Source organism: Wenjunlia vitaminophila DSM 41686, from assembly GCF_000380165.1.
GTDB classification, from domain to species: domain Bacteria; phylum Actinomycetota; class Actinomycetes; order Streptomycetales; family Streptomycetaceae; genus Wenjunlia; species Wenjunlia vitaminophila.
The window spans coordinates 1-57,142 of the sequence record NZ_KB904672.1 but is presented as its reverse complement, the minus strand read 5'-3'; the positions used below and the strand labels follow the sequence as shown (position 1 = coordinate 57,142).

Genomic DNA, 57,142 nt, shown 5'->3' with positions numbered 1-57,142 from the left:
CCCCAGACCAACGGAAAGGTCGAACGCTTCCACCGCACCCTGCTCGACGAATGGGCCTACCACCGGCCCTACACCTCAGACCGCGAACGCCAGGCAGCGTTNCCCGACTGGCTGGACTGGTACAACTACCACCGACCCCACACCGGCATCGGCGGCCACCCACCAGCCAGCCGCGTCACCAACCTGCCCGAACAACACACCTAGCCGGGTGGGCACCCGGCCCCGGCCGCCGGAGGGCGTACCGGGGCTCACAGGGTGCCCAGGACCTCGGCCAGCGCGCGGTACGCCGCGAGCGCTTCCGGTGCCAGGCGGTCGGTGCCCAGTTCCCCGTCCCCCAGGGACCGGTCGTTCGGCAGGTGCAGCACCTGGTGGCCGCGTTGCCGCAGCCGGGTCTCCGCCGGCCACGTGCGGAGTCGGTCGAGACGGGTGGGCGGCTCCTTCACCGCGATCACGGCCCGGTCCGCCAGGTCCTGGTGGCCGGCTTCGGACAGCCACTTCAGCGCCAGGGTGGCGTGGTCGAGCCGGCGCCCGTCGTCACCCCGCACGACCACCAGCGCCCGGTTGGCGCTTGCGGGCACCGCGTCGTTGTGCCGCAGCTGCAGACCCCCGCCGGGGTCGAGCAGCAGCAACGGGTGGGACTCGGCGATCGTCGGGATCAGCGCGGCGAAGTCGGGATCGGCCAGCGGGTTCGTGGTCCTCGGCGCGTAGGACAGCACCCGCAGCCCGGACCGGTGCCGGGACAGCGACGCCCGGGCCGGGCCCAGGTCGAGCCGCTCGGCGCGCACCGGTCCCTCATGGGTGTAGCGCACCCGGTGGTCCAGCGCGTTCGGCGTGAGGGCCCCGTCGACCACCAGCACGCCCCCGCCGTGCTGCTCCGAGAGGAGCATGCCGAGCAGTGCGGTGGTGACGCCCAGGTCCGCGCCGTCGGAGAAGTCGATGACGGCGATCCTCCGGTGGGGCGCGGGGAACGCGGCACCGGTGGGGGTCTCCACCGGAAGGTCGTTCAGGACCAGGCGGAAGGCGTGGGCCACCCGGCGGGCCGTGGGGTGTTCGGCGGAGTCGTCCAGGACCTCCCGCACCGGCCCCGGCAGCTCCTGGAGCCCCCCTGCCTCGGCGGACATCCCCAGCACGTCTACCAGGACCCGCACGTCCGCGGCCTGACGGCTGCGGACCCACGAGTCGTCGGGGGCGCCTCCCGCGGCCAGCGTCACTCTCGACCAGCCCACGAGCTGGATGCGGTCCTCGGCCACCAGCACGGTGTCCGGGCTGAGCGTGCCGTGGACCATGCGGCCGAGGTGACACCGACCCAGGGTGCTCGCCAACTGCCAGCCGAAGGTGGCGAAGCCGCGGGGGGTCCACCGCCAGCCCGGCACCGCGTGCAGGGCGCGGAGGGTGGGGGCGGGCGCGCCCGACCTGGTGGCCAGCAGGTCCGTGGCCAGCCACGGCGGCCTGTCCCCCAGGTCCACCGAGACCAGCGTCGGAGCGTAACGACTACGCATCCAGCCCAGCGCTTGCGCCTCCCGCTGCAGTCCGCGCCGGAGCGCGCCCTCCGCGGCGAGACCGCCGGTCCGCGGAACCCGCACCAGGACCCGCTGCCCCTTGGGCTGCTCCGCGACGTAGGTCACGGTGCGCGGGCTGGAGTCGTTCTTCAGCAGCACCCGGAACGGGCCGATCGCCTGCCTGACGAGTACCGACTGCCAGGACGACAGGGCCGCGTCCAACTGCTGGGTGGTCGCCAACAGGCCCATGGCGGACTCGTCCGGCGGGGCGTCGTCGCCACCGTCCCCGTCCGCCGCCGACCCGGCGGGCTCCCGCATCCCCAGGTGGGCGAGGAGCCGGGCCTGGACCCACGCGAAGGGGCGGCCGTCGTCCGGCAGGAGGTCCGGCCCCCCGGGGTGGGCCAACCACGCGGGGAAGTCGGGCGAGCGCCCGACCAGCGCGGTCAGCTCCTCGGTGATCGTCTCCGTGCTGGCAAGGAGCTCGCCGGCGGGCACCGCGTCCAACAGCACCGCGCGGACCTGGTCGTCGAAGTCGAAACGCTGGAGCTGGGGGTGGAGCGGGTCCGCGCCGGCGGTGTTCGTCGGTGGCGCCCCGCGCCGCATCAGGCCGCCGAGGAACACCTCGGCCAGGTGCGCCGTCTCCGCCCGCCAGGGCACCGCCGTCTGCACCAGCCGCATCACCGGCACCGAGAGCGGGGCGACCGCGGCGAGGTGGGCGGCCAGCCGGTACGCCTGCGGGGACGCGGCGTCCCGGAACCGCAGCACCGGGTCCGCCAGGCCCCCGGCCGGGGTGGGGTCCGCAACGGGAGGCGGGTCCTGGGTCTCCGCCCAGGCAAGCAGCGGCAGGACGGCGCTGGCGCCGCGGGACGCGGTCAGCCGTGCCCAGGCGGCCAGCGCGGCGGGTTCGGGTTCGAGCACCGGGACGGGCACCCCGTCGAACGACGCCAGCTCGGGCGGCAGCACCGGGTCGGAGACCTGCCAGGTGTGGTTGGCCGCGGCCGGTTGGCGCACCACCACCTGCCACGGTTCGGCCGCGATGCCCGAGCCGGGCCACATCCGGCGGGGCAACGCGTGCACCACGGCGGTGGGCCCGCACCGGGCCCAGTGCTCGAGGACGGCGCGCATCCGCCCGTCCCGCCACATCGTGCCGACCCCGTCGCTGACCACCAGGACCAGGGTGCGCCCCGACGGGTCCGCGACGCACGCCGGGGCGAGCCGGGCGACGTCGCCGCTGAACGGCCGCCAGGACAGCCGCGGCCCGCCGGGGCCCCGGGTGCGCAGGCCGTGCACCCGCACGTTCCGGAACGCGCCGACGCGTTGCAGCAGGGCACGGAGCTCGACGCAGAGCCGCTGCCACAGCAGCATCGACACGCCGTCGTCGATCACCAGCGCCAGGTCGAGCCAGCGCTCGGGCGACGGGCGCAGCACCACGTCGGGCACCCCGGTGTCGGCCCAGGCGGCGGCTGTGGCCTCCTCGTCGAGTGGGCCCGCCGCGGTGCGCCCGCGGTTGCCGGTGCGCCGTTGCTTGAGCGGGCGCAGGGACCGGGCGAGCGGCAGTTCGGCGGCGAGTGCCTTGCGCTCCGGCACCCGCACGGCGATCGAGGCCCGTTCCGCCCCGCTCGCAGGGCCCTCGGTGGCGGCTGCGGGCTCGGTGGCGGAGGCGTGCAGGGCGGCCCTGTCGGGTCCGTCGTCGGGGGGCGGACCCGGAGGTCCGGTGGTCTCCGCGGTGTCGGTCGGGGAGCGGCCGTCGGGCACGGGAGACGGTACGGCGGTCCGGTCACCGCCGTCGGCGGTGACCGCGCGGCGCGACGCCGGGCCCTGTGGGAACCGGGTGGCCAACCACAGGGCGTCGAGCAGTTCGGTGCTGGACAGGTCCAGACCGCTCTCCCGCAGGACGCGCAGCAGCCGTGCGGGCATCGTCAGACCGCTCCACCGAGCCGGTGCAGGACCGCGTCGAGCAGGCCCTCGGCGTCCAGGTCCACCCCGCCCATCCGCAGGAACACCGCGTTGAGCAACTGGTCGGTGGCGAGTTCACCGGGGGCCCTGCGGTTCAGGAACGCCTGGATCAGCCCGTCAGCCCGGGCCAGCGCGTCCTCGCCGAGGTGGGCGGCGACGATGTCGCGGAGCTGGGCCTCGTCCGGGTCGGGCAGGTCGAGGCGGACGCAGCGGCGCAGGAACGCCGGGGGGAAGTCCCGTTCGCCGTTGCTGGTGATGACCACCACGGGGAACTCGCGGCAGCGCACCCGGCCGCGGTGCAGCTCCACCGTCCCTCCCGGGTCGTCGGTCAGCACCTCCACCCGGGCCTGCTCCTCGGGGAGCCGGGCCAGCTCGGGAATCTCGAACTCGCCCTCCTCGAACACGGTCAGCAGGTCGTTCGGCAGATCGACGTCGCCCTTGTCCAGCTCGTCCACGAGCAGCACCCGGGGCCGGTCGGCGGCGACCAGTGCGGTGCCCAGCGGGCCCAGGCGGACGAAGCTGCCGATGTCGGGTTCTGTGCCCTCCCGGTCAGGGCGGAGGTTCGCCTCGCGGAGCCGGCCGATCGCGTCGTACCGGTACAGCGCGTCCTGGAGGGCGGAGCGGCTGTTGACCGGCCAGCGCAGCACCCGCCCCAGGTCCAGCTCGTGCGCCACCGCCTGCGCGAGCGAGGACTTGCCGGTGCCGGGGTGGCCGGTGACCAGCAGCGGGCGGCGCAGGTGCAGCGCGGCGTTGACCACGTCGCTGTGCCGGGGCGAGATCAGGTAGGGGCGCGGTGCCGACGGTCGGCCCGGCTCCTCGTCGGTGAACGTGCGCCAGGGCGGCGCCTCGGGGAAGCCCACCCGTCGCACCGCGCCGTCCCCCCGGAACAGTCGCCAGTCGCCGTTGTCCGTGCCGGTCATCGTGCCCCTGCTCTCTCCTCGTGCCCAGCTTCTGATCGGCCCCCGGCCCCTCCGCCCCCGGTCCTCGCGCGCCCGGTGCGGGACACCGGCGGCCCGGTCCCCGTCGTCGCTCGCGCCGCCCGCGGACCCGGCCCGGTGGTCACGTCACCGTCCGGGGTCGGCGAGCCGCAGCTCGTGGGGGAGGGGACGGTCCGCGTCCTCCCACACCAGCGCCGGCCGGGCCGGGTGCTGCGCGGGGTCGGTGAACGCCTTGACCCGGAAGCACCGCACCCGTTCCGGCAGCCCCTCGAGGGACCCGGTGGGGGCCACCGCGTCCAGTCGGCAGGAGTGCTCCTCATCGGCTGCCTCCCGGTCCCACAGCACCACCGGAACCCCCAGTGCCAGACAGACCTCGAGCAGGCGGCTCCGCTGCTCCCGCGGCCCGTGCAGCACCACCCGCCCGCGGTCCCGCCAGGTGGTTCTCAGTTCCCCGGCCAACGCCCGGACGTTGTGGTGGTCGCCGCCCAGCACCAGGGGCGCGCCGTCGTGCCGCCGCGCCCAGCGGCGGCGCAGCTCGGACTCCCCGCCCCGGGCGCGTCGCCGCAGTTCAGGGCAGCGCAGCAGCACGTGGCAGTCCTCGCCGAGGGCCGCCGGGACGATGTCGTCGGGGTCGGCGTCCTCCCACTCGTCCACGGGCCAGTGCAGCCCCCCGCGGTCCACGACGAACTCCACCGTCGGCACCCGCTGGCTGTCGCCGGCCGCAGCCTCCACCGCGTCCCGGACCAGACCGGCCACCTCCGGTGCGGTGCGGGGGTGGTCGTCGCCGGTGGAGAGTCGTGCCGCGGAGTCGTCGTCCCGGCCCTGCCAGAGCGTGCAACGGTAGGTCCCCTCCGGGTCACCGGAGACCTGCTGCAGTCTGACGACGACCCGGGGGCGGCGCTCCGCGGCGGCCCGCTCGGCCCACTGGGCGGCGTCGGCCCGGCGCTCGAGGAGCGCGGAGTGGTGGACGCCGAGGCGGGCGGCGACCGCCGAGCACCAGTCCTGGAGCGCCGCGGCCTCCGCGCCGCCCCGTGCGGCGGCGAGGTACTCCACCACCCTGAGCAGCGCCGGGACCCGGGGACTGCCACTGGGCACCGGGGTGCTGTCCCCGGGGAACTGCTCCAGCGCGGCCACCGCGGCCGGCACCGCGTCGAAACCGAGGTGCGGGGCGCGCAACGGCCCCGGCAGGTCCAGGTAGGGCAGGGCGCCCCGCAGCGCCCGGGGCAGCAGCCCGGTGTCGGTCCCGGTGAGGAGCTCCAGCCGGTCGAGCAGCAGCCGGTGCTCGTCGTGGGAGAGCAGCCAGGCGGGGCCGAGTACCCGGCCGTGGGCGAGGAGCTGGTCCAGGGAGTGCCTGGCGTGCGGCGCGTCGACCGCGGGGGCCAGCAACCCGGTGAGCGTGGCCAGGGCCCGGGGCTCCCTGGCGAGGACCGCGGCGAGCTCCTCGAGCCCGGGCGCGGAACCGTCGTCGGGCGCCCTGAGGCCGCAGCGGGCGGCGACCTCCCTGGCCCGGTCGGCACGCACCGCCGGGTCGCCGAGCAGCACGGTCAGCGGGCCGAGCAGTTTGTGGCGGGCGGTGAGGTCCGCACCCGCCGGGGTGGTGCCGCGCGGGTCCTCGGAGGGCGCGTCGGGGCCGGCCGCGAGCAAGGGGCCGGCGCCGGCCGCCTCGAGTTGGGCGTGGACGCCCTGCCAGGGGATCGCCCAGCTCCGGCGCATCACGTGCTGGGGGTGGAACGCTCCCTGCGGGGGCGCCACCTGCCCGGCGACCAGGCCCACGGCCGCACCGAGTTCGGCGCACCACAGCGGCCCGCCGCTGTAGCCGTGGCCGACGGCGGCGCCGGAGAGTCGTCCGTCGACGTAGCCGACCAGGTCGTCGCAGGCGCCGACCTCTCCGTTGGCGTAGCTGAACTGCTGACCCGCGCCGTACCAGCTCCGCACCCGCAGGCCCTCGACCATCCGGCGCCAGGGCAGCGGCCGGACCGCGGCGGGCGGCTCCTCGTCGAGCTCGAGGAGGGCGAGGTCGCCGGCCCACTCCCGGGCCCCTTCCGGGACGGGCCCCCCGGTGCGGTCGCGTGGTGCCACCCACAGTGCCAGTCGCGCCGGGTGGCGGTCCGGGCCGGCGACCGGGAACGTGACCCCAAGGGTGACCTCGCCGGGGTGCCGGGACTCGAACGGCTGCTCGCCCAGCGCGACATTGACGACGTGGGCGCAGGTCAGAACGGTCCGCGGGGTCAGCAGTGCCCCGGCGCCCGCGGTGCCCCCGTTGGGGCCGGCAGCCGCGACGCCGACCAGGCCGGCCCGCCCCGTGTCGCCGTCCACACGGGCGCCGCGCTGGAACCAGCCCATGGTTCAGGCGCCCCCGCTGCCCGTGCGCGGGCCGGTCGGCGGCAGCTCCCAGGTCGCCGAGACGGTCAGGCTGGCCTGCCCGGACGCACCGACGATGCCCAGCTTGAGGTCCTGGCCGATCTGCACGCCGAACGTGACGTTGACCTGCTGCGGCCGGTTGGGGGTGGCCGCCACCGCGTCGTACACCTCCTGGAGCAGCGGACCCAGCGGGCGCAACACCACGCGCAGGCTGTCCGCCGCGACGGTGGTCACGGAGCGCCGTCCCACCGGCGACACCCCGCCGAAGCCGTCGGGCAGGTCGGCCCCGTCCGGCTGCTCGGGTCGGACGGGCGGGGAGAACGGGTCGGCGTTGTCGGTGTGCTCGGACGGAGTCAGTTCAAGGCGTACTGACGTGTCATTGGTGAGGCGGATCTCGGCGAAGTCTGGCACCTGCCCATTGTGCCGATCGGGTGATGGCCCGGACCACCTGTTCGGCTCGGCCGACGTGATGGCACATCAGTGTCGCCCGGCGGGGGAACACCCCCGATCCCGCCGCAACGCCCCCGACCCCGCCCAGCGGGCGGCGCTCCGCCGAGGTGCCCCCTCCGGCGTCCGGCCGCACACTGGACAGATGCCGGAGCTGCCCGAGGTGCAGGCCCTCGCCGAGTACCTCGACGACCGGGTCACGGGCCACACCGTGGCGCGACTCGAGGTGCTCTCGGTGGCGGTCCTCAAGACCTACGATCCGCCCCCGCCCGCGTTGCAGGGGCGTCGCGTCGTCCGGGTGACCAGGCACGGCAAGTTCCTCGACGTGGCGGCCGACCACGACGGGCTCCACCTGGTGCTGCACCTCGCCCGCGCCGGCTGGATCCAGTACCGGGACGCCTTCCCCGCCCCGACCGGGCCGCGTCGGGGCCGCGGGCCGTTGGCGCTGCGGCTGGTCCTGGACGACGAGTCCGGCTTCCAGCTCACCGAGCAGGGCACCACCAAGGGGGCGGCGGCGTACCTGGTGACCGATCCGGCGGAGGTCCCGGGCGTCGCCGGGCTGGGAGTGGACCCCCTGACCGACGTCCTCACCGCCGAGCACCTCGGCGAGCTCGCCGCGGGCAGCCGGCACCGCCTGAAGACGTTCCTGACCGACCAGCGGGTGCTGGCCGGGGTCGGCAACGCCTACTCGGACGAGATCCTGCACACGGCCCGGCTCTCCCCCTACCTGATGGCCTCCTCCCTCGATCCGGAGCGGCTGCACCGGCTGCACGCCGCGGTACGCGACGTGCTGGGAGCCGCCGTGGACCGCGCTCGCGGGGTGGCCGCGCGGAACCTCAAGGCGGAGAAGAAGACCGGCCTGCGGGTGCACGGCCGGGCCGGGGAGCCCTGTCCGGTGTGCGGGGACACCATCCGTTCCGTGGTGTTCGCGGACTCGTCCCTGGAGTACTGCCCCACCTGCCAGACCGGGGGCCGGCCGCTCGCCGACCGCAGGCTCTCGCGGCTGCTGAGGTGACCGCCGGCCGACGCCGGCGCCGGTCGGCCGCGGCCCCGACTTGGTCGGGGCCGTTGCGGGTACCCTTCCCGCATGACAGGTGCGACCGGATCCGAACGTCTGCCGGGGCGCTTGCGCCGGATGCTCGAGCGACTGGCCTCCTCCCGGGAGGAGCTCCAGGCGGAGGAGCTCCAGCAGGACGCGGCGGCGGCGGGCTGCACGCCCATCGCCACGTGCGGCGACCGGGAGATCGTCACCGTGACCGGGACGCTGCGCACGGTGACCCTGCGTCCCCGTGCCGGGGTGCCCGCGCTCGAGGCGGAGCTCTTCGACGGGTCCGCCGCCCTCGACGTGGTGTGGTTGGGCCGTCGTGCCATCGCCGGCATAGAGCCCGGTCGAAAACTGATCGCTTCCGGCCGGATCTCCATGAACCGGGGGCGCCCCGTGCTGTTCAACCCCAGGTACGAACTGCGTCCGGTCGGTCAGGAGTGAGCATGTCGAATGCACCGGAGGGTGCGGCGGACGCGGCGGCACGGCGAGCGGCGGAGGCCGCCAACCGGGAGGCCGCGGCCACCCTGGTGAACGCCTTCGGCGGGGTGCGCGGCATGATCGACACCACGCTGCCAGGGCTGGTCTTCGTCATCGTCTTCACCGTCACCCGGGACGTCAGCGCGTCCTCCTGGTCGGCGTTCGGGCTCGCCGCCCTGTTCGCGGTGGCCCGGCTGGCCCGCAGGGAAACGCTCCAGCACGCCCTCAGTGGCGTCTTCGGCGTGGCCCTGGGCGCCTTCATCGCCACCAAGTCCGGCAAGGCGGAGAACTTCTACCTCCCCGGTCTGCTGTACAGCGTGGGTTACGTCACCGCCCTGGCCGTCTCGGCGCTGGTCCGCTGGCCACTGGTCGGGGTGATGCTGGGTCCGATCCTCGGCGAGAACCTGAGCTGGAAGAAGAAGAACCCCGGCCGGTACCGGGCCTACCTCAGGGCCACCTGGGTGTGGGCCGGGCTGATGTCGATCAAGCCCGCGGTCCTCTTCCCGGTGTACTTCACCGACAACGTGACGCTGCTGGGCTGGCTGAAGGTCGCCCTCGGCATCCCCGTGTACCTGCTGGCCCTCTACGTCACCTGGCGCATCCTCGCCAAGGCCCCTCCACCGATCAAGGTCGTCGGGCCGGAGGACGAGGAGGACGGTGCCGACGGCTCCGTGGCGGGTTCCGCGGCCACCGCCGACCCGGGACCCGAGGCCCACGAGCAGTCACTGCCGGATGTGCGGGAACGCCCCGACGCACCCGCCGGCACCCCGGTCCGCCGCGGGACCAACCCCCCGGGGTGACCGACCGCCCGGCGCCGTGCCACCACCCGGCGTCGCCGTCGTCGGGTGTCGCCGTAGTCGAAGGGGAGGGGCCCGGACCGCGCCGCGCGGTCCGGGCCCCTCGTCCGTCGCGTCCCTACTCCTGGACGGCTTCCCGCCGTACGGACAGCAGGTCCTCCAACTGCTCCTCCCGGTCTTGTGCCGCCACGAACAGCAGCTCGTCGCCGGCTTCCAGGGAGTCGTCCTTGCTCGGGGTGAGCACCCGCCGCCCGCGGATGATGGTCACCAGCGAGGTGTCCTCCGGCCAGGTGACGTCCCCCACCCTGGTGCCGACCAGGGCGGCCTCCGGCGGCAGGGTCAGCTCCACCAGGTTGGCGTCGCCCTGGCTGAACCGCAGCAGCCGGACCAGGTCGCCGACGCTCACCGCCTCCTCGACCAGCGCGGACATCAGGCGCGGTGTGGACACGGCGACGTCCACCCCCCACGCCTCGGTGAACAGCCACTCGTTGGTGGGGTTGTTCACCCGGGCGACGACCCGGGGAACCCCGTACTCCGTCTTGGCGAGCAACGAGACCACCAGGTTGACCTTGTCGTCGCCGGTGGCCGCGATGACCACCTGGCAACGGTGCAGCGCGGCCTCGTCCAGTGAGGTGATCTCGCAGGCGTCGGCGAGCAGCCACTCGGCCTGCGGTACCCGCTCCACGGAGATGGCCTCGGGGCGTTTGTCGACGAGGAGCACCTCGTGACCGTTCTCCAGCAGCTCACCCGCGATGGACCGGCCCACCGCGCCGGCCCCGGCGATTGCCACCCTCATGTCAGTGCCCTCCCTCGGGACCCTTGGCGAAGACCGCCTCCACCTGGGCCACCTCGTTCGAGCGCAGCACCACGTGCACCAGGTCTCCCTCCTGGAGCACGGTGTCCGAGGTGGGCAGCACGGCCTCGCCCAGCCGTGTGAGGAACGCCACCCGCACCCCGGCCTCGGTCTGGAGCCGGTTCACCCGCTGCCCCACCCACGCGGACGAGGCGTGGACCTCGGCGAGTTGCACCCCGCCGGTGGGGTCCCGCCACAGCGGCTCGGAACCGGACGGCAGCAGACGCCGCAGCATCTGGTCGGCGGTCCAGCGCACGGTCGCCACCGTGGGGATGCCCAACCGCTGGTAGACCTCGGCCCGGCGCGGGTCGTAGATCCGTGCGGCCACGTTCTCCACGCCGAACATCTCCCGGGCCACCCGGGCAGCGATGATGTTGGAGTTGTCGCCGCTGCTGACCGCGGCGAACGCCCCCGCCTCCTCGATGCCCGCCTCCCGCAGGGTGTCCTGGTCGAATCCGACGCCGGTCACCCGCTGCCCGGCGAACCCGGAGCCGAGGCGGCGGAAGGCCGTCGGGTCCTGGTCGATCACCGCCACGGTGTGGCCCTGCTGCTCCAGGGTCTGCGCCAGAGCGGAACCCACTCTGCCGCAGCCCATGATGACGATGTGCACGACCGTCCTTCCGGCTGAGGTCCTGTCCGGCCCCGGCCCGGGACCGGCCCGGGGCTGACTGCGAAATCCCCCCCAAGGTTCTCAGACAGCCGCCCAAGGTACACATCGTGGGGCGGCTCCGGGAGGGCGCCCCTTGCTCCCGCACCACCCCGCCGGTCAATGGGTGGCGACTGTGCCTCGCACTCCCCAACGCATACGATCCTGCGCGTGTCCAAATTGACCGACGTGCCGAAACGAATCCTCATCGGCCGGGCGCTGCGCTCTGACCGCCTGGGTGAGACGCTCCTCCCCAAGCGGATCGCTCTCCCGGTCTTCGCCTCCGACCCGCTGTCGTCCGTGGCCTACGCGCCGGGTGAGGTCCTGCTCGTGCTGTCGGTCGCGGGCGTGTCCGCCTACCACTACAGCCCGTGGATCGCGGCCGCGGTCGTGGTGCTGATGTTCACGGTGGTGGCCTCGTACCGGCAGAACGTCCACGCCTACCCCAGCGGTGGCGGCGACTACGAGGTCGCGACCAAGAACCTGGGGGAGCGGGCCGGCCTGACCGTGGCCAGCGCCCTGCTGGTGGACTACGTGCTCACGGTCGCCGTGTCCGTCTCGTCGGGCGTGGAGAACCTCGGCTCCGCCGTCCCGTTCGTCGCGGACAACAAGACACTGGTGGCGCTGGGCATCATCGCCCTGCTGACCCTGATGAACCTGCGCGGCGTACGCGAGTCGGGGTCCATCTTCGCCATACCCACCTACGCCTACGTGGTCGGCGTGCTGGGCATGATCGTTTGGGGGCTGTTCCGCGCCGGGGTCCTCAACGACGAGATGCGGGCACCCACGGCGGACTTCGAGGTCCACGCGGAGCAGACCGGGCTCACCGGGTTCGCCCTGGTGTTCCTGCTGCTGCGCGCGTTCTCGTCCGGCTGCGCGGCGCTCACCGGCGTGGAGGCGATCAGCAACGGCGTCCCCGCGTTCCGCAAACCCAAGTCGAAGAACGCGGCCACCACGCTGGCGCTGATGGGTGGCATCGCGGTCACCATGTTCTGCGGGGTGGTCGGGCTGGCCCTGTACTCCGACGTGCGGATGGCGGAGAACCCGGAGAAGGACATCCTCATCGACGGGCACCCGGCGGGCGCCGACTACACCCAGGACCCGGTGATCGCCCAGGTGGCCGCGGCCGTCTTCGGTGACGGCTCCCTGGCCTTCCTGTACCTGGCCACCGTCACCGCACTGGTCCTCTTCCTCGCCGCCAACACCGCCTACAACGGCTTCCCGGTCCTGGGATCGATCCTCGCCCAGGACCGCTACCTGCCCCGCCAGCTCCACACCCGAGGCGACCGGCTGGCGTTCAGCAACGGCATCGTGCTGCTCGCCGTGTTCGCCGGACTCCTGGTCTACCTCTTCGGCGCCAACACCAACCGGCTGATCCAGCTCTACATCGTCGGGGTCTTCGTCGCGTTCACCATGAGCCAGACCGGGATGGTCCGGCACTGGAACCGGCTGCTGGCCACCGAGACCGACCCGGCGACGCGCCGGCGCATGTTCCGTTCCCGGGCGATCAACGGGTTCGGTGCGTGTTTCACCGGACTGGTGCTGGTCGTGGTGCTGCTCACCAAGTCCACCCACGGCGCGTGGATCTCCCTGGTCGCGATGGCCGCCTTCTACCTGCTGATGCGAGCCATCCGCAGGCACTACAACCGGGTGTCCGAGGAACTGTCCGCGCCGGACACCGCCGAGGCCGCCATCCTGCCGTCCCGCGTGCACTCCATCGTGCTCGTCTCCAAGCTGCACAAACCCACCCTGCGGGCCCTGGCCTACGCCAAGCTGTTCCGCTCCGACACCCTGGAGGCGCTCACCGTCAACGTGGACCCCCAGGAGACCAGGCAGCTCCAGCAGGAGTGGGACGAACGCGCCCTCGACGTCCCCCTGAAGATCCTGGACTCCCCCTACCGCGAGGTCACCGGCCCCGTGGTGGACTACGTCAAGGGCCTGCGCAGGTCCAGCCCGCGCGACGTGGTCTCCGTGTACATCCCGGAGTACGTCGTCGGCCACTGGTGGGAGCACATCCTGCACAACCAGAGCGCGTTGCGGCTCAAGGGAAGGCTGCTGTTCAAACCGGGAGTGATGGTCACCTCCGTGCCCTGGCAGCTGGAGTCCTCCGAGCGCCGCAGGCAGCCCAGGACCTGGAACGCCCCCGGCTCGGTGCGGCGCGGCGAGCCCCGGGCCGGTACCGGCAAGGAGCGGGGCCCCGACACGTCCTGACCCGTGCGGCGTCCGGTGCCCCGGCCCCGGAGCGGGCGTTGGCCGAGCCGCCCGCCCGGACGCCCTCCCGGCGGCACCCCCTAGACTGGAGAGCTGTCCCCCGACCGGCTCGTCCCACCCCGGTCCAGCCGCGGGTCACCCGTCAACCGAGGAGTCCAGTCCCCCGTGCAGAACGACCCCGACGACCTGGTCGGTGAACGGTACGAGGTCAGCGTCGGCCCGGTGGCGCACGGCGGCCACTGCGTCGCCAGGACCGCCCCGGACGCGGACGGAAGGACCCGGGTGCTGTTCGTCCGGCACGCCCTGCCCGGCGAGCGGGTCATCGCCGAGGTCACCGAGGGCGGTGCCGGGTCGCGGTTCCTGCGGGCCGACGCGGTGCGGGTCGTCGAGGCGTCCCGGGACCGGGTGGCCGCGCCGTGCCCGTTCGCCGGCCCCGGCAGGTGCGGGGGGTGTGACTGGCAACACGCCACGCCGGGGGCCCAGCGGCGGCTGAAGGCCGAGGTGATAGCCGAGCAGTTGCGGCGGCTCGCCGGACTCACCCCCGAGGAGGCCGGCTGGGACGGCAGCGTCGCGCCCCACCCGGCGGACAAGCTTCCCGCCGGGGAGGTGCCGGGCTGGCGCACCCGCATCCAGTACACCGTGGACGCCTCCGGCCGGGTGGGCCTGCGCCGCCACCGTTCCCACGAGGTGGAGCCGATCGACCGCTGCCTGATCGCCGCGCCGGGGGTGCGCGAGCTGGGCGTGGAGGCGCGGAGCTGGCCGGGGACCGCTTCGGTGGAGGCGGTCGCAGCCACCGGCTCCCACGACCGCCAGGTGGTCGTCACTCCGCTTCCCGGTGGCCGGCTACCGCTGGTGGAACTCGACCGTCCGGTCTCGGTGCTGCGGGTGGACGACCAGGGCGGTGTGCACCGGGCCCACGGTCGGCCTTTCGTCCGGGAACGCGCCGCCGGCCGCACCTGGCGGGTCAGCGCGGGCGGCTTCTGGCAGGTCCACCCGGCGGCAGCGGACACCCTGGTCTCCGAGGTCCTCCACGGGCTCGAGCCCAAGCCGCAGGAGACCGCCATCGACCTGTACTGCGGCGCCGGCCTGTTCGCCGGGGCCCTGGCGGAGCGCGTGCGTGCCGTCCTCGGCGTCGAGTCCTCCCGCCGGGCGGTCGCCGATGCCCGGCACAACCTCCGCGAACTGGACAACGTCCGCGTCGAGGAGGGGAAGGTGGAGCGCGTGCTGCCGCGCACCGGCATCACCGGCGCCGACCTGGTGGTCCTCGACCCGCCGCGGGCCGGCGCGGGACGGGAGGTCGTGCGCCAGGTCACCGCCCTGGGACCCCGCCGCGTCGCCTACGTCGCCTGCGACCCGGCGGCGCTCGCCCGCGACCTGGCGTTCTTCGCCGAGCACGAGTACCGGTCGGTGTCGCTGCGCGCCTTCGACTTCTTCCCGATGACGCACCACGTGGAGTGCGTGGCGATCCTGGAGCGGGCGGCGCGGGGGCGCTGACCCGGAACCCCGCGCCGCGGTGCCGTGGACGCCCCGCCGCCTGGGCGCCGCCGTCGAGCGGCCCCGGGCGGGTGACGTCCCGCGGCCGGACCACCCCTAGCCCGCGTGGACGGGCGCCTCGACCGCGTGGGCCTCGCCGTCGCCGCCCGGCGGGCTGTCCGCCGCCGCGTGGGCCTGCCGGTTCGGGGCCTTGGCGTTGATGAGGACGCCCGCGACGACCGCGGCCAGCAGCATGATGCCCGCGGAGATCCAGGTCGCCACGGAGTAGCCGTGCACCGTCGCCTCCGCCAGTGCCGCCCTGGCCCGCGGCGTCTGCTCGGCGGGGTTGACCCGGTGGTCCGTCAGCCAGTCCGTGGTCGCGCTGGCAGCGATCGTGTTGAGCAGCGCGGTGCCGACCGACCCGCCCACCTGTTGCATGGTGTTGAGGGTGGCCGAGGCCGCCCCCTGCTCGTGCGGGGCGACGCGGCTGGTGGCTGTGGAGATGGCCGCCATGAAGGTGGTGCCCATACCGAAACCCAGCAGGCAGATGCCGGGCAGGACATGGGTGAGGTAGGAGGCGTCGACGTCCATGGAGGCGAGGAACGTCAGGCCGCCGGCGGCCAGTGTCACGCCGGGCACGATCAGCGCCCGGGCCGGCACCTTCTGCAGCAGGCGCGCCGAGATCTGCGTGGAGCTGACGACCATGCACACGGTCATCGGCAGGTAGGCCACACCGGTCTTCAGCGGGGACCAGCCCTTGATGCCCTGGAGGTAGTAGGTCAGGAACAGGAAGACGCCGAACATGGCGATGGTGACCAGGGCCATGGTCAGGTAGGCGCCCGCCCGTTGGCGGTCCCTGACGATGCGCAGGGGAAGCAGCGGCGTCCTGGCGCGGGCCTGCCACAGGGCGAAGGTCCCGAGGACGACCACTCCGCCGACCAGCAGGGTCAGCACCCAGGGGTCGTCCCAGTCGCGGGACTCGGCCTCGCTGAAGCCGTAGACGATGGCCAGCACGCCCGCGGTGCCCAGCACGGCGCCGAGGACGTCGAGCTGCGCGCCGGTCCGGCGGCCCGGGTCCCTGAGCACCACGATCGCGCCGATCACCGCGAGGGCGGCCACCGGGGCGTTGACGTACAGGCACCAGCGCCAGTCCAGGTACTCGGTGAGGAAGCCGCCGACCAGCATGCCGATGGCGCTGCCGGCTCCGGCGATGGCGCCGAACACGCCGAACGCCTTGCCGCGTTCGCGCGGGTCGGTGAAGGTCGTGGTCAGCAGGGACAGCGCGGCGGGGGCCAGCAGCGCGGCGAAGCCGCCCTGCATGGCCCGGGCGGCGAAGAGCATGCCGGGGCCGGTGGCGGCGCCCCCGAGCGCGGAGGCGCCGGCGAAGCCGATCAGGCCGATGACGAAGCTGCGCTTGCGTCCGAACAGGTCGCCGAGGCGTCCGCCGAGCAGCAGCAGACCGCCGAAGGAGAGGGTGTAGGAGGTGATGGCCCACTGCCGGTTGCCGTCGGTCATGCCGAGGTCCTGCTGGGCGGACGGTAGGGCGATGTTGACGATGGTCATGTCCAGCACCACGATCAACTGGGCGAGGGCGATGACCACCAGGGCCCACCAGCGGCGGGGGTCGGGGAGGGGCGGGGCGCCTCCCCCCTGGTCCGGGGACGTGCCGGGGCGGACGGGGTCTTTCTCGGTCAGGGTGGTGTCGGCCATGTGTCGGGCTACCTTCTGCGTGCGTGTGTTCGGGGCGGCTCAGGCCGACCGCAGGGGTCGGCCGCGTGCTGCCGCACGGGGCGGCGCGGCGGCGCCTGCCGTTCGGCGCCGGTCGTGGCGGGTGGGGGGCGGTGGGGTGGACGTCAGGACCTCCTCGCCGACCAGGGGGGTGCGACTCCGGTGTCGGGGTGCGTCCCTGACCGTTCGCGCGGCGTCCTGACGACCACGAGACGCTGGCGACCCGCTCCCTGTGACAGCGCGGACGTGTGACATGAACCACCGTCCGTCGGTGTCACAGATCGGGGGAGACCGGCGTCTTGTGCGCGTGGCGATGTGGAGAGCGGACAGACAGGGGCCGGGCATGGGCGAGCGCGGCGAGCGGACCACGGACGCGGCGGAACCCCTCGACCGTGCCGACCGCGCGGACTCCCTGGACTCCGCCACCGAGGCGTTCGTCGCCCACCGCAACCTGCTCTTCACCGTGGCCTACGAGATGCTCGGTTCGGCCACCGACGCCGAGGACGTCCTGCAGGAGACCTGGCTGCGCTGGGTGGGCGTCGATCTCGGCACGGTGCGGGAGGAGCGTGCCTACCTGGTGCGGATCGTCACCCGGCAGGCACTGGACCGGCTGCGTGCGCTCCGTCGTCGTAGGGAGTCCTACGTCGGGCCGTGGTTGCCCGAGCCGCTGCTGACCGCCCCCGACGTTGCCGAGGACGCCGAGCTGGCCGACAGCCTCTCGATGGCGATGCTGCTGGTGCTGGAGACGCTCGGGCCCACCGAGCGGGTGGTGTTCGTGCTGCGTGAGGTGTTCGACGTGGAGTACGACGAGATCGCGGAAGCCGTCGGCAAGACCCCCGCCGCCGTGCGACAGGTCGCCCGCCGGGCACGGGCGCACGTCGCCGCCCGCCGGCCACGCGGCACCGTCTCCCCGGCCGAGACCCGAGCCGCACTCCGGGCCTTCCAACGAGCGATCGAAACCGGTGACCTGCAGGGTCTGCTCGACATCCTCGCGCCGGACGTCGTCGCCCTGAGCGACGGCGGGGGAGTCAGACGTGCCCTGCTGAGGCCCGTCGTCGGGGCCGGCAAGGTGGCTCGCCTGCTGTCCACGGGCCGCTACCGGCACGACCCCGAGAGGCGGGTCGAGTGGGTGCAGGTCAACGGTGGCCCGGCGCTGCTCGTCCGACGCGGCGAGGAGGTCGACGGCGTGCTGGCGGTGCGGGTCGACAACGGCTACGTCACCGGGCTCTACCACGTGCGCAACCCCGAGAAGCTGTCACGGGTGGAACGGGAGACCGCCGTGAGCCTCTGAGGCCGACCGGCCGCTGGGCATGTGGCAGGCCGGGAACAACGCCGCTCCCCTCGGCGCTTTCATACCAGCGGGGGTATCCCTTCTCTGGAGATGATCATGGCCACTGTGGAAGTGACACGCGACAGCTTCGACGCGACAGTCGCCGGCGACGGCATCGTGCTCCTCGACTTCTGGGCGCAGTGGTGCGGCCCGTGCCGGATGTTCGGTCCGATCTTCGAGCGCGTCTCCGAGCGCCACCCCGACATCGTGTTCGGCAAGGTCGACACGGAGTCGGAGCAGGAGCTTGCGGCGGCGTTCTCCATCTCCTCGATCCCCACCCTGATGGCGGTGCGCGAGCGTGTCGTGTTGCACGCGCGGCCAGGCGCCCTGCCAGAGGCGGCGCTGGAGGACCTGATCACGCGGGTCCGCGAGGTGGACATGGACGAGGTGCGCCGCAAGCTGGCCGAGCGCACGGAGTGACCGTGGGCGGTGGACCGGCCCCGGACCCCTGACGACCGTCCTCGCTCAGGCTGCCGTTCCGCCGCTCAGGGCCGGCACCGGGCGGGGCCGGCCGTCGGCGTTGACCGCGACGAAGGTCAACCGCCCGGTGGCCACCTCGGCGGTCGGCCCCGAGGCGTTCCACCGCTCGGCGGTCACCCGGACCCCCACCGTCATCGAGGTCCGTCCGGCACGCTCCAGTTCGGCGTGCACGGTCAGCAGGTCCCCGGCGCGCACCGGCGCCAGGAACGTCATCCGGTCCACCGAGACCGTGACGGCGGGCCCGTCGGCGTGGCGTCCCGCGGAGGCCGCCGCGGCGTCGTCGATGAGTTTCATCACCACGCCGCCGTGGATGGTTCCGTACAGGTTGGTGTCGTGCTCGCTCATGATGTGGGCGAGCGTGACCCGGGATTCGGCCGGGTGCTTGGTGGGGGTCCGCAGGGTGGCGGTCGGGTCGGCCACGTCAACTCTCCTTCGCGAGTCGCGGCGGGGTGGGACCGCACGCGCCGGTGGCGTGCGGGCAGCGGGCAGGTCTTCGGACTCGCGGACGCACCTGTCGTACCGATCCGTACGACGAGGTTCCTACTGGCCGTCGCTTCCCGGGCGCTGGGCCCAGTGCGTATGACGGCGGTCGTTCCCGCTCACCGCTGCGGGGCAGTCCCGGACTCCCACCGGGTTCCCTCTTGCGACGCCTCCCGCCTGGCGGACGGGGGCGAACCCGCTGCGCCCGTCAGCCTAACCGCGCCGCGACGGCGGCGGGCTGCGGGGTTTAGTTGAAAGGTTAACGAGACTGACCTACGGTGGGTCTGCCCCAGTGGGGCCGTGGCAGCACGAGAGGAAGATCGCGATGAGTGACCTCGAACCCCTGTCCAAGCCGCTGCTGCGCGGTGGTCGGGGAGCCGTCCCCGGCCGGCCCACCCACGAACTGCTGCCGCCGCGCACCACCTCCCTGGGGGGCGACACCGTGGTCCGCAGGCTGCTCCCCAACCTCGGCCGCCGCATGGTGGGCGCCTGGTGCTTCGTGGACCACTACGGGCCGGACGACATCGCCGACGAGCCCGGCATGTGGGTCCCGCCCCACCCGCACACCGGCCTGCAGACCGTGAGCTGGCTGCACGACGGGGAGGTCCTGCACCGCGACAGCCTCGGGAGCCTGCAGACGGTGCGCCCCCGCGAGCTCGGCCTGATGACCGCGGGCCGGGCCATATCCCACGCCGAGCAGTCACCCCGGGAGCACGCCCCCCTGCTGCACGGCGCCCAACTCTGGGTGGCGCTGCCCGGCCCCCACCGCGCCGTCGCGCCGGCCTTCGAGCACCACCCCGACCTGCCCGTCGTCAGCTCGCGCGGCGGCCTGCGGGCCACCGTCATCCTCGGGGAGACCGACGGGGTGCGCTCCCCGGGCACCACCTACTCGCCCCTGCTCGGCCTCGACGTCGCCCTCACCGAGGGTGCCGACGTGCGGCTTCCCGTGGAGCCCGACTTCGAGTACGCGGTGCTGACGATGTCCGGGACCACGCGGGTGGACGGGGTGCCGCTCGACCCGGGAGCCATGCTGTACCTCGGCTCCGGTCGGCGGGAACTGCCGCTGAGCGCGACCAGCGACGCCGGGCTGCTGCTCCTGGGCGGCGAGCCGTTCGCCGAGGAGATCGTCATGTGGTGGAACTTCGTCGGCCGCACCCACCAGGACATCGAGGAGGCGCGGACGGCGTGGATGTCCGGCGACCGGTTCGGCGTCGTTGAGGGCTTCGACGGCGAACCCCTGCCGGCCCCGGTGCTGCCCGCGACACCGCTCAAGGCCCGCGGTCGCGCCCGTTGAGCGGGTGCCCCCGGCGGACCCGCTGACAGCGCCTCGGGTGCGCCACCCGGGGGGCGTCAGCCGGGCCGTCCTTCGTCCGTCCGGAAGCGGGAGCGGAACGTCCCCAACCACTCGAGGAGATGTGCCTGACCTCGAGTCAGGAGCGAGAGTTGGGGGCTTCCGGCTCGGTTATAGTTTGGCGCCTCGTGACAGAGGTGTGACGGCGAAGGACAGGTGCGGCCATGGGGCGAGGCGGCCATGCGACCCCGAGGTGAGCGTTCGCGGCGTGCGCCCCACCCGGCCCGTTCCCCGCGCCGACGGCCACCCGAAGGTGCCCGGGTTCGGAACGGCACGGGACCGCTTCCGGTCGGCACGGTCAGCGGGGATTTAGCCGACCGCGCCGAGCCGCACCCGGCGTGTTCCGGTGACACCGCGGCGGCCCCTCCGAGCCCCGGGGGAGCGGCATGACCGACCGGTGCTTCTTCGTGCTCCTGGGGCCGGACGGCGCCGGCAAGTCCTCGGTGATGAGGGAGCTGGCGGTCCGCCTCCCCGGGTGGCGGGCCGTGTCGACGGACGACGGCCTCGTCGGGAGCGGCCACGCACTCGTCACCCAACTGCGCCGGAACGTGGTCAGGGACGTCCTGCCGCACCTGGGGACGTCGTACTCCACGGACTTCCTGGTCGGCCTCCTGCAGACCGCGGTCATCCACCTCAGGGACGAACTGCGGCGCCACGACGAGGACGTCCCGCTGCTGATGGACTCCTACTACTACAAGATCCTCGCGAAGTGCCGGTTGGCCGGGGTGCAGGACCACCCCATGTACGGCTGGTGGCGCTCCTTCCCGCGCCCCCGCGCGGTGGTCTACCTCGACGTCTCGCCCGAGTCGGCCTGGCGGCGCTCGGGCAACGGGACCCGACTCAACCCCCTGGAGTACTTCGGCGACCGCCCCGAGTGGCTGGGCTTCGAGAGCTACCAGAAGAGCCTGCGCAAACTGATGTTGGAAGAGGTACGGGAATTGCCGGTGACGATCATCGAGGAACAGCCCAGCGTGACCAGGGCCGCCGACGCGGTGGTGGAGGTGCTCACCCCGTGACCGCGAACAGGGGGTGGGCGGCTCCGGGACACGCCGACCGCTACCGGGAGAGGGTCCTGGCCGAACGCGACCGCCTGGCCGGCGCGCTGGAGGACATGGGCGGGCAGCAGCAGCGGGTCCTCGCCGACCTCCTCGCGTTCAACGCGGCCACCGAGTTCGGCACGCGGCACGGCTTCGACCGAATACGCGACATCGACGACTTCCGCAAGGCCGTCCCCGTCCAGGACTACGCGGCCCACGCCCCGCTCATCGAGCGCACGGCGGCCGGCGAGCCGAACCTGCTGTCGGCCGACCGGCCGGTCGTGTACTTCACCAGCAGCGGCAGCACCGGCGCCCACAAGAAGATCCCGGTGACCCCCAGGTTCATGCGGACCACCTTCTTCCCCTTCTACTACGCCGCGTGGGCGCCGCTCATCGAGAACTTCCCCGACGTCACGCACCGGCCCGACGCGGTGCTCAACCTCAAGCACGACCCGCTCGCCGCGCCACCCACCACGGCTGACGGCCAACCCCACGTGGGCGCCAGCCAGGTTGACTTCGGCCAGAAGTTCGGGGAGCCGCTGTCGGCCGAACTCGGCACCGCCGCTCCCTGGGCCACGCTCCCCGTGGACGTCGCACCCGACGACCACCTGGAGAAGATGTACCTGCGGCTGAGGCTGGCGGTGCAGAGTGACGTGCGGTGCCTCATCGGCATCAACCCGGCGATGATCGCCGCTGTGCCGTACCAGCTCACCCTGTGGTGGGAGCGCATCGTCAAGGAGGTGCGCGACGGCACCCTGGGCGGCGTGCCCCACGGCAGCCCGGACCCGCACCGCGCCGCTGAGCTCGAGCGGCTGGCCGAGCACTTCGGTGGCGTGTCCCCGGCGCACGTGTGGCCCCGGATCAGGGCCCTGTTCTGCTGGACCACGGGAGTGGCGTCCCTGTACCTCCCGTCGCTGCGCGAGCGGTTCGGCATCGGGGTCGCGGCGCTGCCCGCGCCGGTGGCGGCGTCCGAGGGCCCCGTCGGGGTGCCACTCGACCGGCACGGTTCCGCCGGGAGCCTCGTCGTGTCGGCCTCGGTGTACGAGTTCGTGGACGCCGACGCCGACCTCACGCCCGACGTTGGGACGCTGCTGCCGCACGAACTCGAGGCGGGGCGCGAGTACCACGTGCTCTTCAGCCACGTCGGCGGGCTGTACCGGTACGCCGTCGGGGACGTCGTCCGCGTCGTGGACCTGGTCGGGGGCGTACCGAGAGTGGAGTACGCGGGCCGGGCCAACCGTTCCGACGCGGTCGGCGAGCGGCTGCGCGAGTCCCAGGTCATCCGGGCCCTGCGCACCGCGCTGACCAGTACGGGACTGGGGCTCGTGAACGTCACCTGCCGGGTGGAGCAGGCACCCGACGGCGCCGCCCCCCGCTACCTGTTCGCCGTCGCCCCGCACACCCCCTGGCAGGACGCGGAGGTCACGCGCTTCGCGGCCCTGCTGGACGCGGCACTGCAGCGGGAGTCCGCCGACTACCGGCGGGCACGCACGGACCACCGGCTCTCCGCGCCCGCACTGCGGCTGCTCGACCCGCAGGCGTTCCACCGGGACTGGCACCAGGCCGTCGGCAGCGGCATCCGCCCCACCCAGGTCAAGGACCGGCTGTTCCGACAGGACGACACCCTGTGGCAGCGCCTGACCGGCACCCCCACGTCCTGATCCGCACACGGCACGAGGAACCCCACACATGACCGACCTGTTGAACCCCGTGGAGCGGACCGCCCTGCTCACCGCCGCGCTGCGCGCCGCCGAGTCGCAGCGCGACGACCGCCTCTACGAGGACCCCTACGCCGCCAAGCTGGCCGGCGACGCCGGGCCCGCGCTCCTGGCCGAGGTGCGGGACGCCACCTTCCCGCCCGGCAGGCCTCGCTCCCTGCCCAGCTCACCCGACTACAACGCGATCCGGACCCGGTTCTTCGACGAGTTCCTGCGGGGGGCGGTGCAGGACCCGGAGATGACCCAGGTCGTGCTGGCCCCGGCCGGCATGGACTCCAGGGCCTACCGGATGCGGTGGCCCGACCACGTCCGCTACTTCGAGGTCGATCGCCCGGCGGTGCTGGCGTACAAGGAGGAGCGGCTCCGGGGCGACACCCCGCAGGTGTCCCGCCGTGCGGTGGGCGTCGACCTGACCGCTGACGACTGGGAGAGCCAGCTGGTCGCCGCCGGCTACGACCCGGCCCTGCCGTCCACCTGGCTGATCGAGGGGCTGCTCTACTACGTCCCGGAACCGGACACCCACCACGTGCTGGAGCGGGTCGCGGCCGTGCTGGCACCCGGCAGCCGCATCGCCGCCGACCTGGTCAACGCGGCGGCGCTGACCCTGCCGCAGATGCGGGGGCTGCTCGACCTCTTCGCCGGCTGGGGCTGTCCCTGGGTGTTCGGCACCGACGAGCCCGAAGCCCTCTTCGACCGGTACGGGTTCGACGTCGAGGCCACGCAGCCCGGTGAACCAGGCGCGGACTTCGGCCGTTGGCCGGACCCCGTCCCAGCGCGTGACGTCAAGGACGTGCGCCGGGTGTTCTTCGTCCACGGACAGCGCCGTTGACCGCGCCCACCGCGTCCGCCGTACCCGCGGGCGGCGTCGCGGGAGGGGGCGCCGGAGGTGTCGGCCCGGCCGTCCGCACCGCGACCCGGGGCGGTCCCCGCGAGGGGGGAGGCGGGACGCGCCGCAGGGTGCTGCTCGCACCGGTCACCGTCACGCCGTCCAAGCCGCTGACCCCCAGCCACCTCAAGGGCCTGCTCTGGACGGACACGATGTTCCGGGCCACCGCGCCGCTCGCCGACGTGACCTACCGCTACAGCCACACGACGTACCACCCGACGGAGCAGACACTGGGGTTCTGGGAATTCCTCGACCGGACCCGGGGCGAAACCGACTACACGGCCATGTCCGAGGAGGACATCGGCGAGCTGTACGTGCGCTTCCGCGCCGAGGGCAGACCGCCCACCGCCGCGCAGGTGCGCCCCTACGCCGAAGCCGTCGAGCACACCGGCTTCGTCCACCCCGCCAGCGCCCGCGTGCTGCGGCTGTGGGCGGGGCACTACGCCAGGCTCGGCCTGCACGACCCCGGGCTGCTGGCACACCAGCCGCCCGGGTTCGGCCTGGAGGAGATGGTCGAGGACCTGGTCACCTCGGGCCTGGGCCTGGACCAGCGGGACGTGGGAGGTCCCGTGTACCTCGACGCCACCCGGTTCGGCCTGCCGCTGCGGCAGATCGTCACCGCGGACGGACGCCCCAACTACCTCGCCTGCGCGTTGCGGGAACTGCTGCCCCTGGCCCCCCTGTACCACGAGGTGGTGGTGCTGTACGACCGCGAACTCGACCCGGACTACCAGCTCCTGGCGCGGGTGCTCAGCGCCAGGGGGACCGTGGTGCACCGGGTGCCCATCGGCCGGGTGCCGATCGACGGGAAGATCACCTCCGCCCGACACGGCGGCTGGCACCGGCACACCGTGGACGCCCTCCTGCGTTCCGTCGGCGAGGACCACGGTCCCGCCGCGCTCCGGCTCGGCATGCGCCTGTACTTCATCGCCACCCTCGGGCCGGGGCAGCACGAGTCGTTCCGGTACGACCTGCTGCGCAAGGCCCTGGACCGCGCGGAGCGCCTGCTGCGCCGGGCGGAGGAGGCGCCGCGGACGGACGCCGACCACGCCCTGCCGGCGCTGCTGGAGCCGCACCGTCGCGGCCACATCCACATCGACCCCTACCGGCTCACCGCGTCCCTGCTCGGCCGGGGACGCCGGTCGCCCGGCCTCGACCTGCTCACCACGGTGTACCTATGACGCTCACCCCCGAACTCCTGCTCACGGTCGCCGCCGACCGGCTGCGCGCGACGCGCCCCGAGCTGGCCGGGCAGCTCGACCTGTCCACGCCTGAGGCCCTGTGCAGCGCGAGGGAGGCGGTCACGGCGTCGGCCGCGGACGGTTCGGACGGCGCCGTCGTCGTCACCGTCATCAGCGTGTTCTCGCTGCCGCGGTGGGTGGTGGAGACGTGCCGCTTCGCGCTGTCGCTGCCCGCTGACCGCGCCCGGCCCTGGCGGCGCTCGTTCACCCGAACACTGCACCTGGCCGGGCGGCCCGACAACGTGAAGGAACGATTCCGTCTCGACCACGTCGCCGACGACGGCTCGATGGCCTGGGTCGGCCCCTCCGCCGAGGGGGACACCACCCCGCTGCGCCGACTGCTCAGGACGTTCAGCGGGACCAGGGAACTGACCGCCTGGGCACCGGTGACCGTGGAGGTCCCGTCCCCCGCCCCCGCCGGGCCCCCGCCGGGTCGGGGTCCGGTCCACCGCGACCTGTACATCAGCACGGTGCGGGTCACCGTCTCCGACGTCCTCGTCCAGGTGAACCACCTCCTCGCCGAGGCCGCCCTGGACGGGCTGGTACGCCCCGGGGACCGGCTGACCATCCGCTCCGTGCCGCGCCTCGCCGGCCTGACCGTGCCGTTCGCCGCGCTGCGCGTGGACACCGATCCGCACCGCCCCCGGCAGCTACGGGCGTACGCGGGGCTGACCGCGGAGACCTGAGGCCGCAGGTCCCGCCCACCGCCGCCGCGACGACCGCTCCCCGGCGTGGTGGCCCCCGCCGGTCGCCGCACCCGGTCCCCGTCGCCACCGCCTCGATCACCGGCTGACGGCCGAGCCGCCCGAGCGCCCAGCGACCGAAGGTCCGCGTCCGCGCGCCCGCACGGTCGGTGACGACGCCCCTTTTGCCCCACCCCTCCCTGACACCGGGCTTCTCCGCCCTCTATGGTCTGACCGGACCCACCATCGTTCGAACAGGGCGACGACACCCCGTCGGACCGCTCGGCGAGAATCGAAGCAGTCGCCGGCCACCGCCGGCCGAGGCCCGACCGCGGCGGGNGCCCGCCACAGGCACCCGCCCGTGCACCACTAGTGAAGGGAAACCCCCACCTCATGGACGCTGTGACCCAGGTCCCCGCGCCGGTGAACGAGCCGGTGCATAGCTACGCGCCGGGCAGCCAGGAGCGGTCCCGGCTCGAGGCGAAGCTGAAGGAGCTGGCCGGCAACCCGGTCGAGCTCCCGATGACCATAGGCGGTCGGGAGCGGATGGGCGGCGGTGACCGTTTCGACGTCGTCCAGCCGCACAACCACAGCGCCGTCCTCGGCACCTACGCGAACGCCACCCAGGCCGACGCCAGGGAAGCCATCGACGCCGCGCTCGGCGCCGCCCGCGCCTGGCGCGAGCTGCCCTTCGACGACCGGGCGGCGATCTTCCTGCGCGCCGCGGAACTGCTCGCCGGCCCCTGGCGGGAGACCATCGCCGCCTCCACCATGCTCGGCCAGTCCAAGACCGCCCAGCAGGCGGAGATCGACTCCCCGTGCGAGCTGGTGGACTTCTGGCGGTTCAACGTTCACTTCGCCCGGCAGATCCTCGCCGAGCAGCCGGTGGCCAACTCCCCGGGGGTGTGGAACCGCCTCGACCACCGCCCGCTGGAGGGCTTCGTCTACGCGATCACCCCGTTCAACTTCACCGCCATCGCCGGCAACCTGCCCACGGCCCCGGCGCTGATGGGCAACGTGGTGCTCTGGAAGCCCTCACCCACCCAGACCCACGCCGCGGTCCTGCTGATGCGCCTGCTCACCGAGGCCGGGCTGCCGCCCGGCGTGATCAACCTGGTGACCGGCGACGGCATCGCCGTCTCCGAGGTGGCGCTGACCCACCCGGAGCTCGCCGGCATCCACTTCACCGGATCGACCAGGACCTTCCGCTACCTGTGGCGGACGGTCGGCGAGAACATCGAGACCTACCGCTCGTACCCCAGGATCGTCGGCGAGACCGGCGGGAAGGACTTCCTGGTCGCCCACCCGTCCGCCGACCCGGCGGTGCTCAGGACCGCACTGGTCCGCGGCGCCTTCGAGTACCAGGGCCAGAAGTGCTCGGCCACCTCCCGGGCCTACCTGCCGCGTTCGCTGTGGGAGAGCGGGTTCCGCGAGGACTTCCTCGCCGAGGTCGAGGGCCTGAGCATGGGCGACGTCACCGACTTGAGCAACTTCATGGGCGCGGTGATCGACGACCGGGCCTTCGCCAAGAACAAGGCGGCCATCGACCGGGCCGCCGCGGACCCCGCCGTCGAGGTGGCGGCCGGCGGCAGCTACGACGACTCCATCGGCTACTTCGTCCGGCCCACCGTGCTGGTCTGCTCCGACCCGGAGAACGAGGTCTTCCGCGACGAGTACTTCGGTCCGATCCTCGGCGTCCACGTCTACGACGACGAGCGGTACGAGGAGATGCTCGACCAGATGGAGTCGGTGTCGGACTACGCCCTGACCGGCTCGGTGATCGCCGGGGACCGCGCGGCCGCGGTGGCCACCATGGACCGGCTCCGCTTCGCGGCGGGCAACTTCTACATCAACGACAAGTCCACCGGGGCGGTCGTCGGACAGCAGCCGTTCGGTGGCGGCCGGGCGTCCGGCACCAACGACAAGGCGGGCTCCGCGCAGAACCTCATGCGCTGGACCTCCACCCGGTCCATCAAGGAGGCGCTGCTGCCCCCGACCGACTACCGGTACCCCCACATGGGCAGCACCAGCGGGAGCTGACGCGGGCCCGTGGCGGCCAGGAAGGTGCGCGCGCGGCAGACACCCGGGAACAACCGTTGGCCCCGATGGGTCTACGGCGTGGGAGACGAACCTGCCCCGCGCTTCTCGTTCGCCGACGAACGCACCTTCCTGGCCTGGACCCGGACCGCGCTCGCCCTGCTGGCCGCCGGGGTGGCCCTGGAAGCGCTCGACGTCCCGGACCACCAGGTCCTGCGGCCAGTCCTGGTGGTCCTGCTGCTGGTGTTGGGCTGCGCCACGGCGGTGCACTCCTGGTTCGGCCGGGCGCGGGTGGAGCGCTGCCTGCGGCGGTCCACTCCGCTCCCCGCGCCGAGGGCCGGGCCGCTGGCGCTCGGCGTCACGGTGGTCGGGGTGATGCTGCCCGCGGCCTTCGCGGTCACCTGACGGGGCCGGCCCGCGCCCCCGTCCTTCCCGTGGGCGCCACCGGTCGGCGCCCTGACGACCCGTCGGTAACGGTGTGGTTGCATGGCACGCATGACATCCACCACTGAGCTGCTGCCCGAGACCCGCCGCGCCCTACTGCACCGGGTCGCCACCGGGCAGGTCGAGGGGCGGACCCCGTCGCTGGTCGGGGCCGTCATGCGGGACGGGGCCCCGGTATGGGTGCGGGGCAGGGGGCTGGTGGACGGGCAGGTCCCCGACGGGGACACCCAGTACCGGATCGGCTCGCTCACCAAGACGTTCGTGGCGGTCCTGGTCATGCGGCTCCGCGACGAGGGCCTGCTCGATCTCGGCGACCCGCTGGGCGAGCACCTGCCGGGCACCGGGGTCGGTGGGGTGACCGTGCTGCACCTGCTGTCGCACACCTCGGGCCTCGCCTCGGAGACCCCGGGCCCCTGGTGGGAACGCACCCCGGGGGAGTTGCGGCCCCAGATCGGCGACCTCCTGGGGGACGACCCGGTACGGCACCCCGCCGGTCGCCGCTTCCACTACTCCAACCCCGGATACGCCCTGCTCGGCGCCCTGGTCGAACGGCTGCGCGGCGACAGTTGGCACGAGGTCCTGCGGCGGGAGGTGCTGGAGCCCCTGGGGATGCGGCGCACCACCCCATCTCCCCGTGCCCCGCACGCCAGGGGGTGGGCGGTCCACCCGTGGGCCGACGCGGTGCTCGCCGAGGAGGTGCAGCAGACCGGCCGGATGGCGCCGGCCGGCGAGCTGTGGTCCACCGCCGAGGACCTGTGCCGCTGGGCGGCGTTCCTGCTGGAGGGGGACGAACGGGTCCTCGCGGCGGGGACGCTGGCCGAGATGCGCGAGCCGGCCACCTGCCAGGCGGAGGACGCGGGGAGGTACGCCTACGGGCTGGGGCTGGAGTCGTTCCGCGCGGGTGGGCGGCTGTTGTACGGACACGGGGGTTCCATGCCGGGGTTCCTCGCGTCGTTGCGGGTGTGCCTGGACGCCGGGCTCGCCGGGATCGTGCTGGCCAACGCCACCTCGGGGCCGGCGGCCGGGGCCATCGCGGCCGACCTGATCGAGATCGTTGACGAGCGTGAGCCCCGCATCCCCGAGCCGTGGGCCCCGCTGCCGGACGTCGAGCACGACCTGCTGGCGCTGACCGGGCTCTGGCACTGGGGAACCACGTCGTACGGCCTGCGCCTGACCGGGGAGGGCGGTCTCGAGCTGACCCCGCTGTCCGCCGGGGGCTCCGGCCGGGGCTCCCGGTTCCGGGCGCGCGGTGACGGCACCTGGATCGGTCTCGACAACTACTACACCGGCGAGGTGCTGCGGGTGGTGCGTGCGGCCGACGGCACGGTGAGCCACCTGGACCTCGGGTCGTTCGTGCTCACCAGAGAGCCCTACCACCCGGCCGACGTGGTGCCGGGCGGGGTGGACCCACAGGGGTGGCACGGCCAACCGCGGTGAGCCCCGCCGCACCGCGTCGACGTGGTGGCCGCCGGGCACCCCGGGGTGGCGGAGTGCCCGGCGGGACGTCCCACCGGCCGGCGGGGCCCGGTCAGTTGTGGGTGTGCAGCTCGACGTTGAGACCGCCCCAGGACCCGGAGCGGGCCAGCACCTCCACCGCGCCGCTCAGTGAGTTGCGCCGGAACAGCAGGTTGGACTGGCCGGAGAGCTCGACGGCCTTCGCCACGTTGCCGTCCGGCAGGGTGACCCTGGTGCCCGCCGTGACGTAGAGCCCGGCCTCCACCACGCAGTCGTCGCCGAGAGAGATGCCGATGCCGGACTCCGCGCCGAGCAGGCAGCGTTCACCGACGGAGACCACCGCGGTGCCGCCCCCGGAGAGGGTGCCCATGATCGACGCGCCGCCGCCGATGTCGCTGCCGTTCCCGATCACCACGCCCTGGCTGATCCGGCCCTCGACCATGGAGGTGCCCAGCGTCCCCGCGTTGAAGTTGCAGAAGCCCTCGTGCATCACCGTGGTGCCCGGGGCCAGGTGGGCGCCGAGCCGGACCCGGTCCGCGTCGGCGATCCGCACTCCGGAGGGGACCACGTAGTCCGTCATCCGCGGGAACTTGTCCACGCCGAACACCGACACGTGCTGGCCGGCGGCCCGGGCCAGCAGCCGGGCCTGGTCCAACCGGTCCACCGGGCACGGGCCGAGACTGGTCCACGCCACGTTGGCCAGCAACCCGAACAGGCCCTCGAGGTTCTGTCCGTTGGGCCGCACCAGCCGGTGGCTGAGCAGGTGCAGGCGCAGGTAGCCGTCGTGGGCGTCGAGCGGCTTGTCGTCCAACGAGGAGATGACGGTACGGACCGCGACCACCTCCACCTCACGGATCGGGTCCTTGCGCAGCGCGCGGGCCGCGGCCTCGCCGAGCTCGGAGGCGGCCTGCTCACCGGTCAGCCGGAAGGTGCCGGCCGGGCCGGGATCCTCGACCAGGGCCGGAGCGGCGAACCAGGTGTCCAGCACGGTGCCGTCGGAAGCGAGGGTGGCCAGGCCGCTGGCCGCGGCGCCGGTGGTACGGGGGGCGGTGTCGTCAGTGCTCACACTCGCACGCTAGTCAATGCCGGCTCGAAATGCCGAACCGGAGGGCCCGGCGCGGAGCCTCCCGCGGGGTGGGTGGGTGGGCGCGGGTCGGTCACCCACCGCGGGGGCGTTCCCCGGTACGGGCTAACTCCGCGGCGCCGATACGGTTCGGCGCGGGCCGCCGCGCCTAACGTTCCCGGCCATGAACAGGGATGTCGGGGAGGACGGCGGCGGCCGTGGCGCGGGGCGGATCGGCGAGGAACGGGGCGGTGGGTTCCGGGGCGCCGACGGTCCTGTGGGGCTGACCGGTGAGGACGGGAGCGGTGGGGACCGGGGCGGTGACGGTTCCGCGGGGGCCGGTCGGGAGGGGAGCGAACCGCGGCCCGTGGTGACGGAGCTGCGCCTGTCGGCGTTCAGGTCCTTCCGCGGGGCGCGGCTGCGACTCGGGGCCCTGACGGTGTGCACCGGCCCCTCCGGCGGCGGGAAGTCCACCGTGCTCGAGGCCCTCGCGGTGCTGGCGGGGCTGGCCGGCGGGCAGCCGCTCCGGGACGTGCTGGACGCCGTCCCGGGTGGCCCGGTCGGGTGCGTGCCGCTGGGGACGGTCCCCGACGACCAGGGGAGACGGGGCATCAGGCTGGGATGCACCGTCAGCGGGCCGGTGGGGCCGGTCCGGCTGGACCTGGCCGTGCAGGTCGAGCCGGAGCTGCGCTTCGTGGGAGAACGGCTGACCGGGGCGGGCGAGGTGCTGCTGGAGACGGCGTTGCGGGACCCCAGGGGGAGCTCCGTGCAGGCGGCCTGGCACACCGCCGGGCGGGTCCCCGTGACCAGGGCGCCGCTCCCGGACGACCGGCTGGCCTCGGCGCTGCTGCCCCTGCGGGTGGCCGGGCGGACCCCCGGACAGCTCCTGGTGCTCGCGGCGGTGGAACAACTGGTAGTGGCGCTGCGCGGGGTGTTCCGGGTCGATCCCGAGCCGCGGACGATGCGGGACTGGGTGCCGGCAGGGAACACCATGCTGGAGCCGGACGCCCGCAACGTCTCGGCCGTGGTGGCACGGACCCTGACCGAGTGCCGGGTGCGGCACGGGTTGCTCGGTGAGGCGTTGCGGGCGGTCTGCCCGTACCGGGTGGACGGGGTGACGGTGGTGCCCGGCGCCGCTGGCACGGTGATGGCGGCCCTGGACCGGGGCCCCCTGGGCGGGATGCCGGTGACGCTGCTGGGTGCGGGGGAACTGCGCGCGCTGGCCCTGTCGCTGGTCCTGCTGACCGGGCCCGGGGTGCTCGCGATGGACCCCGCCGAGGTTCCCGGGGCCCTGCAGTTGCTCACCGTGGCCGCCGAGGACCTCGACCGGGGACTGGCCGAGGGGCAGGTGCGGGAACTCCTCGCGTTGGCCGGGCGGATGTGTGCCCGCGGCCACGTGCGGGTGGTGGCCAGCGCCCACCACCGTGCCTGGGTGGAGGGAACGGAGGGCGTCACGGTGATCCCGTTACCGTTGCGGTAGACCTGGTGGGGTGAACGAGGAACCAGGCACCACGCGTGGCGAGAACACCCCCACCCGGCGGGCGGTGCCCGACCACGACCCCGAGCCCGTACCCGTGCCGGACCTGGACGCGCTGCGCAGGCGGCTCGTCGCGTTCGCTGACGCCCGCGACTGGGGGCCTTACCACACCCCGAAGAACCTGGCGTCGGCGCTGAGCGTGGAGGCGGCCGAGTTGGTGGAGGTCTTCCAGTGGCTCACCCCGGAGGAGTCGGCCGGAGTGATGGAGGACGCCGAGTCCGCCCACCGGGTCGCCGACGAGGTCGCCGATGTGCTCGCCTATCTGCTGCAGTTCTGCGAGGTCCTGGGGATCGACCCGCTGCGGGCGCTGGCGGAGAAGATCGAACGCAACGAACGCCGCTTCCCGGTGCGGCCCGGCGGACGGCTACGGGACTGAACTGGGCCGTTGCCCGGCGCGGTCGCCCCAGCTCGGGGCGCCCCGGCCCCGGGGGCGCGCCAGCTCCAGGCGGTCGCCCGGCTCGGGGGCGCCCCGGCCCCGGGGCGTCGCCTGGCGATCCGCCGCCCCGTTCCACGACACCATGCCGTGCACTGCCCTCCCCTCCCGGTGCCCTCCCTTCCCGGTGCCCTCCCCCGGACCACTCGATCAGGTGAGGGCTTTGTCCACAGGCCGTGCCTTGTCCACACATCGCGACGCCGTGCCGGCGCCGTCGGTGTCGTTCCGTCATGGTGGGGGTCCGCCAGGAGCTCGGGTGGCGGCCGACGGACGTGACGGCAGGCACCGTGCCGGGCACTCCCACCGGTCGCGCCGAGGGACGGCACCGACCACGGGGACGCAACGAGGGGGCACGGATGGACGTGGAGAGGTTGATCGGGGCGAGTCGGCACGCGCTGGCCCAGGCTCGCGGGGCGCAGGGCACCCTCGCCGAGGTGTGGCAGGTACAGGCGCTGGTGGAGGCGGTGGGTGCCCATCTCGCCAGGCACGGGGGGCTGGCGATCCAGGCGGCCTCGTTCGCGCTGTCCGAGGCGGGGGGCCGGGCGTGCGGAGCGGTGCACCAGCCGGGGTTCGGGGTGGGCGAGCCACGAGCCGCGGCGCTCACCCAGGTGCCGTGGCCGGCCGCGGCGTTGCGGGCCCTGCGCGCCCTGCTGGACGAGGCGCGGGTGGCGTTGGTCGTGGTGGCGTGCGCGGCGGGCGAGGAGCCGGCGTACGGCCTGTGCGTGGAGGGCCTGGACGCCCTCGACGAGTGCCGGTCCCGGCTGGACGACCTCCTGCGGCTGTTGGAGGAGGACGCCCCCGCCCGGGTGGCGGACCCACCGTTGGCGCAGGTCGCCGCGGCCCCGGTCGGTGCCTGGGCGCCCCGCGTGCGGGACCCGCGGTGCTGAGTGGCCGGGAACGCGCCCCTTGGTGGATCGCTGTGCGCCGCCGCGTTGCAGGATGGGTGCATGGATCTTCGCATCTTCACCGAGCCCCAGCAGGGGGCGGACTACGAGACCCTGCTCACCGTGGCCAGGGCGACGGAGCAGTTGGACTTCGACGGCTTCTTCCGCTCCGACCACTACCTCCGGATGGGCGGTGCGGACGGGCTTCCGGGCCCGACCGACGCGTGGATCACCCTGGCCGGGCTCGCCCGGGAGACCAGCCGCATCCGCCTGGGCACGCTGATGACCGCGGCCACCTTCCGGCTCCCGGGGGTGCTGGCCATCACCGCGGCGCAGGTGGACCAGATGTCGGGCGGTCGGCTCGAGGTGGGGTTGGGAGCCGGCTGGTACGAGGCCGAGCACGCCGCCTACGGCATCCCGTTCCCCAAGGAGAAGTTCGGGCGGTTGGAGGAGCAGCTCGCCATCGTGACCGGGCTGTGGGGGACCCCGGTCGGCGAGACCTTCTCGTACGAGGGCGCCTACTACCAGCTGCGGGACTCCCCGGCACTGCCCAAGCCGGCGCAGCAGCGGTTGCCGGTGCTGATCGGCGGGCGAGGGGTGAGCCGGACCCCGGCCCTCGCCGCCAGGTACGCCACGGAGTTCAACCTGCCGTTCACGTCCCTGGAGGAGACCGAGGCGCAGTTCCACCGGGTGCGGGCGGCCGCGGAGCGGGAGGGGCGGGCCCCGGACGACCTGGCGTACTCGGTGGCGTTGGTGGCGTGTGTGGGCGGCAGCGACGCCGAGGTGGCCCGGCGCGCTGCGGCCATCGGCCGGGAGGTGCCCGAGCTGCGGGAGAACGGGCTCGCCGGGTCCCCGGCGGAGGTGGTCGAGAAGATCGGTCGCTACGCGGAGATCGGGTGCGACCGGATCTACCTCCAGATCCTCGATCTGGACGACCTGGACCACCTGGAGCTGATCTCCTCCCGGGTGCGGACGCAGCTCGACTGACGTCCAGCCGCCGGCGCCCGGGTGGGTCGCTCGGCGGAGCCCGGTCGCGCCGCCGCTCGGGCTCCGCCGACCACCGTCCGCCGACCACCGGGAGCAGGGGCAGTGGGCTGGGCAGTGGGCAGCCGGGAGCACGGAGGGAAGAGGAGAAGAATTCACTACGGGATCGACGGTCGGACCGCAATACTCGCTCGCGTGTTCCTCACCATAGGTACGACAGGCGACCAGGACCGACCCGCGACCGATCTCGGATTCCTGCTGCACAAGCATCCCGACCGCGCGCAGCGGTTCTCCACCACGTCAGGGCAGGTGCACGTCTTCTATCCCGAGGCGTCGCGGCAACGCTGCACCGCTGCCCTGCTCCTGGAGGTCGATCCGGTCGGGCTGGTGCGGCGCGGCCGGGGCAGGGGGCGTGGCGGTGCCCCGGACGCAGCCCTGGCGCAGTACGTGAACGACCGGCCGTACGCGGCGACCTCCCTGGTGGCGGTGGCGCTGCGGGCGGTGTTCGGCAGCGCCTTGAAGGGGCAGTGCGTCGCACGACCGGAGCTGGTCGACCGGCCTCTGCCGCTGCGGATCGAGGTTCCGGCGCTGCCAGCGAAGGGCGGTGCCGACCTGGTCCACCGGCTGTTCGAGCCGCTCGGCTGGGCGGTGCGCGCCGAGCCGCTGGCCCTGGACGAGCGGTTCCCGGAGTGGGGCGAGTCGAGATACGTGCGGCTGCGGTTGGACGGTCGGCTCACCGTGTCGTCGGCACTCCGCCACCTTTATGTTCTCCTGCCGGTGCTGGACGACGCCAAGCACTACTGGGTGGCCGCGGACGAGGTGGACAAGCTGCTGCGGGCGGGGGAGGGCTGGCTCGAGCACCACCCGGAGCAGGCACTGATCACCCGCCGCTACCTGGCCCGTCGCAGGGGGCTCACCAAGGACGCGTTGGAGCGTTTGGAGCTGGCCCGGCTCGCCGAGGTGGACGACGTCGAGCCCGAGGAGCTGGACAACGCGGTGGACGAGACGGCGGACACCGAGGAGCGACCGGTTCCGCTGGCGGTCCAGCGACGTGAGGCGATCGTGCGGGCGCTGCGGGACACCGGGGCGCGTCGGGTGCTCGACCTGGGATGCGGTCAGGGTCAGCTGCTGGACGTGCTGGTGCGGGACCTCACGTTCACGGAGGTGGTCGGGGTTGACGTGTCGATGCGGGCCCTGGCCGCGGCGGCCCGGCGCCTGCGGCTCGACCGGATGTCAGAGCGCCTCGCGGCGCGGGTGACGTTGGTCCAGGGTTCGCTCGCCTACACCGACCAGCGGCTGCGGGGGTACGACGCCGCGGTGCTGAGCGAGGTGATCGAGCATGTGGACCCGCCCCGGCTGTCGTCCCTCGAGTACGCGGTGTTCCACGCCGCCGCGCCGACCACGGTGGTGGTGACCACCCCCAACGTCGAGTACAACGTGCGCTGGGAGTCCCTGCCCGCCGGCGGTGTCCGGCACCCGGACCACCGGTTCGAGTGGGACCGGAGCCAGTTCCGGGCCTGGGCCGGGCGGGTCGCCGAGGACCACGGGTACCAGGTCGAGTTCCGGCCGGTGGGGCCGGAGGACCCCGAGGTGGGCCCACCGACCCAGCTCGCCATTTTCACCCACGTCAAGGACGCGACTGACGGCGCGACGGCGTCCGGAAGCAGCACCGCGGCCGCCCGGGCCACGCGCACCGGGGGAGAGGACTCACGTTGACGGACATCGACAGGGCCCTGGGCGTCCCGGACCTGTGCCTGGTGGTGCTGGTCGGCACCACCGGCTCGGGCAAGTCCACCTTCGCCCGGCGGCACTTCCTGCCCACCCAGGTCGTTTCCTCCGACGCCTGCCGCGGCATGGTCGCCGACGACGAGAACGACCAGTCCGCCACCCCGGACGCCTTCGACCTGCTGCACTACATCGTCGGCAAGCGGCTCGCGGCCGGGCGGCTGACCGTGGTGGACGCCACCAACGTCCAGTCGGACTCCCGTCGGTCGCTCGTCCGGTTGGCCAGGGAGCACGACGTGTTGCCGGTCGCCGTCGTCCTGGACGTTCCGGAGGGGGTGTGCCAGGAGCGCAACGCCCAGCGGCCGGACCGCGCCGGGCTGCCACGCCAGGTGCTCGTCCGGCAGCGGCGCGAACTCCGCCGTTCCCTCGGGGCCCTGCAGCGCGAGGGGTTCCGCAAGGTGCACGTGCTGCGCGGGGTGCAGGAGGTCGAGGCCGCCCGGATCGTGTTGGAGCGCCGGTACAACGACCTCAGGGAGCGCACCGGCCCGTTCGACATCGTCGGTGACGTACACGGCTGCCGGTCGGAGCTGGAGGAGCTGCTCGGGGAGCTCGGCTACGTGGTGCGCCGGGACGGAGCGGGGCGACCGGTGGACGCCGAGCACCCGCAGGGGCGCACCGCGGTGTTCGTCGGCGACCTGGTGGACCGGGGGCCGGACAGCCCCGGGGTGCTCCGGCTCGTCATGGGCATGGTGGAAGCGGGGCACGCGCTGTGCGTGCCGGGGAACCACGAGAACAAGCTCGGCCGGTTCCTCAAGGGCCGCGCCGTCCAGCCGACCCACGGCCTCGCGGAGACGGTGGAGCAGCTCGCCGGGGAGGGGGAGGAGTTCCGGGCCCGGGTGGCCGCCTTCGTCGACTCCCTGATCAGCCACTACGTGCTGGACGAAGGGAAGCTGGTGGTCTGCCACGCGGGGCTGCCGGAGAAGTACCACGGGCGCACGTCCGGCCGGGTGCGCTCGCACGCGCTCTACGGCGACACGACCGGGGAGACCGACGAGTACGGGCTGCCGGTCCGCTACCCGTGGGCCGAGGACTACCGGGGCAGGGCCGCGGTGGTCTACGGGCACACCCCGGTGCCCACCGCCTCCTGGCTGAACAACACGCTCTGCGTGGACACCGGGTGCGTCTTCGGTGGGGCGCTGACCGCGCTGCGCTGGCCGGAGCGGTCGCTGGTGGCGGTCCCGGCGGAGCGGGTCTGGTACGAGCCGGTCCGTCCGCTGCGGCCGGCTGGTCCGTCGGGGAGCCGCCCGCTCGACCTGGCCGACGTGACCGGCCGGCGGGTGGTGGAGACCGCGCGGCAGGGCCGCCTGGCGGTGCGGGAGGAGAACGCCGCGGCGGCCCTTGAGGTGATGAGCCGGTTCGCGGTGGACCCGCGCTGGCTGGTGTACCTGCCGCCGACCATGGCGCCGTGCGCCACGTCCACCGCGGACGGGTACCTGGAGCACCCCGCGGAGGCGTTCGCCGCCTACCGTGCCGAGGGGGTGCGGCGCGTGGTGTGCGAGGAGAAGCACATGGGCTCGCGAGCGGTCGCGGTGGTGTGCCGCGACGCGGAGGTGGCCAGGGAGCGTTTCGGGGTCACCGTCGGTACGGGTGCGGTGTACACCCGCACCGGCCGCCCGTTCTTCGACCGGCCCGAGGTGACCGAGGCGGTGCTGGCCAGGCTGCGTCAGGCGGTGGAGGGCGCCGGTCTGTGGGAGGAGCTGGAGACCGGCTGGCTGGCCCTGGACGCGGAGCTGTTGCCGTGGTCGCTGAAGGCGTCGGGGCTGCTGCGCCGGCAGTACGCCGCGGTGGGTGCCGCGGCCGGTGCGGTGTTCCCCCCGGTGTTGGCGGCGCTGTCCGGTGCGGCCGAGCGCGGGGTGGACGTCGGGGAACTGCTGGAGCGGCAGCGGGGAAGGTCCGGTGACGCGTCGGCGTTCCGGGACGCCTACCGCCGCTACTGCTGGACGGTGGACGGCCTGGACGGGGTGCGGCTGGCCCCGTTCCAGTTGCTGGCCGTCCAGGGCCGCAACGTGGCGACGCTCCCGCACTCCGTCCACCTCGACTGGATCGACCGGCTGGTGGCCGCGGACCGCGTCGGCGCGGGGAGGGACGAACAGAGCCAGTCGGGCATAAATAACAGGCCCCTGCTGCACCCCACGCGGCGCCTGGTCGTGGACCCCCACGACGCCGACTCGGTCGCCGAGGGCACCGCCTGGTGGCTGGGGCTGACCGCTGAGGGGGGTGAGGGCATGGTGGTCAAGCCGGCCGAGGCGTTCGTCCGTGGTGAGCGGGGTGTGGTCCAGCCCGGGATCAAGTGCCGGGGTCGGGAGTACCTGCGGATCATCTACGGCCCCGAGTACACCCGGCCGGAGCACCTGGACCGGCTGCGTTCCCGGTCCCTGGGCCACAAGCGGTCGCTGGCACTGCGCGAGTACGCCCTCGGTCTCGAGGCGCTGGATCGGCTGGCCGCGGGAGAGCCCCTGTGGCGGGTGCACGAGGCGGTCTTCGCGGTTCTGGCGCTCGAGTCCGAACCGGTCGATCCTCGTTTGTGATCAGATACACCTCGACCGGATGACCAGGACGGGGGAGCGGGGACACGGTTGTCGACGGGCATCCGTGTCCGGCCGAACCCGGCCGAAGTGGAAGGATGAATGGATGGGCTTCCACGTCGATTCCGAGGTGGGGCGGCTGCGCCAGGTGATCCTGCACCGTCCCGATCTCGAACTGAAGCGACTCACCCCGAGCAACAAGGACGCCCTGCTCTTCGACGACCTGCTGTGGGTGCGTCGGGCCCGGGTGGAGCACGACGGTTTCGCCGACGCGCTGCGTGAGCGCGGCATCGAGGTCCACCTCTTCGGTGACCTGCTGCGCGAGACGTTGGACGTGCCCAAGGCCAAGGACCTGGTGCTGGACCGCGTCTTCGACGGGCGCGAGTACGGCCCCCTGGCGACCGACCACCTCCGGGCGGTCTTCGCCGCCATGCCGTCGGACGTCCTGGCGCAGCACCTGGTGGGCGGGATGACCAAGCGGGAGTTCCTCGAGCGGGCGGAGGAGCCGGCGTCCGTGCGCTTCCACGTGATGGACCTGGACGACTTCCTGCTCGCCCCGCTGCCCAACCACCTCTTCACCCGGGACACCTCCGCCTGGGTGTACGACGGCGTCAGCATCAACGCCATGCGCTGGCCGGCCCGGCAGCGCGAGACGGTGCACTTCGAGGCCATCTACCGGCACCACCCGAGGTTCGCCGCCGCCGACTTCCACACCTGGTCGAACGGGCAGGACGCCTACCCCTCGACGATCGAGGGCGGCGACGTGCTGGTCATCGGCAACGGCGCGGTACTGATCGGGATGAGCGAGCGGACCACGCCGCAGGCGGTGGAGATGCTGGCCCGGGGGCTGTTCCGGATGGGCTCGGCCCGCGCCATCGTGGCCCTGGACATGCCCAAGTCCCGCGCGTTGATGCACCTTGACACGGTGATGACCATGGTGGACACCGACACCTTCACCAAGTACGCGGGCCTGGGCATGCTGCGTTCGTACACCATCGAGCCGGGTGAGGGCGGCCAGGAGCTCAAGGTCACCGACCACCCACCCGAGCAGATGCACCAGGCCATCGCCGCGGCGTTGGGCCTGCCCCGCATCGAGGTGCTGACCCCGACCCAGGACGTGCACTCCGCCGAACGGGAGCAGTGGGACGACGGTTGCAACGTGTTGGCGATCGAGCCCGGCGTGGTCATCGCCTACGACCGCAACACCACCACCAACACCTACCTGCGCAGGCGGGGGGTGGAGGTCATCGAGATCCCCGGTGGTGAGTTGGGGCGCGGTCGGGGTGGGCCGCGCTGCATGAGCTGTCCCGTGGAGCGTGACGTGGCGTAGTCGGCAGCGCCCGGCGGGACGGCATTGCATAAAGATGCCTATTTATGTATATGCTTGCGATTCCGTCCCGCTTGGCTGGCCCGGCCCCGCCGAGCACGCACAAGGAGTCGCGCCATGGCCGTTGACCTGCGCCGTAGGAGTTTCCTCAAGGAACTGGACCACACTCCGGAGGAGTTCCGCTTCCTGCTCGACCTCGCGGCGCAACTGAAGGCCGACAAGCGCGACGGCGTGGAGCGGCCCCGGCTCACCGGCAAGAACATCGCGTTGCTCTTCGAGAAGGCGTCGACCCGGACCCGCTGCGCCTTCGAGGTGGCGGCCCACGACCAGGGAGCGGCCACCACCTACCTCGATCCGGCGGGTTCCCACCTGGGGTACAAGGAGTCCGTCAGGGACACCGCGCGAGTGCTCGGCCGGATGTTCGACGGCATCCAGTACCGAGGGCATGACCAGGAACTGGTGGAGGAACTGGCGCGACACGCCGGGGTCCCGGTGTGGAACGGCCTGACCGACCAGTGGCACCCCACCCAGATGCTGGCCGACGTGCTCACGGTCGTCGAGCACGCCGACAAGCCGCTGGAGCAGGTCGTTCTGGCCTACCTCGGCGACGCCCGGGCCAACATGGGCAACTCCCTGCTGGCCACCGCGGCTCTGCTGGGCATGGAGATCCGTGTCGTCGCCCCGAGGTCGTTGTGGAACGCCCCGCAGGTGCGGGCCGCGGCGGAGGAGGTCGCGGCCACCACCGGAGCGCGGCTGGTCCACACCGAGGACGTTGCCGAAGGAGTGCGGGGAGCGGACTTCCTCTACACCGACGTGTGGGTCTCGATGGGCGAGCCCGCGGAGGTCTGGGACGAGCGGATCGCGTTGCTGCGCGAGTACGCGGTGACCATGGAGGTGCTGCGCGCCACCGGCAACGACCGGGTGCGCTTCCTGCACTGCCTGCCGGCTTTCCACGACCTGGGCACCGAGTTGGCGCGGGAGGTGCACGCCCGCACCGGGCTGACCCACCTCGAGGTCAGTGACGAGGTGTTCGAGTCGGACCACTCGGTCGTCTTCGACCAGGCGGAGAACCGGCTGCACACGATCAAGGCGGTGTTGGTCGCCACCCTGGGCGACTGAGCGTCCCCGCGGCCGGACCGCGGCGCACCCTCCCTGCACCGCCTGACGGGCGTCGGGGTTCCGTCCCGTTGCGGAGCCCCGGCGCCCGAGCCGTGTGCGGGCCCGTCGCGCGCCCCGTTCTCGAGTCGTCTTCGATCGGCGGGGACACCCGTGGTGTCTTGTCTCAGTGAAGTTAGTCGCTGGAAGTGGGGCTGACCTGGACGGACCATCTTCCGTGAGACGTGTCGGCGCTCGACTGCCCAGTGAAGCTGGCACCGGCAGGCAGGGGGGGTGTCGATTGCAGCGCGGAAGCTCCAGGGGCGGGCACCGACAAACCTGCGCGGACGGTTGTCGCACTGGGAAGGCACAATCGGCGCATGTCTGAGATCTTCGTCGGCCTGGGGAAAGTCAATGCGCCGTCGGGTGTGCTGGTCCTCGGCATGGCCGGGTGGATCGACCAGTGGCGGGACCTGGGTCAGCCCCTGTCCGAGCGCGCCAGGGCGGCTGCGGCGAGGGGAGGAGGCCATCTTCGGGAGTGGTTGTGCGAGGCGGTCGCGGTTCCGGCAGCCGACGACCGACCCTTGATGGTGCGGGCGAGCACCTCGCCGTCTCCGTTCGACGAGGAACCGACGATCGCGACCTTGGAGATCAGTCTCGGTCTTCCGTGGCCCGAGACCACGGACCGGTCGGTACCGGTCCGACTCGGGGACCTGCCCGTCGACCGGTGCGGCATGGTTGTCGGCGATGCCGCAGGGCTGGACGCGTGGACGGGAATGGACGCCGAGCCGGCGGACGGGCTCGCCGATGTCTTCTACTGGGGCCTGTACGCGGACGACGCACATGCGCAGTTCGGTGGTGAGCGGATCGTGCAGCACGGCGTCGACGGACCGCATGGGTGGCTGGACCTCCCGGTGGCTGAGGCGGCCGCACGCGCGGCCGAACTCGCTGCCTGGCGGGATCGCCTCCATGGCAAGGGCCTCATGGTCTCGGTCGATAAGCACACCGATTTCCACCGCTTCCAGCGGGCCGGGTGGCGCCATCCGCTCCACGTCGGTGCGGTCGACGTCGGCGGTTGCCAGGTGCTCGGCATCGAATGGGGCCAGGGCGACCACTCGATCAGGCACCGCGGCGAGCGGGCCGCCGGTCAGGTCTATGCGGTCACGCTCGAAGCCGACGAGGCGGGGACGACGGTGATGCGATGGACCATCCCGCCCTACGACCTCGGCGACGAAGACGAGTGATGAGCCCCGTGACACGAGCTGCGAGATCACACGGGCTAAGCGGGTCAAGAGTGCCATTTCGCAGCGTAGCGCTGAGGGCAGCGCGAGCGGACGTAGTGGCGGAGTAGCGAGTAGGACACGGAGACGTCGTGGTCGTCCATGAGGTTCGTGCCCTTGTCGGTCGGCGTCGCCTTGTGGGCCGGTTGCAGGTTGATGCCCAAATACCGGCAGGAGGCCCGGAGGTTCCGGGAGATGAACACCTTGCCGTGGTCGCAGACGATCGTCTCCGGCACGATCACCGGCCGTGCCGCCGCGTGCTCCAGGCGCTCGTCCAACGTCAGCAACCGCCGGTGCGGCAGCACCGAACGGGACATCCGCAGGGCCTCCGACCAGCCAGGCTGCATCGCCTCCGGGGTGACGCTGCGAGCCAGCAGCGCGAACGCGTCCGCGGCCTTCGTGGTCGGCCGCAGCACCGCCGCCGTGATCGACCTCGTCGCGATGTCGACCATCGCCGTCAGCTCGACCTTCTCCGCAATCCCGTCGTCCAGGCGCACCAGCACATCCAGCGGAGTTGAGTCGATCTGCATCAGCTCGCCCGGCGCGCTGGCCGGAACCTCCCCGAACGGGCCGGGAGGCCGAGCCTTGACCGACCGGCGCGTGCGGGCCGAACCCGTCGCGTGCGTGCCCGTCGCCAACTTGCTGTAGAGCCGGTAGAGAGTGGCCCGGGAAGGATTCTCAACACCTGCGGCGTCCTCACGGCCGGCCAGGATCTCCTTGGTCCGCCAGACGAGGAATCCGATCGTCTTCGACGAGTCCTCGGCTCGTCGATCGCCTGCCGCATCGACTCCACCACCGCCGCATCAACCTTGCCGAAGGCCGGCATCTGCTTGGCCGACCGGCCGTCGGCCAGTCCGACCAGGCCGTCACGCTGGTAGCGCTGTCGCCGCTGCTTGATCCCGCTGGCTGTCACTTGTGCCCGGCCGCCGTCAACTCGGCCGCCTTGGCCCGCTCGCGCTCAGCCAACGAGTGCTGCCCGGGGGCGAACTCCGGCCGAGGCACTGCCTCATCCGACACCCCCGTCGGCAGCCCGTGCAGCACCTCCAGGATGTGGCCCTCCCACCAAAGTGCCTGTTCAGCCGCTGTCTCGGGAAACTCCGAGAGCCGGGCTGTGGGCGGAACATTCCGCCCCTGCCTGTTCAATCGGCACCCCTTTCGACCTGGCCCACGACCGTGCGCGGACCCAGCAACTGGACCGACAAGTCCTCGGCAACCAGTTCCTGACGCCAGAGCAGATGGAACAGCGCGGGCAACCTCGTGAGTCGGTCACCCGCCGCGTCGGCCCCGGGCAGCAGCGGCCCCGGCGCCGCGAAGACCTCCCGCAGGCGGTCCGCAGCCGTTGGATGCAGGCACCGCGGGAGCCGGTAGCGGGATAGCCACCGGACATTCGCCAGCAACACCGGCTCCGGCATCCCGACCCGCTCGAAGTGCCAACCCGCCTGAGCGCAGGCGATCCGCGTCACCTCGAACGCTTCCGCGTCCTTCGGCTCGATCGGCTCATCCGCACGGACATCGACGACCACGGCCGAGCCGTCCACCCGGCGCACGAAGTAGTCCGGAGCGTGCCGACGCTCCCGTGCCCCGTCGTGCCAGTCCAGCCAGAAGGGCTGCGAGGCGATCCCCGCCACCTGCGGATCGAAGTCCATCAGCACAAGCCGGTCCCGCTCCAGCCAGGACTCGAAGCCCACGCGCTGCCCAGTCGTCGCCGCCCAGTACCAGCCGGCGAAGTGACGCTCACCACGGGACCACCGGAACGGCCGTACCGGTGCCACGTCCTCGAATCGAGCCGTCACACAGTCCAGCAGAGGCCGGCGCTGCCGCTGACGTACAGCGTCCACGTACGGCAGCTCGACGTACGGCCCTGCGAGATCCACCCCAGCCGGTACGGCCACCAGCACCCCCAGCGCGTTTAGCCCATACGGCTAGGTTCACTGAGACAGAAGGCCGAACGACTGGGTTCGCTGAGTAAACGCCTCGATTGGATGAGAGCGGTCACGTGGCGCAAGCATGACCTCTCCAGGGCCGATGTACTAGAGTTATCTCGACATCGAGATAACTGCCGGGGCGTACCCGGCCGGGTCCCGCCCGGGGTGTCCGACTTAGGGTCACCTCAACCGATGGCCGCTCGGCCGAATCGGCAGGATTGAGTGGGTACGCGTACGTTGATGAAGGAGACTGTCGTGTCCACGAACAGCTTCGACGCCCGCAGCACGCTGCGCGTGGGTGCCGAGTCGTACGAAATCTTCCGGCTCGACAAGGTCGAGGGCGCCGAGCGGCTCCCCTACAGCCTGAAGGTCCTCCTGGAGAACCTGCTGAGGACCGAGGACGGCGCGAACATCACTGCCGACCACATCCGGGCCCTGGGTTCCTGGGACGCCAACGCGCAGCCCAGCCGGGAGATCCAGTTCACACCCGCACGGGTGATCATGCAGGACTTCACCGGGGTGCCCTGCGTGGTGGACCTCGCCACCATGCGCGAGGCGGTCAAGGAGCTGGGCGGTGACGCGGCACGCATCAACCCGCTGGCCCCGGCCGAGCTGGTCATCGACCACTCGGTGATCGCCGACCGGTTCGGCACCCCGGACGCCTTCCAGCAGAACGTCGAGTTGGAGTACGGCCGCAACCGCGAGCGCTACCAGTTCCTGCGCTGGGGACAGACCGCGTTCGACGAGTTCAAGGTGGTCCCGCCCGGCACCGGCATCGTGCACCAGGTCAACATCGAGCACCTGGCCCGGGTGGTCATGGTCCGCAACGGCCGTGCCTACCCGGACACCCTGGTCGGTACGGACTCGCACACCACCATGGTCAACGGCCTCGGGGTGCTGGGCTGGGGCGTCGGAGGCATCGAGGCCGAGGCCGCCATGCTCGGACAGCCGGTGTCGATGCTCATCCCGCGTGTGGTGGGCTTCAAGCTGGTCGGCGAGCTCACCCCCGGCACCACGGCGACCGACCTGGTGCTGACCATCACCGAGATGCTGCGCAAGCACGGCGTGGTCGGGAAGTTCGTGGAGTTCTACGGCGAGGGCGTCAGCGCCGTGCCGCTGGCCAACCGGGCCACCATCGGCAACATGTCGCCGGAGTTCGGCTCCACCGCGGCGATCTTCCCGATCGACCAGGAGACCATCAGCTACCTGCGGCTCACCGGCCGGTCCCAGCAGCAGCTCGACCTGGTCGAGGCGTACACCCGGGAGCAGGGCCTGTGGCACGACCCGAGCCGTGAGCCGGAGTTCTCCGAGTACCTGGAGCTGGACCTGAGCACCGTGGTGCCGTCCATCGCAGGGCCCAAGCGCCCCCAGGACCGGATCGTGCTGTCCGAGGCGGCAGCCACGTTCCGCAGGCAGGTGGCCGACTACGTCGAGGACGACCAGGAGGTGGGCAAGGAGTCCTTCCCCGCCTCGGACGCCCCGGCTCCGGGGACCGAGGGGGTGCCGTCCCGTCCGACCACGGTGGTCGCCGCGGACGGCTCCAGCTATGAGATCGACCACGGCGCGGTGGCCGTCGCGGCGATCACCTCCTGCACCAACACCTCCAACCCGTCGGTGATGGTGGGCGCGGCGCTGCTGGCGAAGAAGGCCGTGGAGAAGGGGCTGACCCGCAAGCCGTGGGTCAAGACCACCCTCGCTCCGGGGTCCAAGGTGGTCATGGACTACTACGACCGGGCCGGACTCACCCCGTACCTGGACAAGCTGGGATTCAACCTGGTCGGTTACGGGTGCACCACCTGCATCGGGAACTCGGGGCCGCTTCCCGAGGAGGTCTCCAAGGCGGTGAACGAGAACGGTCTGGCCGTGGTCTCGGTGCTGTCCGGCAACCGGAACTTCGAAGGCCGGATCAACCCGGACGTCAAGATGAACTACCTGGCGTCCCCTCCGCTGGTGGTCGCCTACGCGATCGCGGGCACCATGCGCACCGACATCACCACCGAGCCGCTTGGCCTGGACACCGAGGGCAAGCCGGTCTACCTGAAGGACATCTGGCCGACCGAGCAGGAGATCGAACAGGTCTGCGCCTCGGCGATCGGCCAGGAGATGTTCGGCTCCGGCTACCAGGACGTCTTCGCCGGGGACGCCCAGTGGCAGGCGCTGCCGGTCCCCACCGGTGACACCTTCGAGTGGGACGCCGAGTCCACCTACGTCCGCAAGCCGCCCTACTTCGAGGGCATGGGCATGGAGCCGGAGCCCGTGGAGGACATCTCCGGCGCCCGGGTCCTGGCCAAGCTCGGTGACTCGGTCACCACCGACCACATCTCCCCCGCGGGTGCCATCAAGCCGGACAGCCCGGCGGGCACCTACCTCACCGAGCACGGGGTGGAGCGGCGCGACTTCAACTCCTACGGTTCCCGTCGCGGCAACCACGAGGTCATGATCCGCGGCACCTTCGCCAACATCCGGCTGCGCAACCAGATCGCCCCGGGCACCGAGGGCGGCTACACCCGCGACTTCACCGTCGAGGGCGGCCCGGTGACGACCATCTACGAGGCTTCGCAGCACTACCAGGCGCAGGGCACCCCCCTGGTCGTGCTCGCCGGCAAGGAGTACGGCTCCGGGTCGTCCCGCGACTGGGCGGCCAAGGGCACCGCGCTGCTCGGGGTCAGGGCCGTCATCGCCGAGTCCTACGAGCGCATCCACCGCTCCAACCTGATCGGCATGGGCGTGCTCCCGCTCCAGTTCCCCGAGGGCGCCAACCCCACGGAGCTGGGCCTGACCGGCGAGGAGACGTTCTCGGTCTCCGGGATCACCGCGCTGAACGACGGCGGCATCCCGGACACCGTCCGGGTCAGCACCGACACCGGGGTCGAGTTCGATGCCAAGGTCCGCATCGATACGCCGGGTGAGGCCGACTACTACCGCAACGGTGGCATCATGCAGTACGTGCTGCGCTCGCTCATCCGTAAGCAGCCCGCACAGTAAGCTACATTAGTCGCCAAAATTGAACATCCTGTCAGCGTATGGCGGACATCGAGGCATTCAACGCCTGATGTCCGCCATGCGTGTATTGGGGGCCGCGACGGCCCTCGGGTGTGGCGGTGCGCCACGAGAAAGTGACCGGAAAGTAAGTGCCAAACCACAGCGGCGGATAATGAGTGGATGATCGACATCCATTTCGCTGGCATGGGGTGACTGCGGCTTCGGTGGAGCGCATCCCCGTCCCGCGGTAGGGCCACTCGGGCGATTCGGCGAGGTTTCAGGCGTATTGCCGGCGTGCCGCCCGCGGCCCACGGGGGCGGACGTTGCGCCTCCACATATCAACTCGGGAAAGACTCGCCGCCCGGCCGTCCCTGATCTTGCCTTCTTGAGTGCAAGTGGACTATACCTGTGCCCGTTCCAGAAGCTTTTGAACACCTCCCGGGCCATGTCTCCCGGGAGAGCCGAGAACGATCCAGCTTTTCCTTACGCGCGGTAGGGCCGGCGGCATCCGGTGCACCGCATGAGTCCTGGAGAAGGCGAGGACTTGAGCATGGGATCCGATTTCAACCGCCGCGACCTCATCAAACGGGCTACCGCGGCCGGTCTTGTCGCGGCCCCGGCTGCGACCTTTCTGACGTCCTGCGCCAGTGGTGACGACGGCGACGGCGAGAAGGTCGAGCAGGGCAAGAAGACCGACAAGAACCCGCTCGCGGTCAACGAGAGCGCGGGACTGGAAGTCGTCATCTTCGACGGCGGCTTCGGCGACAAGTACGCCAAGGACGCCGAGGTGCTGTACAAGCAGGCCTACCCCAAGGCCAAGGTCAGCCACTCGGCGACAACGAAGATCCAGACGAAGCTGCAGCCGCGGTTCAACGGCGGCACCCCGCCGGACCTGATCGACAACTCCGGCGCCGAGCAGATGGACATGGGCACCCTGGTCGGCAAGGACCAGCTCATGGACCTCACCCCGATGCTCGACGCCCCGTCCATCGACGACCCGACCAAGAAGGTCCGGGACACCCTGCGCCCCGGCGTGGTGGAGATGGGGCAGTTCACCGGCAAGGAGGTGTGGATCCTCTACTACGCCTACACGGTGTACGGCGTGTGGTACTCCCAGACCCTCCTGGACAAGCACGGCTGGGAGTACCCCAAGACCTGGGACGAGATGCTCACGCTGTGCGCCGACGCCAAGAAGAAGGGCATCGCGGGCTGGACCTACGCCGGCAAGCACCCGTACTACCTGCCGTTCAGCATGTACCCGATGATGGCCAAGGTGGGCGGCCGCGAGGTGCTGGACGCCATAGACAACCTCGAGCCCAACGCCTGGCACCACCCCGCGGTCAAGGCGGTCATCGAGGCCTACTACGAGCTGGCGGCCAAGGGCTACATCCTCAAGGGCACCCCTGGGTTGGACCACATACAGTCCCAGACCAAGTGGACCGAGGGTAAGGCGATCTTCATCCCGAACGGCTCCTGGGTGGAGAACGAGGCGAAGAAGACCACGCCCAAGGACTTCCAGATGGCGGTCTCCGCGCCGTCCGGCCTGGACAGCTCGGACAAGATGCCGTTCGGCACCATATGGGCGTCCGGTGGAGAGCCCTTCATCGTGCCCAAGCGGGCGAAGAACCCCATGGGCGGCATGGAGCTGCTGCGGATCATGCTCGGTGAGGCGTCCTCGCGGAACTTCGTCCAGCAGGTCTCCTCCCTGACCTCGATGAACGGCGGTACCGAGGGCGTGACCCTGCCGCCGGGCCTCCAGTCGTCGAACGACGCCCTGGCGGCGGCGGGCGAGAACATCGTCAACCCGCGCCTGCAGGACTGGTACGTCGCACTGCAGAAGGAGAAGATCGGCATCGCCGCGCTCGGCGAGATGATGGCCGGCCGGATGAAGCCGGACGAGTGCATCAAGAAGATCCAGAAGTTCGCCGACGACACGGCCAAGGACGACTCCGTCAAGAAGTACAAGCACACCTGAGGTCGTCACCAGCGGCGGCACGCGGCACCAGGAACGGGGTCGATGATATGCAACATGGCAAGTACCGGTTCATTGTGGGCTTTCTCGCCCTGCCCCTGGCGATTTACGCGGTGTTTGTGATCTCGCCGTTCGTCCAGGCAATCTACTACTCGTTCACCGACTGGACGGGACTGAGCTCGGACTACTCGTGGGTCGGACTCGAGAACTACGATCGACTCCTCGACGACGAGATCTTCTGGAAGGCGCTGCGGAACAATCTCCTGCTGCTGTTGGTGCTGCCGCTGGTGACCCTCGGACTCGGGCTGTTCTTCGCCTTCATGCTCAACGTGGGAGGCAAGCGCAGGCGTGGCGCGGTCATCGCCGGCGTGCGCGGATCGGGCTTCTACAAGGTCGTGTACTTCTTCCCGCAGGTGCTGTCGATCGCGATCGTGGCCGTGCTCTTCAGGTACGCCTACGAGCCGACCGAGGGCGGCGCGCTCAACGGCTTCCTGCGGGCCATCGGACTGGACTCGGTGCAGCCGCTCTGGCTGGGTGATCCGGACCTGGCGCTGTGGTGCGTCATGGCGGTGATGGTGTGGTGCAACGTCGGCTTCTACGTGGTGCTGTTCTCCGCCGGGATGAGCTCCATCCCCCGGGACTTCTACGAGGCCGCACTGCTGGACGGCGCCAACCGGTTCACCACCTTCTTCCGGATCACCCTGCCGCTGCTCTGGGACACGGTCCAGACCGGTTGGATCTACATGGGCATCATCGCGCTCGACTCCTTCGCGGTGGTGCAGATCATGACCATCGGGCCCGGTGGACCTGATTACTCCACCGAGGTGCTGTCCTTCTACCTCTACACCAAGTCCTTCCGGGACGGGCAGGCCGGTCAGGCGACAGCGCTGGGTGTGGCGCTGCTCATCGTGACCTTGATCTTCGCCGGAATCGTCATGAGGCTCGGCCGGCGCGAGCGGCTGGAGTTCTGATGACCGACACCCAGACCGGGGCCGTTCCGGAGGGGGAGCCCGTGACCACGCAACTCGTTCCCCCGGAGCTGCCGGGCATCGACAAGCGGGACGCTCCGTCCGCGCCGGGCAAGCGGCAGTCCGGCAGTGAGGGCCGGGTGCTCAACGTCTTCTCCCACGCCTTCCTGGTGGTGTGGGGGCTGCTGGTGACCCTGCCAGTGCTGTGGGCGATCATGACCTCGCTGAAGACGGACTCGGAGATCCTGAAGTCGCCGTGGGCCCTGCCCGACGAGCTGAAGTGGAACAACTGGTCGCGTGCCTGGCAGGACGCGAACATGGGCGACTACTTCATGAACTCCGTCATCGTGGTGGGCGGGTCGTTGGTCGGCACCATGCTGCTGGGCGCGATGGCGGCCTATGTGATCGCCCGTTTCGAGTTCCCCGGGAACCGTTTCATCTACTACCTGTTCATCAGCGGGATGAGCTTCCCGATCATCCTCGCCCTGGTCCCGTTGTTCTTCGTCATGGACAACATGGGGCTGCTCAACACGTACCACGGATTGATCCTGGTCTATATCGGCTACTCGCTGCCGTTCACCGTCTTCTTCCTCACGTCGTTCTTCCGGACGCTGCCCACCTCGGTGGCCGAGGCGGCGATACTGGACGGGGCCTCCCACACCAGGACCTTCTTCCAGGTCATGCTCCCGATGGCCAAACCCGGCCTGATCAGCGTCGGGATCTTCAACTTCCTCGGCCAGTGGAACCAGTACCTCCTGCCCACGGTGCTCAACACCGGCGAGGGCAAGCAGGTGCTGCCCCAGGGGCTGGTGGAACTGGCGGCGACCCAGGGCTACGACGGCGACTGGTCGGGGCTGTTCGCCGGACTGGTGCTCGCCACCCTGCCGGTCCTCGCCGTGTACATCGTCTTCCAGCGGCAGGTGCAGGCGGGCCTCACCGCGGGAGCGTTGAAGTAGCACGGGCAGTGACATCCGGGTGGCGCCGCGGGACGGCGCCACCCGAACCGGTGAACGGGGCGCAAGCCCCGTTCGTCGTTTTCCCAGGGTTTCGTCCCGCCCGGTGGCGGCCCGGCCCGACCATCAGACCTCCCGAACCAGGGCAAAATGCCTGCCCGTGGCCATGGAAACCTCTCGCCCTTGACACGCCCTGAGGCCGACCACTCAGCTTAGACTTCACATGTTGTAGGCGAGGGGTCCTAGTCACGGCCCCTTCAGGGGCGGGCGGTGGCTGTCCTGGCCACGCCGAGGCGGGAGTGAGTGGACCGTGGTGGAGACTCCGGGGTCGCAGTCGTCGCTGCACCGGGCCAACCTGGAACGGGTGGTGCGGGCGGTGCGCATGGCCGGCTCGCTGACCCAGGCCCAGATCGCCCGCACCACTGGTCTGTCCGCCGCCACCGTCTCCAACATCGTCCGCGAACTGCGGCTGAACGGCACCGTCGAGGTGACCCCCACGTCCTCGGGAGGCCGCAGGGCCCGCAGCGTGTCCCTCAGTGGCGACGCCGGAGTCGTGGTGGGCGTTGACTTCGGCCACTCCCACCTGCGGGTGGCCGTCGGGAACCTGGCACACCAGGTGCTGGCGGAGCAGGCCGAGCCCATCGACGTGGACGCCTCCGCCGCCCAGGGGTTCGACCGGGCGGAACGCCTGGTGGCCCGCCTGATCGCGGACACCGGGATCGCCCTGGACAAGGTGCTGGGCGTCGGTCTCGGCGTGCCCGGTCCGATCGACGTGGAGTCCGGAGCCCTCGGTTCCACCGCGATCCTGCCCGGCTGGAGCGGCATCAACCCGCGGGAGGAGCTCGCCGACCGCCTCGGCCTGCCGGTGCACGTGGACAACGACGCCAACCTGGGGGCCCTGGGGGAGCTGGTCTGGGGGAGCGGGCAGGGGCTGAAGGACCTGGCGTACATCAAGGTGGCCAGTGGCGTCGGTGCCGGTCTGGTGATGGGCGGGCGCATCTACCGGGGTCCCGGGGGCACCGCGGGGGAGATCGGGCACATCACCCTGGACGAGTCAGGGCCGATCTGCCGGTGCGGCAACCGTGGCTGCCTGGAGACGTTCACCGCGGCCCGGCACATGCTGGCGCTGCTCGAGCCCAGCCTGGGCCGGGACCTCACGGTGCCCCGCATGGTGCAGCTCGCGGCCGAGGGTGACCCGGGGTGCCGCCGGGTGATCGGCGACGCGGGCCGGCACATCGGGATGGGTGTGGCGAACCTGTGCAACCTGCTGAACCCGCGGCGGGTGATCCTCGGTGGTGACCTGGCCGAGGCGGGGGAACTGGTGCTCAGGCCGATCCGGGAGTCGGTGGCCCGGTACGCGATCCCCAGCGCCGCCCGTCAGCTCTCGGTGGTCCCCGGTGCGCTGGGTGGCCGGGCCGAGGTGCTGGGCGCGCTGGCCCTGGTGCTCAGCGAGATGGGTGACTCGACGCTGCTGGCCGCGGTGCCGGAGCAGCCCGCAGCGACGGATCAGAGCCGGCCGCGCCGGGACCCCGTCGAGGCGGGCCGCTGACCGGCTCCTTCGGCTGACCGCTCATGGACGTTGATCCGCCTGACCCACGGGTCGGGCGGATCAACGCTGTCCGCGGGCGTTCCCCACATCAGTGCCCGCGGCCGGCCGTTGGGCGTCGGCTGGTCCCCGTCCCCGCCCGGTGACGGCGTGACCTCTGCCCGTGGCGGTCTCGTGCGGGCTTCGACCGGGTTCTGCTGCCGTTGCCGGGCGTCCGCGAACTCTTTACCTTCCCTCTCCCTTCAGATTTAAAACGAACTAGCGTGATCGAAGGGTGTTTAGTTTTTACTTCTTGACGTCAAGCTTTGATGGGAGTTGACTGCCCCTCAGCCTCGGCCGCGATGGCGCGGCCCTGTCAGGGAGGTCACCCCGTGTACACCCACCTGCGTAGTGCTGCCCTGGCCGTCGCCGCGGTCACCCTTGCCGCAACGCTGGCTGCCTGCGGTGATGCCAAGGAGGCCGGAGAGGGCAAGGAGCCCGCCCCCAGTGGCAAGAAGAACGGCTCCCTCACCATTGGCCTGCTCCTGCCAGAGAATCAGACGGCGCGTTATGAGAACTTCGACCAGCCGCTGATCGAAAAGAAGATCAAGGAACTCTGCTCCGAGTGCAAGGTCCTCTACGCCAACGCCAAGCAGGAGGCCTCCACCCAGGAGCAGCAGGTTGACACCATGATCACCAAGAAGGTCGACGCCCTGATCCTGGATGCGGTGGACTTCAAGTCCATCGCCAACTCGGTCCGCAAGGCAGACAAGGCGGGGATACCGGTCATCGCCTACGACCGTCTGGCCCGGGGCCCGATCAAGGGCTACACCTCCTTCGACAACGAGCAGGTCGGCAGGGTCCAGGGCGAGGCGCTGCTGAAGGCGCTGGGCGACCGGGCCAAACAGGGCCAGATCGTGATGATGAACGGTGACAAGGGCGACCCCAACGCCGCCGACTTCAAGAAGGGCGCCCACTCCGCGCTGGACGGCAAGGTCACCATCGGCAAGGAGTACGACACCGTCGGCTGGAAGCCGGAGGAGGCGAACAGGAACGCCAAGGGGGCCATCACCTCCCTCGGCAAGGAGAACATCGTCGGCTTCTACTCCGCCAACGACGGCATGGCCGGCGGCATCGTCACCGCCATCAGGGCCGCGAAGTTCTCCGAGATGCCTCCGGTGACCGGCCAGGACGCCGAGCTCGCGGGTGTGCAGCGGATCATCTCGGGCGAGCAGTACATGAGCGTCTACAAGCCCTACGTCCCGGAAGCCGACGCCGCGGCGAAGATGGCCGTGGCCGCGGCCCGCGGTGAGGACGTCTCCACCGTCGCCAAGGACCGCGTGGACAGCGCCACCACCAAGGACATCCCCTCGGTGGTCATCGCGCCGGTGGCACTCACCCGGACGAACATCCTCGACACGGTGGTCAAGGACGGCCTCTACACGCTGGACGAGATCTGCACGCCCAAGTACCGCGCCGCGTGCGAGGAGCTCGGACTGAAGTAACCCGTCCGGACCACCGGACCGGGGTGGCGGTCCGCACGCCACCCCAGGGCAGCGAGGCGAGACCCGCCGGCGCGGCGGGTGAAGGAGATGGTGCACATGTCCGACACGCCCGTGCTGGCACTGCGCGGGATCTCCAAGCGGTTCGGCGCCGTCCAGGCGCTCACCGACGTCCAACTCGAGATCCGTCCCGGTGAGGTCGTGGCCCTCGTCGGTGACAACGGTGCCGGGAAGTCCACCCTGGTGAAGGTCATCGCCGGGGTGGGCCCCGCGGACGACGGCGAGATCCGGTGGGAGGGCCGTCAGGTCCAGGTCCACGACCCCCAGGACGCCCAGCAGCTCGGCATCGCCACCGTCTACCAGGACCTCTCGCTGTGCGAGAACCTCGACGTCGTCGGCAACCTCTACCTCGGTCGGGAGCTGCGCCGCTTCGGGGTCCTCAACGAGGTGGGGATGGAGCGCCGGTCCAGGGAGCTGCTCGACACCCTGTCCATCCGCATCCCCAGCGTGCGGGTCCCCGTGGCGTCGCTCTCCGGCGGGCAGCGCCAGACCGTCGCGATCGCCCGTTCGCTGCTGGGCGAGCCCAAGGTGGTGATCCTGGACGAGCCCACCGCCGCCCTCGGCGTCGAGCAGACCGCCCAGGTGCTCGACCTGGTCGAACGGCTCCGGGAGCGGGGCCTCGGGGTCATCCTCATCAGCCACAACATGGCCGACGTCAAGGCCGTCGCCGACCGGGTCGCGGTGCTGCGGCTCGGCCGGAACAACGGGGTCTTCGACGTCCGCGCCACCTCTCAGGAAGAGATCGTCGCGGCCATCACCGGCGCCACCGACAACGCCGTGACCCGCCGCCAGGCTCGGAGCGTGGAGGCCGGGGCATGACCGTGGACATCACCAAGAACGACGCCGAGCCGGTGGGCGCCCCGGCGGACGGCGTGCCCGCGCCGGGCGCCGTGGCCCCGGTGGACCCCCGACTGCTGGTGCGCCAGCAGGGGTTCCGTGGGTACTGGGACGAGTTCCTGCGCCGGGTGCGCAGCGGCGACCTCGGCGCCCTCCCCGTGGTCCTCGGCCTGGTCATCATCTGGGCGATCTTCCAGGGGCAGGACTCCGCGTTCATGTCGGCGGAGAACCTGTCCAACCTCTCCGTGGACATCGTCGGCACCGGCATGATCGCAGTCGGCATCGTCTTCGTGCTGCTGCTGGGTGAGATCGACCTGTCCGTGGGCTCGGTCAGTGGCCTGGCCTCCGCCGTCTTCGCGGTCCTCGCCGTCAACGAGGGCATGGCCGAGTGGCAGGCAGTGGTCGTGGCCCTGTTCAGCGGCGCCGTGCTCGGCGCCGTCCACGGCGTCTTCTTCGCCTACGTGGGCGTGCCGGCCTTCGTGGTCACCCTCGCCGGGCTGCTCGCCTGGAACGGACTGATGCTGCAGGTCCTCGGCGACGACGGGACCATCAACATCGATGACTCCGGCCTGGTGGCCGACCTCACCAGCTACTACTTCACCGACGTGGCCGCCGCCTGGGGACTGGCGACCCTCTGCGTGGCCGGCTACCTCGCCGCGGCCCTGTGGGACAGCCGCCGCAGGCAGACCGCGGGCGTGCCGAGTCGTCCGCTCACCGAGGTGCTGCTGCGCACCGCGGTGCTGGCCGTGCCCGCCTACGCCACGGCCTACGTGCTCAACCAGTACCGCGGTCTGCCGCTGGCACTGGTGATCTTCCTGGCGGTGATCGTCGTTCTCGACTTCGTGCTGCGCCGCACCGCCTACGGCCGCAAGGTCTTCGCGCTCGGCGGCAGTGTGGAGGCGGCGCGCCGGGCCGGCATCAACGTGGCCCTGGTCCGCATCTCGGTCTTCGCCATCGCCGGGACCATGGCCGCGGTGGGCGGCCTGTTCATCGCCTCGCAGATCGCCGCGGCCAACCAGGGCGCCGGCCAGGGGAACCTGCTGATGAACGCCATCGCGGCGGCGGTCATCGGGGGCACCAGCCTCTTCGGGGGGCGTGGCAACACCTGGTCGGCGCTGCTCGGGACGCTGGTCATCATGTCGATCGCGTCCGGCATGGCACTGCTCGGCATCGACGCCGCCGTGCAATACATGATCACCGGGGCGGTGCTGCTGGCCGCAGTGGTCATCGACTCGGTTTCTCGACGCACCCAGAAGGCCTCCGGACGGGCCTGACGTCACCTTTTGCGCCTCAGCCCGGCTCGCGCGTGATCCGTGCGAGCCGGGCTGAGGTTTCGCACGAGTGGGGCACTGCCACGCGCCCGATAGAACCGGGGCGTCCGCCCACCGGACGGTCGTTCCCGGTGAACCGGACACTAGACTCGTCGGACCGGCTTCGGCCGGCGCACGGCTCGGCCGAGGCCGGAAAGGCCCCGGAACGTTCGAAGAAGGAGGCACGGGTGGCGCTGCTAGCCCGCATTCGTGGACCGCGCGATCTTGACTCACTCACCCAGGAGCAGCTTGTTGAGCTTGCGGGGGAGATTCGTGCGTTTCTGGTGGAGGCGGTGTCGCGGACTGGGGGGCATTTGGGTCCGAATTTGGGTGTGGTGGAGTTGACGTTGGCGTTGCATCGGGTGTTTGAGTCGCCGCGGGATCGGGTGTTGTTTGATACGGGGCACCAGTCGTATGTGCACAAGGTGTTGACGGGTCGGCAGGATTTCTCGGGGTTGCGGTGTCGGGGTGGTTTGTCGGGTTATCCGTCGCGGGGGGAGTCGGTGCATGATGTGATTGAGAATTCGCATGCGTCGACGGTGTTGGGGTGGGCGGATGGTTTGGCGAAGGCGAATGAGGTGTTGGGGCGGCGGGATCGGCATGTGGTGGCGGTGATCGGGGA

General features: G+C 71.9%; 45 protein-coding genes, 1 pseudogene and 1 riboswitch. Of the genes and pseudogenes, 35 read left to right on the top strand and 11 right to left on the bottom strand.

From position 1 onward, the window contains the following. Positions 1-204, top strand: a 204-nt coding sequence (locus tag A3IG_RS0115270) for an integrase core domain-containing protein (protein ID WP_018384445.1), incomplete at its 5' end; no start/stop codon positions are given. Positions 205-248: 44 nt separating this feature from the next. On the opposite strand, the gene A3IG_RS29870 is transcribed toward A3IG_RS0115270, so the two are convergent. From A3IG_RS29870 to A3IG_RS29865, 4 genes are all read right to left on the bottom strand, one after another. Then, positions 249-3,416 (bottom strand): SAV_2336 N-terminal domain-related protein, encoded by a 3,168-nt coding sequence (locus A3IG_RS29870; RefSeq protein WP_051087510.1) that lies wholly within the window; start codon positions 3,414-3,416, stop codon positions 249-251. Between the two features lie 2 nt (positions 3,417-3,418). Further along, positions 3,419-4,375 carry an AAA family ATPase gene (locus tag A3IG_RS0115260; RefSeq protein WP_018384444.1) on the bottom strand — a complete coding sequence of 319 codons (957 nt, stop codon included), beginning with the start codon at positions 4,373-4,375 and terminating at the stop codon, positions 3,419-3,421. Between the two features lie 144 nt (positions 4,376-4,519). Then, entirely contained in the window at positions 4,520-6,736 is a 2,217-nt protein-coding gene (locus tag A3IG_RS0115255) for a VMAP-C domain-containing protein (protein ID WP_018384443.1), read from the bottom strand. Between the two features lie 3 nt (positions 6,737-6,739). Further along, positions 6,740-7,165, bottom strand: a complete 426-nt coding sequence (locus A3IG_RS29865) for a CU044_2847 family protein (RefSeq protein WP_018384442.1) — start codon at positions 7,163-7,165, stop codon at positions 6,740-6,742. 181 nt (positions 7,166-7,346) lie between these two features. Here A3IG_RS29865 and A3IG_RS0115245 point away from each other — a divergent pair, with 181 nt between their 5' ends. The 3 genes from A3IG_RS0115245 to A3IG_RS0115235 all read left to right on the top strand — a co-directional run bounded on the left by A3IG_RS0115245 (position 7,347) and on the right by A3IG_RS0115235 (position 9,523). Next, the gene (locus A3IG_RS0115245; RefSeq protein ID WP_018384441.1) at positions 7,347-8,216 is read left to right on the top strand and encodes an Fpg/Nei family DNA glycosylase; all 870 of its coding nucleotides are present in this window, start codon (positions 7,347-7,349) and stop codon (positions 8,214-8,216) included. A gap of 72 nt (positions 8,217-8,288) precedes the next feature. Further along, positions 8,289-8,687 (top strand): OB-fold nucleic acid binding domain-containing protein, encoded by a 399-nt coding sequence (locus tag A3IG_RS0115240; protein WP_078500521.1) that lies wholly within the window; start codon positions 8,289-8,291, stop codon positions 8,685-8,687. Between the two features lie 2 nt (positions 8,688-8,689). Then, the gene (locus tag A3IG_RS0115235) at positions 8,690-9,523 is read left to right on the top strand and encodes a DUF3159 domain-containing protein (RefSeq protein WP_018384439.1); all 834 of its coding nucleotides are present in this window, start codon (positions 8,690-8,692) and stop codon (positions 9,521-9,523) included. A gap of 115 nt (positions 9,524-9,638) precedes the next feature. Here A3IG_RS0115235 and A3IG_RS0115230 read toward each other — a convergent pair whose 3' ends face one another. Further along, positions 9,639-10,316, bottom strand: a complete 678-nt coding sequence (locus A3IG_RS0115230; RefSeq protein ID WP_018384438.1) for a potassium channel family protein — start codon at positions 10,314-10,316, stop codon at positions 9,639-9,641. Between the two features lies 1 nt (position 10,317). Next, positions 10,318-10,983, bottom strand: coding sequence for a potassium channel family protein (locus tag A3IG_RS0115225; protein ID WP_018384437.1), 666 nt, complete (start codon positions 10,981-10,983; stop codon positions 10,318-10,320). Between the two features lie 207 nt (positions 10,984-11,190). On the opposite strand from A3IG_RS0115225, the gene A3IG_RS0115220 reads away from it, so the two are divergent. Both A3IG_RS0115220 and A3IG_RS0115215 read left to right on the top strand, forming a co-directional pair. Continuing rightward, on the top strand, positions 11,191-13,230 hold the full coding sequence (locus A3IG_RS0115220; RefSeq protein ID WP_040911552.1) for an APC family permease: 2,040 nt from the start codon (positions 11,191-11,193) through the stop codon (positions 13,228-13,230). Positions 13,231-13,395: 165 nt separating this feature from the next. Continuing rightward, entirely contained in the window at positions 13,396-14,724 is a 1,329-nt protein-coding gene (locus A3IG_RS0115215; RefSeq protein ID WP_018384435.1) for a class I SAM-dependent RNA methyltransferase, read from the top strand. A gap of 96 nt (positions 14,725-14,820) precedes the next feature. On the opposite strand, the gene A3IG_RS0115210 is transcribed toward A3IG_RS0115215, so the two are convergent. After that, the gene (locus A3IG_RS0115210) at positions 14,821-16,413 is read right to left on the bottom strand and encodes an MFS transporter (protein ID WP_018384434.1); all 1,593 of its coding nucleotides are present in this window, start codon (positions 16,411-16,413) and stop codon (positions 14,821-14,823) included. Positions 16,414-16,774: 361 nt separating this feature from the next. On the opposite strand from A3IG_RS0115210, the gene A3IG_RS0115205 reads away from it, so the two are divergent. Next, the gene (locus A3IG_RS0115205) at positions 16,775-17,722 is read left to right on the top strand and encodes an RNA polymerase sigma-70 factor (RefSeq protein ID WP_018384433.1); all 948 of its coding nucleotides are present in this window, start codon (positions 16,775-16,777) and stop codon (positions 17,720-17,722) included. A gap of 96 nt (positions 17,723-17,818) precedes the next feature. Continuing rightward, positions 17,819-18,181, top strand: coding sequence for a thioredoxin (trxA, locus tag A3IG_RS0115200; protein WP_018384432.1), 363 nt, complete (start codon positions 17,819-17,821; stop codon positions 18,179-18,181). 72 nt (positions 18,182-18,253) lie between these two features. Here the strand turns inward: trxA and A3IG_RS0115195 are convergent. Next, positions 18,254-18,586, bottom strand: a pseudogene (locus A3IG_RS0115195) (acyl-CoA thioesterase); the annotation flags it as partial. Between the two features lie 122 nt (positions 18,587-18,708). Continuing rightward, a riboswitch (cobalamin riboswitch) is annotated at positions 18,709-18,936 on the bottom strand. A 110-nt stretch (positions 18,937-19,046) separates the two neighbouring features. On the opposite strand from A3IG_RS0115195, the gene A3IG_RS0115190 reads away from it, so the two are divergent. From A3IG_RS0115190 to A3IG_RS0115150, 9 genes are all read left to right on the top strand, one after another. Further along, entirely contained in the window at positions 19,047-20,015 is a 969-nt protein-coding gene (locus A3IG_RS0115190; RefSeq protein ID WP_018384430.1) for a pirin family protein, read from the top strand. A gap of 443 nt (positions 20,016-20,458) precedes the next feature. Continuing rightward, entirely contained in the window at positions 20,459-21,088 is a 630-nt protein-coding gene (locus tag A3IG_RS0115185) for a hypothetical protein (protein ID WP_018384429.1), read from the top strand. Further along, positions 21,085-22,770 (top strand): GH3 auxin-responsive promoter family protein, encoded by a 1,686-nt coding sequence (locus A3IG_RS0115180; protein ID WP_018384428.1) that lies wholly within the window; start codon positions 21,085-21,087, stop codon positions 22,768-22,770. Before A3IG_RS0115185 ends, A3IG_RS0115180 begins: the two co-directional genes overlap by 4 nt. Before the next feature lie 28 nt (positions 22,771-22,798). Next, positions 22,799-23,656, top strand: coding sequence for an SAM-dependent methyltransferase (locus A3IG_RS0115175; RefSeq protein ID WP_018384427.1), 858 nt, complete (start codon positions 22,799-22,801; stop codon positions 23,654-23,656). Further along, on the top strand, positions 23,653-24,894 hold the full coding sequence (locus A3IG_RS0115170; protein WP_322887996.1) for a hypothetical protein: 1,242 nt from the start codon (positions 23,653-23,655) through the stop codon (positions 24,892-24,894). Before A3IG_RS0115175 ends, A3IG_RS0115170 begins: the two co-directional genes overlap by 4 nt. After that, positions 24,891-25,640, top strand: coding sequence for a DUF6182 family protein (locus A3IG_RS0115165; protein ID WP_018384425.1), 750 nt, complete (start codon positions 24,891-24,893; stop codon positions 25,638-25,640). Before A3IG_RS0115170 ends, A3IG_RS0115165 begins: the two co-directional genes overlap by 4 nt. 390 nt (positions 25,641-26,030) lie before the next feature. Further along, on the top strand, positions 26,031-27,677 hold the full coding sequence (pruA, locus tag A3IG_RS0115160; RefSeq protein WP_018384424.1) for an L-glutamate gamma-semialdehyde dehydrogenase: 1,647 nt from the start codon (positions 26,031-26,033) through the stop codon (positions 27,675-27,677). Between the two features lie 78 nt (positions 27,678-27,755). After that, complete coding sequence (locus tag A3IG_RS0115155; RefSeq protein ID WP_236719033.1) at positions 27,756-28,079, top strand: DUF202 domain-containing protein; 324 nt, start codon at positions 27,756-27,758, stop codon at positions 28,077-28,079. 90 nt (positions 28,080-28,169) lie between these two features. Then, complete coding sequence (locus A3IG_RS0115150; protein ID WP_026220284.1) at positions 28,170-29,555, top strand: serine hydrolase domain-containing protein; 1,386 nt, start codon at positions 28,170-28,172, stop codon at positions 29,553-29,555. 91 nt (positions 29,556-29,646) lie between these two features. Here the strand turns inward: A3IG_RS0115150 and dapD are convergent, their stop codons facing one another. Continuing rightward, positions 29,647-30,639: a 2,3,4,5-tetrahydropyridine-2,6-dicarboxylate N-succinyltransferase gene (gene dapD / locus A3IG_RS0115145; RefSeq protein ID WP_018384421.1), complete on the bottom strand. Its 993-nt coding sequence runs from the start codon at positions 30,637-30,639 to the stop codon at positions 29,647-29,649. 181 nt (positions 30,640-30,820) lie between these two features. Between dapD and A3IG_RS29860 the strand changes: the two genes are divergently transcribed. The 9 genes from A3IG_RS29860 (at position 30,821) to A3IG_RS32630 (ending at position 42,450) form a co-directional block, all read left to right on the top strand. Next, complete coding sequence (locus tag A3IG_RS29860; RefSeq protein ID WP_018384420.1) at positions 30,821-32,116, top strand: AAA family ATPase; 1,296 nt, start codon at positions 30,821-30,823, stop codon at positions 32,114-32,116. Between the two features lie 64 nt (positions 32,117-32,180). Then, positions 32,181-32,549: a nucleotide pyrophosphohydrolase gene (locus A3IG_RS0115135; protein WP_078500523.1), complete on the top strand. Its 369-nt coding sequence runs from the start codon at positions 32,181-32,183 to the stop codon at positions 32,547-32,549. Positions 32,550-32,962: 413 nt separating this feature from the next. Then, positions 32,963-33,493, top strand: a complete 531-nt coding sequence (locus A3IG_RS29855; RefSeq protein WP_018384418.1) for a DUF6099 family protein — start codon at positions 32,963-32,965, stop codon at positions 33,491-33,493. A gap of 60 nt (positions 33,494-33,553) precedes the next feature. Next, complete coding sequence (locus A3IG_RS0115125) at positions 33,554-34,477, top strand: LLM class F420-dependent oxidoreductase (protein ID WP_018384417.1); 924 nt, start codon at positions 33,554-33,556, stop codon at positions 34,475-34,477. A 192-nt stretch (positions 34,478-34,669) separates the two neighbouring features. Then, positions 34,670-36,190 (top strand): 3' terminal RNA ribose 2'-O-methyltransferase Hen1, encoded by a 1,521-nt coding sequence (locus tag A3IG_RS0115120; protein ID WP_018384416.1) that lies wholly within the window; start codon positions 34,670-34,672, stop codon positions 36,188-36,190. After that, complete coding sequence (locus A3IG_RS0115115) at positions 36,187-38,787, top strand: polynucleotide kinase-phosphatase (RefSeq protein WP_018384415.1); 2,601 nt, start codon at positions 36,187-36,189, stop codon at positions 38,785-38,787. Before A3IG_RS0115120 ends, A3IG_RS0115115 begins: the two co-directional genes overlap by 4 nt. Before the next feature lie 103 nt (positions 38,788-38,890). Beyond that, positions 38,891-40,114, top strand: a complete 1,224-nt coding sequence (locus tag A3IG_RS0115110) for an arginine deiminase (protein ID WP_018384414.1) — start codon at positions 38,891-38,893, stop codon at positions 40,112-40,114. 114 nt (positions 40,115-40,228) lie between these two features. After that, positions 40,229-41,230, top strand: coding sequence for an ornithine carbamoyltransferase (gene argF, locus A3IG_RS0115105; RefSeq protein WP_018384413.1), 1,002 nt, complete (start codon positions 40,229-40,231; stop codon positions 41,228-41,230). Positions 41,231-41,586: 356 nt separating this feature from the next. Further along, complete coding sequence (locus tag A3IG_RS32630; RefSeq protein WP_018384412.1) at positions 41,587-42,450, top strand: hypothetical protein; 864 nt, start codon at positions 41,587-41,589, stop codon at positions 42,448-42,450. Positions 42,451-42,494: 44 nt separating this feature from the next. Here A3IG_RS32630 and A3IG_RS35875 read toward each other — a convergent pair whose 3' ends face one another. Together A3IG_RS35875 and A3IG_RS0115085 are read right to left on the bottom strand one after the other, a co-directional pair. Further along, the gene (locus A3IG_RS35875; RefSeq protein ID WP_018384411.1) at positions 42,495-43,016 is read right to left on the bottom strand and encodes a hypothetical protein; all 522 of its coding nucleotides are present in this window, start codon (positions 43,014-43,016) and stop codon (positions 42,495-42,497) included. Between the two features lie 609 nt (positions 43,017-43,625). Then, positions 43,626-44,378, bottom strand: a complete 753-nt coding sequence (locus A3IG_RS0115085; RefSeq protein ID WP_040911553.1) for a TnsA-like heteromeric transposase endonuclease subunit — start codon at positions 44,376-44,378, stop codon at positions 43,626-43,628. 288 nt (positions 44,379-44,666) lie between these two features. On the opposite strand from A3IG_RS0115085, the gene acnA reads away from it, so the two are divergent. The 9 genes from acnA to A3IG_RS29835 form a co-directional block, all read left to right on the top strand. Then, positions 44,667-47,396 carry an aconitate hydratase AcnA gene (gene acnA, locus A3IG_RS0115080; RefSeq protein WP_018384408.1) on the top strand — a complete coding sequence of 910 codons (2,730 nt, stop codon included), beginning with the start codon at positions 44,667-44,669 and terminating at the stop codon, positions 47,394-47,396. Between the two features lie 547 nt (positions 47,397-47,943). Beyond that, positions 47,944-49,368, top strand: a complete 1,425-nt coding sequence (gene ngcE, locus A3IG_RS0115075) for an N-acetylglucosamine/diacetylchitobiose ABC transporter substrate-binding protein (RefSeq protein WP_018384407.1) — start codon at positions 47,944-47,946, stop codon at positions 49,366-49,368. Positions 49,369-49,415: 47 nt separating this feature from the next. Continuing rightward, on the top strand, positions 49,416-50,336 hold the full coding sequence (locus A3IG_RS0115070) for a carbohydrate ABC transporter permease (protein ID WP_018384406.1): 921 nt from the start codon (positions 49,416-49,418) through the stop codon (positions 50,334-50,336). Beyond that, positions 50,336-51,289 (top strand): carbohydrate ABC transporter permease, encoded by a 954-nt coding sequence (locus A3IG_RS0115065; RefSeq protein WP_018384405.1) that lies wholly within the window; start codon positions 50,336-50,338, stop codon positions 51,287-51,289. Before A3IG_RS0115070 ends, A3IG_RS0115065 begins: the two co-directional genes overlap by 1 nt. Before the next feature lie 310 nt (positions 51,290-51,599). Then, positions 51,600-52,835, top strand: coding sequence for an ROK family transcriptional regulator (locus tag A3IG_RS0115060; protein WP_051087511.1), 1,236 nt, complete (start codon positions 51,600-51,602; stop codon positions 52,833-52,835). A gap of 368 nt (positions 52,836-53,203) precedes the next feature. Beyond that, positions 53,204-54,316: a substrate-binding domain-containing protein gene (locus A3IG_RS0115055; protein WP_018384403.1), complete on the top strand. Its 1,113-nt coding sequence runs from the start codon at positions 53,204-53,206 to the stop codon at positions 54,314-54,316. Between the two features lie 87 nt (positions 54,317-54,403). Next, positions 54,404-55,192 (top strand): ATP-binding cassette domain-containing protein, encoded by a 789-nt coding sequence (locus A3IG_RS0115050; protein ID WP_018384402.1) that lies wholly within the window; start codon positions 54,404-54,406, stop codon positions 55,190-55,192. Beyond that, on the top strand, positions 55,189-56,484 hold the full coding sequence (locus A3IG_RS0115045; protein WP_018384401.1) for a sugar ABC transporter permease: 1,296 nt from the start codon (positions 55,189-55,191) through the stop codon (positions 56,482-56,484). The genes A3IG_RS0115050 and A3IG_RS0115045 overlap by 4 nt, the downstream gene beginning before the upstream one ends. Positions 56,485-56,708: 224 nt before the next feature. Further along, positions 56,709-57,142, top strand: a 434-nt coding sequence (locus A3IG_RS29835) for a 1-deoxy-D-xylulose-5-phosphate synthase N-terminal domain-containing protein (RefSeq protein WP_040911551.1), incomplete at its 3' end; no start/stop codon positions are given.

Coding starts and splice junctions, on each gene's coding strand:
- A3IG_RS29870 (WP_051087510.1), bottom strand. CDS start 3,416: ATGCCCGCACGGCTGCTGCGCGTCCTGCGGGAGAGCGGTCTGGACCTG.
- A3IG_RS0115260 (WP_018384444.1), bottom strand. CDS start 4,375: ATGACCGGCACGGACAACGGCGACTGGCGACTGTTCCGGGGGGACGGC.
- A3IG_RS0115255 (WP_018384443.1), bottom strand. CDS start 6,736: ATGGGCTGGTTCCAGCGCGGCGCCCGTGTGGACGGCGACACGGGGCGG.
- A3IG_RS0115245 (WP_018384441.1), top strand. CDS start 7,347: ATGCCGGAGCTGCCCGAGGTGCAGGCCCTCGCCGAGTACCTCGACGAC.
- A3IG_RS0115240 (WP_078500521.1), top strand. CDS start 8,289: ATGACAGGTGCGACCGGATCCGAACGTCTGCCGGGGCGCTTGCGCCGG.
- A3IG_RS0115235 (WP_018384439.1), top strand. CDS start 8,690: ATGTCGAATGCACCGGAGGGTGCGGCGGACGCGGCGGCACGGCGAGCG.
- A3IG_RS0115230 (WP_018384438.1), bottom strand. CDS start 10,316: ATGAGGGTGGCAATCGCCGGGGCCGGCGCGGTGGGCCGGTCCATCGCG.
- A3IG_RS0115210 (WP_018384434.1), bottom strand. CDS start 16,413: ATGGCCGACACCACCCTGACCGAGAAAGACCCCGTCCGCCCCGGCACG.
- A3IG_RS0115205 (WP_018384433.1), top strand. CDS start 16,775: ATGGGCGAGCGCGGCGAGCGGACCACGGACGCGGCGGAACCCCTCGAC.
- trxA (WP_018384432.1), top strand. CDS start 17,819: ATGGCCACTGTGGAAGTGACACGCGACAGCTTCGACGCGACAGTCGCC.
- A3IG_RS0115190 (WP_018384430.1), top strand. CDS start 19,047: ATGAGTGACCTCGAACCCCTGTCCAAGCCGCTGCTGCGCGGTGGTCGG.
- A3IG_RS0115185 (WP_018384429.1), top strand. CDS start 20,459: ATGACCGACCGGTGCTTCTTCGTGCTCCTGGGGCCGGACGGCGCCGGC.
- A3IG_RS0115175 (WP_018384427.1), top strand. CDS start 22,799: ATGACCGACCTGTTGAACCCCGTGGAGCGGACCGCCCTGCTCACCGCC.
- A3IG_RS0115165 (WP_018384425.1), top strand. CDS start 24,891: ATGACGCTCACCCCCGAACTCCTGCTCACGGTCGCCGCCGACCGGCTG.
- pruA (WP_018384424.1), top strand. CDS start 26,031: ATGGACGCTGTGACCCAGGTCCCCGCGCCGGTGAACGAGCCGGTGCAT.
- A3IG_RS0115150 (WP_026220284.1), top strand. CDS start 28,170: ATGACATCCACCACTGAGCTGCTGCCCGAGACCCGCCGCGCCCTACTG.
- A3IG_RS29860 (WP_018384420.1), top strand. CDS start 30,821: ATGAACAGGGATGTCGGGGAGGACGGCGGCGGCCGTGGCGCGGGGCGG.
- A3IG_RS29855 (WP_018384418.1), top strand. CDS start 32,963: ATGGACGTGGAGAGGTTGATCGGGGCGAGTCGGCACGCGCTGGCCCAG.
- A3IG_RS0115125 (WP_018384417.1), top strand. CDS start 33,554: ATGGATCTTCGCATCTTCACCGAGCCCCAGCAGGGGGCGGACTACGAG.
- A3IG_RS0115110 (WP_018384414.1), top strand. CDS start 38,891: ATGGGCTTCCACGTCGATTCCGAGGTGGGGCGGCTGCGCCAGGTGATC.
- argF (WP_018384413.1), top strand. CDS start 40,229: ATGGCCGTTGACCTGCGCCGTAGGAGTTTCCTCAAGGAACTGGACCAC.
- A3IG_RS32630 (WP_018384412.1), top strand. CDS start 41,587: ATGTCTGAGATCTTCGTCGGCCTGGGGAAAGTCAATGCGCCGTCGGGT.
- A3IG_RS35875 (WP_018384411.1), bottom strand. CDS start 43,016: ATGCAGATCGACTCAACTCCGCTGGATGTGCTGGTGCGCCTGGACGAC.
- ngcE (WP_018384407.1), top strand. CDS start 47,944: ATGGGATCCGATTTCAACCGCCGCGACCTCATCAAACGGGCTACCGCG.
- A3IG_RS0115070 (WP_018384406.1), top strand. CDS start 49,416: ATGCAACATGGCAAGTACCGGTTCATTGTGGGCTTTCTCGCCCTGCCC.
- A3IG_RS0115065 (WP_018384405.1), top strand. CDS start 50,336: ATGACCGACACCCAGACCGGGGCCGTTCCGGAGGGGGAGCCCGTGACC.
- A3IG_RS0115050 (WP_018384402.1), top strand. CDS start 54,404: ATGGTGCACATGTCCGACACGCCCGTGCTGGCACTGCGCGGGATCTCC.
- A3IG_RS0115045 (WP_018384401.1), top strand. CDS start 55,189: ATGACCGTGGACATCACCAAGAACGACGCCGAGCCGGTGGGCGCCCCG.